At 58.7% G+C, this 55,562-nt stretch carries 55 protein-coding genes and 1 pseudogene (1 of these 56 running past the window's edge); 25 read left to right on the top strand and 31 right to left on the bottom strand.

Going from position 1 to position 55,562, the window contains the following annotated elements; genetic code table 11:
* The 3 genes from topA to ACOZK9_RS15300 form a co-directional block, all read left to right on the top strand.
* Positions 1-794, top strand: partial view of a type I DNA topoisomerase gene (gene topA, locus ACOZK9_RS15310; protein ID WP_152746711.1) — the end only. 1,828 nt of this gene lie to the left of the window's left edge; 794 of the gene's 2,622 nt are visible here — the last part of the coding sequence; its start codon lies off the left edge, out of view; the stop codon is at positions 792-794.
* Positions 795-914: 120 nt separating this feature from the next.
* Positions 915-1,436, top strand: coding sequence for a DUF6586 family protein (locus ACOZK9_RS15305; RefSeq protein WP_099238758.1), 522 nt, complete (start codon positions 915-917; stop codon positions 1,434-1,436).
* A 142-nt stretch (positions 1,437-1,578) separates the two neighbouring features.
* Positions 1,579-1,812, top strand: a complete 234-nt coding sequence (locus ACOZK9_RS15300) for a hypothetical protein (protein WP_058411273.1) — start codon at positions 1,579-1,581, stop codon at positions 1,810-1,812.
* 64 nt (positions 1,813-1,876) lie between these two features.
* Here the strand turns inward: ACOZK9_RS15300 and sulA are convergent, their stop codons facing one another.
* Positions 1,877-2,350, bottom strand: a complete 474-nt coding sequence (sulA, locus tag ACOZK9_RS15295) for an SOS-induced cell division inhibitor SulA (protein WP_058411024.1) — start codon at positions 2,348-2,350, stop codon at positions 1,877-1,879.
* Positions 2,351-2,360: 10 nt separating this feature from the next.
* Positions 2,361-2,969 (bottom strand): transcriptional repressor LexA, encoded by a 609-nt coding sequence (gene lexA / locus ACOZK9_RS15290; protein WP_003172575.1) that lies wholly within the window; start codon positions 2,967-2,969, stop codon positions 2,361-2,363.
* Between the two features lie 263 nt (positions 2,970-3,232).
* Between lexA and ACOZK9_RS15285 the strand changes: the two genes are divergently transcribed.
* Together ACOZK9_RS15285 and nagZ are read left to right on the top strand one after the other, a co-directional pair.
* Entirely contained in the window at positions 3,233-3,940 is a 708-nt protein-coding gene (locus tag ACOZK9_RS15285) for a TetR/AcrR family transcriptional regulator (protein ID WP_152749728.1), read from the top strand.
* A gap of 161 nt (positions 3,941-4,101) precedes the next feature.
* Positions 4,102-5,112 (top strand): beta-N-acetylhexosaminidase, encoded by a 1,011-nt coding sequence (gene nagZ, locus ACOZK9_RS15280; RefSeq protein ID WP_421556149.1) that lies wholly within the window; start codon positions 4,102-4,104, stop codon positions 5,110-5,112.
* Positions 5,113-5,359: 247 nt separating this feature from the next.
* Here the strand turns inward: nagZ and ACOZK9_RS15275 are convergent, their stop codons facing one another.
* Genes ACOZK9_RS15275 through mfd form a run of 3 tightly spaced genes read right to left on the bottom strand, consistent with a single transcriptional unit; the run spans position 5,360 to position 12,087 of the window.
* Entirely contained in the window at positions 5,360-8,050 is a 2,691-nt protein-coding gene (locus ACOZK9_RS15275) for a DEAD/DEAH box helicase (protein ID WP_421556148.1), read from the bottom strand.
* A 9-nt stretch (positions 8,051-8,059) separates the two neighbouring features.
* On the bottom strand, positions 8,060-8,626 hold the full coding sequence (locus ACOZK9_RS15270) for a CsiV family protein (protein ID WP_122252167.1): 567 nt from the start codon (positions 8,624-8,626) through the stop codon (positions 8,060-8,062).
* Between the two features lie 11 nt (positions 8,627-8,637).
* Positions 8,638-12,087: a transcription-repair coupling factor gene (mfd, locus tag ACOZK9_RS15265; protein ID WP_058411019.1), complete on the bottom strand. Its 3,450-nt coding sequence runs from the start codon at positions 12,085-12,087 to the stop codon at positions 8,638-8,640.
* A 341-nt stretch (positions 12,088-12,428) separates the two neighbouring features.
* Here mfd and ACOZK9_RS15260 point away from each other — a divergent pair, with 341 nt between their 5' ends.
* Positions 12,429-13,892 (top strand): glyceraldehyde-3-phosphate dehydrogenase, encoded by a 1,464-nt coding sequence (locus tag ACOZK9_RS15260; RefSeq protein WP_122252169.1) that lies wholly within the window; start codon positions 12,429-12,431, stop codon positions 13,890-13,892.
* Positions 13,893-14,590: 698 nt separating this feature from the next.
* Here ACOZK9_RS15260 and ACOZK9_RS15255 read toward each other — a convergent pair.
* Positions 14,591-15,124: a chalcone isomerase family protein gene (locus ACOZK9_RS15255; protein ID WP_421556147.1), complete on the bottom strand. Its 534-nt coding sequence runs from the start codon at positions 15,122-15,124 to the stop codon at positions 14,591-14,593.
* A 234-nt stretch (positions 15,125-15,358) separates the two neighbouring features.
* Here ACOZK9_RS15255 and sthA point away from each other — a divergent pair, with 234 nt between their 5' ends.
* Positions 15,359-16,753: a Si-specific NAD(P)(+) transhydrogenase gene (sthA, locus tag ACOZK9_RS15250; RefSeq protein WP_058411016.1), complete on the top strand. Its 1,395-nt coding sequence runs from the start codon at positions 15,359-15,361 to the stop codon at positions 16,751-16,753.
* 42 nt (positions 16,754-16,795) lie between these two features.
* On the opposite strand, the gene ACOZK9_RS15245 is transcribed toward sthA, so the two are convergent.
* On the bottom strand, positions 16,796-17,518 hold the full coding sequence (locus tag ACOZK9_RS15245) for a glycerophosphodiester phosphodiesterase (RefSeq protein WP_058411015.1): 723 nt from the start codon (positions 17,516-17,518) through the stop codon (positions 16,796-16,798).
* Positions 17,519-17,561: 43 nt separating this feature from the next.
* Entirely contained in the window at positions 17,562-18,146 is a 585-nt protein-coding gene (locus ACOZK9_RS15240) for a PilZ domain-containing protein (protein ID WP_058411014.1), read from the bottom strand.
* A 94-nt stretch (positions 18,147-18,240) separates the two neighbouring features.
* Between ACOZK9_RS15240 and ACOZK9_RS15235 the strand changes: the two genes are divergently transcribed.
* The 3 genes from ACOZK9_RS15235 to ACOZK9_RS15225 are packed head-to-tail and all read left to right on the top strand — an operon-like array spanning position 18,241 to position 21,487.
* Positions 18,241-19,491, top strand: a complete 1,251-nt coding sequence (locus ACOZK9_RS15235; protein ID WP_058411013.1) for a lipoprotein-releasing ABC transporter permease subunit — start codon at positions 18,241-18,243, stop codon at positions 19,489-19,491.
* Between the two features lie 7 nt (positions 19,492-19,498).
* Positions 19,499-20,182 carry a lipoprotein-releasing ABC transporter ATP-binding protein LolD gene (gene lolD, locus ACOZK9_RS15230; RefSeq protein WP_162839862.1) on the top strand — a complete coding sequence of 228 codons (684 nt, stop codon included), beginning with the start codon at positions 19,499-19,501 and terminating at the stop codon, positions 20,180-20,182.
* Between the two features lie 60 nt (positions 20,183-20,242).
* On the top strand, positions 20,243-21,487 hold the full coding sequence (locus ACOZK9_RS15225) for a lipoprotein-releasing ABC transporter permease subunit (protein ID WP_058411011.1): 1,245 nt from the start codon (positions 20,243-20,245) through the stop codon (positions 21,485-21,487).
* Here ACOZK9_RS15225 and ACOZK9_RS15220 read toward each other — a convergent pair.
* The 4 genes from ACOZK9_RS15220 to ACOZK9_RS15205 all read right to left on the bottom strand — a co-directional run bounded on the left by ACOZK9_RS15220 (position 21,474) and on the right by ACOZK9_RS15205 (position 24,631).
* Positions 21,474-22,061 (bottom strand): hypothetical protein, encoded by a 588-nt coding sequence (locus ACOZK9_RS15220; RefSeq protein ID WP_421556146.1) that lies wholly within the window; start codon positions 22,059-22,061, stop codon positions 21,474-21,476. The genes ACOZK9_RS15225 and ACOZK9_RS15220 overlap by 14 nt on opposite strands.
* Before the next feature lie 100 nt (positions 22,062-22,161).
* Positions 22,162-22,608, bottom strand: a complete 447-nt coding sequence (locus tag ACOZK9_RS15215; protein WP_421556145.1) for a hypothetical protein — start codon at positions 22,606-22,608, stop codon at positions 22,162-22,164.
* Positions 22,608-23,954: a heavy metal sensor histidine kinase gene (locus ACOZK9_RS15210; protein WP_152750892.1), complete on the bottom strand. Its 1,347-nt coding sequence runs from the start codon at positions 23,952-23,954 to the stop codon at positions 22,608-22,610. The genes ACOZK9_RS15215 and ACOZK9_RS15210 overlap by 1 nt, the downstream gene beginning before the upstream one ends.
* Complete coding sequence (locus ACOZK9_RS15205; RefSeq protein ID WP_152746969.1) at positions 23,951-24,631, bottom strand: heavy metal response regulator transcription factor; 681 nt, start codon at positions 24,629-24,631, stop codon at positions 23,951-23,953. Before ACOZK9_RS15205 ends, ACOZK9_RS15210 begins: the two co-directional genes overlap by 4 nt.
* A 155-nt stretch (positions 24,632-24,786) precedes the next feature.
* Here ACOZK9_RS15205 and copI point away from each other — a divergent pair, with 155 nt between their 5' ends.
* Together copI and queF are read left to right on the top strand one after the other, a co-directional pair.
* The gene (copI, locus tag ACOZK9_RS15200) at positions 24,787-25,308 is read left to right on the top strand and encodes a copper-resistant cuproprotein CopI (RefSeq protein ID WP_152750890.1); all 522 of its coding nucleotides are present in this window, start codon (positions 24,787-24,789) and stop codon (positions 25,306-25,308) included.
* Positions 25,309-25,377: 69 nt separating this feature from the next.
* Positions 25,378-26,208, top strand: coding sequence for an NADPH-dependent 7-cyano-7-deazaguanine reductase QueF (gene queF / locus ACOZK9_RS15195; RefSeq protein ID WP_152750887.1), 831 nt, complete (start codon positions 25,378-25,380; stop codon positions 26,206-26,208).
* 54 nt (positions 26,209-26,262) lie between these two features.
* Here queF and ACOZK9_RS15190 read toward each other — a convergent pair whose 3' ends face one another.
* Both ACOZK9_RS15190 and ACOZK9_RS15185 read right to left on the bottom strand, forming a co-directional pair.
* Positions 26,263-26,529, bottom strand: a complete 267-nt coding sequence (locus tag ACOZK9_RS15190; RefSeq protein WP_058414752.1) for a DUF4404 family protein — start codon at positions 26,527-26,529, stop codon at positions 26,263-26,265.
* A gap of 110 nt (positions 26,530-26,639) precedes the next feature.
* Positions 26,640-27,248 (bottom strand): HAD superfamily inactivated hydrolase PcrP, encoded by a 609-nt coding sequence (locus ACOZK9_RS15185; protein ID WP_058414751.1) that lies wholly within the window; start codon positions 27,246-27,248, stop codon positions 26,640-26,642.
* A 197-nt stretch (positions 27,249-27,445) separates the two neighbouring features.
* Between ACOZK9_RS15185 and ACOZK9_RS15180 the strand changes: the two genes are divergently transcribed.
* Positions 27,446-28,135, top strand: coding sequence for an MlaA family lipoprotein (locus ACOZK9_RS15180; RefSeq protein WP_058414750.1), 690 nt, complete (start codon positions 27,446-27,448; stop codon positions 28,133-28,135).
* A 60-nt stretch (positions 28,136-28,195) separates the two neighbouring features.
* Here ACOZK9_RS15180 and ACOZK9_RS15175 read toward each other — a convergent pair whose 3' ends face one another.
* Positions 28,196-28,492 carry a PilZ domain-containing protein gene (locus ACOZK9_RS15175; protein ID WP_058414749.1) on the bottom strand — a complete coding sequence of 99 codons (297 nt, stop codon included), beginning with the start codon at positions 28,490-28,492 and terminating at the stop codon, positions 28,196-28,198.
* Between the two features lie 276 nt (positions 28,493-28,768).
* On the opposite strand from ACOZK9_RS15175, the gene rssB reads away from it, so the two are divergent.
* Together rssB and rssC are read left to right on the top strand one after the other, a co-directional pair.
* On the top strand, positions 28,769-29,950 hold the full coding sequence (gene rssB, locus ACOZK9_RS15170; protein ID WP_058414748.1) for a two-component system response regulator RssB: 1,182 nt from the start codon (positions 28,769-28,771) through the stop codon (positions 29,948-29,950).
* A complete protein-coding gene (gene rssC, locus ACOZK9_RS15165) occupies positions 29,950-30,432 on the top strand; it encodes an anti-sigma factor antagonist RssC (protein WP_058414747.1) in 483 nt (160 codons plus the stop codon). Before rssB ends, rssC begins: the two co-directional genes overlap by 1 nt.
* A gap of 199 nt (positions 30,433-30,631) precedes the next feature.
* Here rssC and tal read toward each other — a convergent pair whose 3' ends face one another.
* From tal to ACOZK9_RS15130, 7 genes and pseudogenes are all read right to left on the bottom strand, one after another.
* Positions 30,632-31,558 carry a transaldolase gene (tal, locus tag ACOZK9_RS15160; RefSeq protein WP_058414746.1) on the bottom strand — a complete coding sequence of 309 codons (927 nt, stop codon included), beginning with the start codon at positions 31,556-31,558 and terminating at the stop codon, positions 30,632-30,634.
* Positions 31,559-31,835: 277 nt separating this feature from the next.
* Complete coding sequence (gene dusA / locus ACOZK9_RS15155) at positions 31,836-32,855, bottom strand: tRNA dihydrouridine(20/20a) synthase DusA (RefSeq protein WP_152750883.1); 1,020 nt, start codon at positions 32,853-32,855, stop codon at positions 31,836-31,838.
* Between the two features lie 382 nt (positions 32,856-33,237).
* Positions 33,238-33,630: a hypothetical protein gene (locus ACOZK9_RS15150; protein WP_421556144.1), complete on the bottom strand. Its 393-nt coding sequence runs from the start codon at positions 33,628-33,630 to the stop codon at positions 33,238-33,240.
* Positions 33,611-34,744 carry a polymorphic toxin type 44 domain-containing protein gene (locus tag ACOZK9_RS15145; RefSeq protein WP_152750878.1) on the bottom strand — a complete coding sequence of 378 codons (1,134 nt, stop codon included), beginning with the start codon at positions 34,742-34,744 and terminating at the stop codon, positions 33,611-33,613. The genes ACOZK9_RS15150 and ACOZK9_RS15145 overlap by 20 nt, the downstream gene beginning before the upstream one ends.
* A 750-nt stretch (positions 34,745-35,494) precedes the next feature.
* Complete coding sequence (locus ACOZK9_RS15140) at positions 35,495-35,719, bottom strand: hypothetical protein (RefSeq protein ID WP_179953695.1); 225 nt, start codon at positions 35,717-35,719, stop codon at positions 35,495-35,497.
* Positions 35,720-36,023: 304 nt separating this feature from the next.
* Entirely contained in the window at positions 36,024-36,287 is a 264-nt protein-coding gene (locus ACOZK9_RS15135) for a hypothetical protein (protein WP_421556143.1), read from the bottom strand.
* A gap of 999 nt (positions 36,288-37,286) precedes the next feature.
* Positions 37,287-37,502, bottom strand: a pseudogene (locus tag ACOZK9_RS15130) (hypothetical protein); the annotation flags it as partial.
* A 208-nt stretch (positions 37,503-37,710) separates the two neighbouring features.
* Here ACOZK9_RS15130 and ACOZK9_RS15125 point away from each other — a divergent pair.
* Together ACOZK9_RS15125 and ACOZK9_RS15120 are read left to right on the top strand one after the other, a co-directional pair.
* Positions 37,711-38,076, top strand: a complete 366-nt coding sequence (locus ACOZK9_RS15125; RefSeq protein WP_152750876.1) for a DUF6124 family protein — start codon at positions 37,711-37,713, stop codon at positions 38,074-38,076.
* Positions 38,077-38,221: 145 nt separating this feature from the next.
* Positions 38,222-38,434: a hypothetical protein gene (locus ACOZK9_RS15120; protein WP_152750874.1), complete on the top strand. Its 213-nt coding sequence runs from the start codon at positions 38,222-38,224 to the stop codon at positions 38,432-38,434.
* A gap of 84 nt (positions 38,435-38,518) precedes the next feature.
* On the opposite strand, the gene ACOZK9_RS15115 is transcribed toward ACOZK9_RS15120, so the two are convergent.
* Positions 38,519-39,706, bottom strand: coding sequence for an MFS transporter (locus ACOZK9_RS15115; RefSeq protein ID WP_421556142.1), 1,188 nt, complete (start codon positions 39,704-39,706; stop codon positions 38,519-38,521).
* 197 nt (positions 39,707-39,903) lie between these two features.
* The gene (locus ACOZK9_RS15110) at positions 39,904-40,740 is read right to left on the bottom strand and encodes a LysR family transcriptional regulator (protein WP_152750870.1); all 837 of its coding nucleotides are present in this window, start codon (positions 40,738-40,740) and stop codon (positions 39,904-39,906) included.
* Positions 40,741-40,838: 98 nt separating this feature from the next.
* Between ACOZK9_RS15110 and ACOZK9_RS15105 the strand changes: the two genes are divergently transcribed.
* Both ACOZK9_RS15105 and ACOZK9_RS15100 read left to right on the top strand, forming a co-directional pair.
* Positions 40,839-41,738, top strand: coding sequence for a DMT family transporter (locus ACOZK9_RS15105; RefSeq protein WP_152746956.1), 900 nt, complete (start codon positions 40,839-40,841; stop codon positions 41,736-41,738).
* 130 nt (positions 41,739-41,868) lie between these two features.
* A complete protein-coding gene (locus ACOZK9_RS15100; protein ID WP_031319816.1) occupies positions 41,869-42,198 on the top strand; it encodes a YXWGXW repeat-containing protein in 330 nt (109 codons plus the stop codon).
* Between the two features lie 7 nt (positions 42,199-42,205).
* Here ACOZK9_RS15100 and ACOZK9_RS15095 read toward each other — a convergent pair whose 3' ends face one another.
* The 3 genes from ACOZK9_RS15095 to ACOZK9_RS15085 all read right to left on the bottom strand — a co-directional run bounded on the left by ACOZK9_RS15095 (position 42,206) and on the right by ACOZK9_RS15085 (position 43,357).
* Positions 42,206-42,550 carry a hypothetical protein gene (locus tag ACOZK9_RS15095; protein WP_152750896.1) on the bottom strand — a complete coding sequence of 115 codons (345 nt, stop codon included), beginning with the start codon at positions 42,548-42,550 and terminating at the stop codon, positions 42,206-42,208.
* 100 nt (positions 42,551-42,650) lie between these two features.
* A complete protein-coding gene (locus ACOZK9_RS15090) occupies positions 42,651-43,046 on the bottom strand; it encodes a PIN domain-containing protein (protein WP_152750866.1) in 396 nt (131 codons plus the stop codon).
* Positions 43,043-43,357: an AbrB/MazE/SpoVT family DNA-binding domain-containing protein gene (locus tag ACOZK9_RS15085; protein WP_172979919.1), complete on the bottom strand. Its 315-nt coding sequence runs from the start codon at positions 43,355-43,357 to the stop codon at positions 43,043-43,045. Before ACOZK9_RS15085 ends, ACOZK9_RS15090 begins: the two co-directional genes overlap by 4 nt.
* 98 nt (positions 43,358-43,455) lie before the next feature.
* Here ACOZK9_RS15085 and ACOZK9_RS15080 point away from each other — a divergent pair, with 98 nt between their 5' ends.
* On the top strand, positions 43,456-43,848 hold the full coding sequence (locus ACOZK9_RS15080; RefSeq protein ID WP_152746955.1) for a RidA family protein: 393 nt from the start codon (positions 43,456-43,458) through the stop codon (positions 43,846-43,848).
* A 15-nt stretch (positions 43,849-43,863) separates the two neighbouring features.
* Here ACOZK9_RS15080 and ppnN read toward each other — a convergent pair whose 3' ends face one another.
* Positions 43,864-45,237 (bottom strand): nucleotide 5'-monophosphate nucleosidase PpnN, encoded by a 1,374-nt coding sequence (gene ppnN / locus ACOZK9_RS15075; RefSeq protein WP_122251407.1) that lies wholly within the window; start codon positions 45,235-45,237, stop codon positions 43,864-43,866.
* A 149-nt stretch (positions 45,238-45,386) separates the two neighbouring features.
* Positions 45,387-46,211, bottom strand: coding sequence for an aspartyl/asparaginyl beta-hydroxylase domain-containing protein (locus ACOZK9_RS15070; protein ID WP_152750864.1), 825 nt, complete (start codon positions 46,209-46,211; stop codon positions 45,387-45,389).
* 273 nt (positions 46,212-46,484) lie between these two features.
* On the opposite strand from ACOZK9_RS15070, the gene fabV reads away from it, so the two are divergent.
* Positions 46,485-47,678: an enoyl-ACP reductase FabV gene (fabV, locus tag ACOZK9_RS15065; RefSeq protein WP_058414726.1), complete on the top strand. Its 1,194-nt coding sequence runs from the start codon at positions 46,485-46,487 to the stop codon at positions 47,676-47,678.
* A gap of 258 nt (positions 47,679-47,936) precedes the next feature.
* Complete coding sequence (locus ACOZK9_RS15060; RefSeq protein ID WP_152751501.1) at positions 47,937-48,560, top strand: HAD family hydrolase; 624 nt, start codon at positions 47,937-47,939, stop codon at positions 48,558-48,560.
* On the opposite strand, the gene ACOZK9_RS15055 is transcribed toward ACOZK9_RS15060, so the two are convergent.
* Entirely contained in the window at positions 48,557-49,462 is a 906-nt protein-coding gene (locus ACOZK9_RS15055) for a LysR family transcriptional regulator (protein ID WP_058414724.1), read from the bottom strand. The two genes, ACOZK9_RS15060 and ACOZK9_RS15055, sit on opposite strands and share 4 nt — an antisense overlap.
* 103 nt (positions 49,463-49,565) lie before the next feature.
* Between ACOZK9_RS15055 and ACOZK9_RS15050 the strand changes: the two genes are divergently transcribed.
* Positions 49,566-50,735: an aspartate aminotransferase family protein gene (locus tag ACOZK9_RS15050; RefSeq protein WP_152751499.1), complete on the top strand. Its 1,170-nt coding sequence runs from the start codon at positions 49,566-49,568 to the stop codon at positions 50,733-50,735.
* Positions 50,736-51,491: 756 nt separating this feature from the next.
* Here ACOZK9_RS15050 and punR read toward each other — a convergent pair.
* Entirely contained in the window at positions 51,492-52,406 is a 915-nt protein-coding gene (gene punR, locus ACOZK9_RS15045; protein WP_152751497.1) for a DNA-binding transcriptional activator PunR, read from the bottom strand.
* Positions 52,407-52,528: 122 nt separating this feature from the next.
* Between punR and punC the strand changes: the two genes are divergently transcribed.
* Together punC and ACOZK9_RS15035 are read left to right on the top strand one after the other, a co-directional pair.
* Positions 52,529-53,713, top strand: coding sequence for a purine nucleoside transporter PunC (gene punC, locus ACOZK9_RS15040; RefSeq protein WP_152751495.1), 1,185 nt, complete (start codon positions 52,529-52,531; stop codon positions 53,711-53,713).
* A 105-nt stretch (positions 53,714-53,818) separates the two neighbouring features.
* Positions 53,819-55,321: a nucleobase:cation symporter-2 family protein gene (locus ACOZK9_RS15035; protein WP_152751493.1), complete on the top strand. Its 1,503-nt coding sequence runs from the start codon at positions 53,819-53,821 to the stop codon at positions 55,319-55,321.
* Positions 55,322-55,562 lie beyond the last annotated feature (241 nt).

Here is a 55,562-nt window from a genome sequence, read left to right as displayed (position 1 = left end):
CGATGCAGATTCGTACCGCCTCCACCGGCGTATTCCTGGGTTGCTCGGGTTACAGCCTGCCGCCGAAAGAGCGCTGCAAGGCCACCGTTAACCTGGTGCCGGGCGATGAAATCGCCGCCGATGACGAAGGTGAATCCGAGTCGCTGGTACTGCGTGGCAAACACCGCTGCCCGATCTGCAGCACGGCGATGGACGCCTACCTGCTGGATGAGAAGCACAAATTGCACATCTGCGGTAACAACCCGGATTGCGATGGCTACGAAATCGAAGAAGGCAGCTACCGCATCAAGGGCTACGAAGGCCCGAGCCTGGAATGCGACAAGTGCGGCAGCGAGATGCAGCTCAAGACCGGCCGTTTCGGCAAGTTCTTCGGTTGCACCAACCCGACGTGCAAGAACACCCGCAAGCTGCTGAAAAGCGGTGATGCAGCGCCGCCGAAGATGGACCCGGTGAAGATGCCTGAGCTCAAGTGCGAGAAGGTCAACGACACCTACATCCTGCGTGACGGCGCTTCGGGCTTGTTCCTGGCCGCCAGCCAGTTCCCGAAAAACCGTGAGACCCGAGCACCGCTGGTGCTGGAGATCGTGCCGCACAAGGACGAGATCGACCCCAAGTACCACTTCCTGTGTGAAGCGCCGAAGAAGGACCCGGATGGTCGCCCAGCCGTGATCCGCTACAGCCGCAAAACCAAGGAGCAGTACGTGCAGACCGAAGTGGAGGGCAAGCCTACCGGCTGGAAAGCGTTCTACGACGGCGGCAAATGGAAGGTCGAGGACAAGCGCCAAGGCGCTTGATCCGCTAGGCTGTTAACGATAAAAGCCGTCTGTATAGACGGCTTTTGCGTGTGGCAGGAACGAGCGTGCTCGCGCCTGCGCAGGCAGCATCAGGCTTATTTTGTTGTGGAGACCGCCGTTATGGCCAACGAACTCTATACCCGTACCAACCAGAAAATTTACTTCGCGGGTTTGTCTCTGGAAGCCCTTGGCCGTGCCGAGCAGGGCAAAGAGATGAACGCCATCGCACTGGTCCAGGCGGGGCGTGAAGCGGCGTTGTTTCACCTGTACGGCGCCTTGCTGGGGCTGTGCCATGAAATCGCCGGGTTTTACCGTTTGCCTCAGGCCGGTTCGCCGCGTGCAGAAATGATCATGACCCGCGAAGTGCTGGAGAGCATGGCGATTCCTGAGTTGGCCGAGCTGGTGGAAATGGCCCAGAGCCCCGACAGCTGGGTCGCACGACTGCTCAAAGCCCACGCCGACATGTTCCAGCCGCCGCGTATTCCGCACGTGCCCAAAGGCGATGTGACAAAACCGCTGATCGTGACCGTGGCCGTGGAAGATGATGAGCCCAAGCCATTGAGTCGGGAAGAGCTGGAAAGCTGGCGCCAGGCGTTGAAAAAGATGGCGTTGCGCTTTCGCGAAGGCTTGAACGAGTGCTGAGCTGAGTCGGCCGCAACGACCGGATGAACGCTCGGTGTTCGAGCGCACCATTCATCAAGCCGTAAAGAAACCTGTTCAGATCCTCTGCGAGGCTGGGTGGATGACTGATATAATTGCCGCCTTTCGTGGAGAACAGACTTTTATGCCGACGTCCTTTTTGGAAATTGTTGAGTTGCCTGACGGCCGAATCGAACTGCGCCGAGCTGAGGACGAGGGTTCTTTGGTTATTTTGGACTTTTCCGAGGACGCAAAAGCATTCCTGCAAGGCCAGCACGTGGAAGTGGCAAAAGCCATGTTGAGCGTCGGTGTGCAGATGGCAGGTCGCCTGGCAGACGGCGAGCCCGAGAAGGATGACGGCTCGCGGGTTCTTCACTGAATTTGTGAAGCGCGGGCTGTTGGAACCGGCAGGCTCGCCACAACAAGCCCACCTTTCAGCTAAATTACCCCAATCGAATATTCAAACTCTGCGCATCGCCGGTACGCGCGGCGCTGATCAGCTGCTGCTTGGCCGTTGCATTCAGCGGGTTGAGCCAGCTCACCACTGTATGGCTGCGGCCCAGGCGCAAGGCTTCGCAGGTCAGTTGCTGGGCGCTTTGCATGCCGCGCGGTTGCAACAGCAGGATGCGCTCGCGGTTGAGGCCAGCGTCCCGCAGCCAGGCCTGGGTCAGGCTGGCGGGCGGTGCGATCAGCGTCAGCCAGCGCGCGTCCTGGTCTTCGCTCAATTCACGAAGGATCGGCGCCAGCAGGCTCAGGCAGCTCCCGGCAGCACCGCGCAACGACAGTTCACTGAACGCCTCAGGTTCGGCGCCCCAGGGCGCCTCGACCGTTTCCTTGAGGGTGGGCGAAAGCGGTTGAGCCATAAAGGCCTCGAACAGCGACAGTTGTGTGTGTTGTGGGGTGTGCACGAGCTGCATGGTGCCTCCTTTAGCGGCGAATGACGCCAACGCTCAAACCTTCGATCACCAGGTCCTGGTCTTTCAGGTTCACTTCGATCGGGGCAAACTCGGGGTTCTCGGCCAGCAGCCAGACCTTGCTGCCTTCACGCTTGAAGCGTTTCACGGTGACTTCATCGCCGATACGGGCGACGACGATCTGGCCATTACGCGCTTCACGGGTGGTGTGGACGGCCAGCAGGTCACCGTCGAATATGCCCACGTCCTTCATGCTCATGCCGTGCACACGCAACAGGTAGTCGGCGCGCGGATGGAAGAAGGTGGGGTTGATATTGCAGGATTCCTCGACGTGCTGCTGTGCCAGGATCGGCGCACCGGCGGCGACGCGGCCAATGATCGGCAGGGTCGATTCGTCGGCCTTGGCTTCAAAGCCAGGGATACGAATACCGCGTGAAGCACCGGGGGTCATCTCGATCGCGCCTTTGCGAGCGAGTGCCTTGAGGTGCTCTTCAGCGGCGTTGGGGGATTTGAACCCCAGCTCCAGCGCAATTTCCGCTCGCGTCGGCGGGTAGCCGTTGTCATCGAGGCAGCGCTTGATAAAAGCCAGAATCTCAGCTTGGCGTGGCGTCAGTTTTAGCATGTTGATCGCTCTGTCTTTTTATACAGTGACTGGGATTATATACAGTGAATTGCGCTTGGCAATCATCCTTTTTGGGCACTCCGCTGGACGGTCATATTTCACCCTTCCTGCAACGCAGTAGCAGTGCGCACTGCGCACAGGCAAGGATGTGATTAAATGGCGTCCAAATAGATGACTGCCCGGCCGTAAAACGAACGCTCAGGCTTGACAAGACACACCCTGAAACGTATGTTTCAAACAAGTGTTTGTCAGGCGGAGTAGTCATGGCCCAGTCAGAAACCGTTGAACGTATTCTCGATGCTGCCGAGCAATTGTTCGCGGAAAAAGGATTTGCCGAAACCTCATTGCGGCTGATCACCAGCAAGGCTGGGGTTAATCTGGCTGCGGTGAACTACCATTTCGGCTCCAAAAAAGCCCTGATCCAGGCGGTGTTTTCGCGCTTCCTGGGGCCATTCTGCGCCAGCCTCGACCGCGAGCTGGAGCGCCGTCAGACCAAGCCCGAAAACACCCCAAGCCTGGAAGACCTGCTGGAAATTCTCGTCGAGCAAGCGCTGGTCGTCCAACCGCGCAGTGGCAACGATCTGTCGATTTTCATGCGCCTGTTGGGCTTGGCCTTCAGCCAGAGCCAGGGCCACCTTCGGCGTTATCTGGAAGACATGTACGGCAAGGTGTTTCGCCGCTACATGCTGCTGGTCAACGAAGCCGCGCCGAGTATTCCGCCGATCGAACTGTTCTGGCGTGTGCACTTCATGCTCGGCGCCGCCGCGTTCAGCATGTCCGGGATCAAGGCATTGCGCGCGATTGCCGAGACTGACTTCGGCGTTAACACCTCGATTGAACAGGTGATGCGCCTGATGGTGCCGTTCCTCGCCGCCGGCATGCGTGCCGAATCCGGCGTGACCGACCCGGCCATGGTTGCCGCGCAATTGCGCCCACGCAGCAAATCCACACCGGCCGTCGCCAAGGCGTGACCGCTCTGGGTGTGCGCGGCCGCTTGCATCCGCTAAGCTAGCCGCCATGCCGAATTCAGCTATTTACGTTACACGCAACCCGTCGTTTTCACCGAGCGCCCATTAGTACGAATGGCGCCCGATGAGGGCTGCGGGTTGTGTGCGTTATTTAAGGAAGGTTTATGACTGCTGCCCTGCAAGGTTCTTTGATGGTCGACGTTGCCGGCACTTGGCTGACGGCCGAGGATCGCCACGTGTTGCGCCAGCCTGAAGTGGGTGGGTTGATCATTTTTGCGCGCAATATCGAGCACCCACGCCAAGTGCGCGAGCTGAGCGCGGCGATCCGTGCGGTGCGCCCGGACCTGCTGCTGGCTGTCGACCAGGAAGGTGGTCGCGTGCAGCGCCTGCGCCAAGGCTTCGTGCGCCTGCCGGCCATGCGCGCGTTGGCGGATAAGCCGAACGCCGAACACCTCGCCGAGCAGTGCGGCTGGATCATGGCCACCGAAGTGCTGGCCGTCGGCCTGGACTTGAGTTTTGCCCCGGTGCTCGACCTGGACTACCAGCGCAGCGCCGTGGTTGGCACCCGATCATTCGAAGGCGACCCCGAGCGCGCCGCTGTGCTGGCGGGTGCGTTCATTCGCGGTATGAACAGCGCGGGCATGGCCGCCACCGGTAAACATTTTCCGGGCCACGGCTGGGCTGAGGCGGATTCCCACGTCGCGATTCCGAATGATGAACGCAGCCTGGAACAGATTCGCGCGAATGACCTGGTGCCCTTCGCACGCTTGAGCAAGCAATTGGCTGCTGTGATGCCTGCTCACGTCATTTACCCGCAGGTCGATGCCCAGCCAGCCGGCTTTTCACGTCGTTGGTTGCAGGATATTCTGCGCGGTGAATTGCAGTTCGATGGGGTGATTTTCAGCGATGACCTGTCGATGGCCGGCGCGCATGTGGTCGGCGACGCCGCCAGCCGTATCGAGGCCGCGTTGACCGCCGGTTGTGACATGGGCCTGGTGTGTAACGACCGGGCGGCTGCCGAGCTGGCATTGACGGCCGCCCAGCGCATGAAGGTCACGCCGTCGCCGCGCATCGCGCGTATGCGTGGGCAAGCGCTTGCATCGACGGACTACAAGCAAGACCCGCGCTGGATGGCGGCGGTCGGTGCGCTTCGGGGAGCCGAACTGATTGAGTGACAGGGCCCTGTTTAATTAAGCCCTGAAACGTCGGAAACAGGGGAGCCCAGTAGGCGTGTATGCGTACCGGAAGGTAGGAAGCATCCGCCTTTGGCTGGCCATCGCTTGGTTTAAAATCGCGCCATTGCCAGGCGGACACCGAGTTGCGCCCTTCGCGAGCAAGCCCGCTCCCACACTTGACCGTGTACATCCTGAGTAAACGCGGTCAAGTGTGGGAGCGGGCTTGCTCGCGATAGCGGTCTAACCGTCAGCGTTTCTCTTGCTTGTTGGGCAACGGCGCAAACAACGCCTCGATGTCGTCATTGGCCAACTGCCAATCGCCGGTGGTACGCCCATCCAGCACGCCCGCCGCCAGGTCGGATTTTTCCTTCTGCAGGTGCTGAATCTTTTCTTCCACCGTGCCCCGCGCGATCATCTTGTACACGAACACTGGCTTCTCTTGGCCGATGCGATACGCACGGTCAGTCGCCTGGTTTTCCGTGGCCGGGTTCCACCACGGGTCATAGTGAATCACCGTGTCGGCTTCGGTCAGGTTCAAGCCCACGCCGCCCGCCTTCAAACTGATCAGAAAAATCTGCAGCTTGCCGCTCTGAAAGTCTTTCACTGGCGTGCGTCGATCACGCGTCTGACCGGTCAGCAGCGCGTAGGCAACCCCGCGCTTTTTCAGCTCGGCTTCGATCAGGCTGAGCATCGAGGTGAACTGCGAGAACAGCAGAATCCGGCGCCCTTCGGCAAACAGCTCTTCAAGCATTGCCATCAGGCTGTCGAGCTTGCCCGAGCTGCTGCCGTGGGCGGGCAGGATGGCGTCGTTGACCAGGCGTAAGTCGCAGCACACCTGGCGCAGCTTGAGCAGCGCTTCGAGAATGATGATCTGGCTGCGCGCCACGCCTTTGCGGGTAATTTCGTCGCGGACTTTTTTATCCATGGCCAGGCGCATGGTTTCGTACACGTCGCGCTGGGCTTCATTGAGGTCGACCCAATGGATAATCTCGGTCTTGGGCGGTAACTCCGTCGCGACCTGTTCTTTGGTGCGGCGCAGCAGGAATGGTTTTATCCGACCGTTAAGGTGCTGTAAGCGCACCTCACTGGCGCGCTTTTCGATGGGCACGCGGTAATCGCGGTTGAAGCTTTTTATGTCGCCCAGCCAGCCCGGCAGCAGGAAGTGGAACAACGACCACAACTCGCCCAGGTGGTTTTCCAACGGCGTGCCACTCAGGCACAGGCGCTGGCGCGCGTTCAGCTCGCGCGCCGCGTGTGCGGCTTTGCTGTTGGGGTTCTTGATGTATTGGGCTTCATCCAGAATCAGCACATGCAAGGGCAGGGCGGCGAGGTGTTCGATGTCTTTGGGCAGCAGCGCGTAGGTGGTCAGCAGCAGGTCGTAATCCTGCAAGTTCTGGAAGTGTTTCTTGCGCGTCGCGCCGTACAGCGCCAGCACTTTGAGTTGCGGTGTAAAGTGCGCCGCTTCGTCGAGCCAATTCGGGATCAGGCTAGTGGGCATCACTACCATGCACGGCCGGTCCAGGCGCCCGGCGATTTTTTCGCTAAGAATATGCGCCAAGGTTTGTAGGGTTTTGCCCAGGCCCATGTCATCCGCAAGAATCCCGCCGACGTCGAGCTGGCGCAGTGACTGCATCCAGCTCAGGCCTTCCAATTGGTACGGGCGCAAGGTCGCGTTTAAGCCCTCGGGCGTCACGCAGGCGAAGTCCTTGATGTTGCGCAGGCGCTGGGCAAAATTGCGGATTTTTTCGCCGCCTTCCCATTGCAGCGGCAAGTCCTCAAGCGGGTTGAGGCGAATCGCGTCGGCTTTGGCCAGGCGCAACGTGGTGGTGCCGGATTCCTGCAGGTAAAATTCGCCAAGCGTGGCCAGTACCGGCTTCAAGCGCCCATAAGGCAGCGCCACTTGCAGCGGACCGTGGCCATTCGGCAGGCCGGGAATGTTCACCAGGATCAGCTCGTCATCGCGGCGGCGCGCAAGTTTTTCCGGGTTGAGTATCTCGGTGTGCGAGCGCATCAGGTTAAGCAGGATCGGCAGCAGGCTCAGCCGCTCGCCGTTGACGATGATGCCCAGTTCGAGGTCGAACCAGTCGCGCTCCGGGCCTTCGTCCACCTTGGCGTACCAGTCATCTACGGCGCTCAGGTCAAAACCGAAATCTTCATCAATCTGCAGTTCCCAGCCGTTGGCGCGCAAGGCCGGCGATGCATTCAGCGTGAAGTTCAGCCAGGCGCTGTCATTGACCATTTCGAACAGTTCACCGGCGCTTTCCGGCAGTGCCTTGCTCTGGCGCGTGGCGATCTTGAAACCCAGCAGGCGCAGTTGCTCGCGATACGGCTGCTCCAGCTCGGGATGGCGCTTGATGCGCAGGCTTTGGGTTTCCTGGCGCACAACGATGTCGGCGTTTTTTTGCCCGCTGACGTAGTTGCCCAAGTAGTTGAACGACAGCGCCGCGCGGTGCTGGATATAACGCTGCATCTTGCCGTTGCGCGGTTCAAACGCGCTGAACTCGACACTCGCCAGCCACAGGCGCGGCACGGGCAACACGTCTTCCGTCACCACTTGGGGCAACACCACGCGGTTATCCAGCACGGCCTGGAGCTTTTCGAGCAATTCGGCATCTTCGGCCGCTGCTGGGTAGGCCAGGGTTTCCTGAACCTTGAGCAGCACTGCCGCGATGTGTTTGCAGTTGGTGTGCACCGGGCAGGTACAGCGGCTGTCGACCAGAATCAGCATGCCCTTGGCCGACTCGCGCAGCGAGATAGTTTGCCGATAAACGTTGCCGCCCGAGCCTTCGCAACTGGCGACGATGGTGCTGTCACCCGACTCGACAATGCGCACACGGTTTTCCAGAGCGTAGCGTCGCCCGCGCTCAAGGCTTTGCTCTTTAAAGCGATTGGCCCACGAAGGGGCCAGGGGTTTGGTCAACGGCGACGTCAGGGGCATGGCGCTGGATCAGTCCTGAATGTCGGGCGGTGGCGCGCTGGGCGGCTTGGCGGTCAGCGAAGTGATTTTGATCAGCAGCGCCAAGTGGCCGCCGTCGAGGTAATTAAGCTGGTTGTTCTTGGTGCGCACGTCTTGCTGGGCCAGACGCTCGCTGGCGATCACGCTGCCATTGGCGTCGAACTGGTTGATCCAGAAGTCGGCGTCGATGTCGGTAAAACGACCCAGTTGCAGGTTCAACACGCCCTCGATAGGGAACTGGCCAAATTGCTCCTGGCCGTCGGTGATCGCGATTTTAACCGGTTGCTCGCCGAGGTTTTGTTCCCAGGCCTTGTGCGCCAGCACGGTGTAGCTGGAGTCGGCGCGTAGCTTGTCGACAATAGTGCTCAGGCGCGGCGGGCTCATTTTGTCGCCCAGGTGCACCGCCCCGGCATCCCAGTCTTCCGGCGCGGCGCGGCTGTTGATCACCGGCTCGGCATTCTGGCGCACCAGGATCATTTCAACCTGATACGGGCTGTCGGCAAACGCCGAAGGTGCAACCACCACCAATAACAGGCTCAGAATGCGGAACAGGCGCATGCGGGCGTCCTTCAAACGGTTTTCGGAATGAGGCGCTCAAACAGCGCCTCCAGGGTATTAAAGCGTTCTTCGGCGCGTTCCATCGGCACCATGAACTTGAACAGCGTAGCCCCTTCGAACTTGTAGCGGTTGGGCTGGCCCTGAATCAGCTTGATCAGTACCAGCGGGTCCACCGGCGTCTGCGCTTCGAACTCGATGCGCCCGCCTTGCGGGCCGGCGTCGACTTTTTTGATACCCAACTGCTCGGCCTGCAATTTGAGCAAGGTCAGGCGCACCAGGTTCTTGGTCGGTTCCGGCAGCAGCCCGAAGCGGTCGATCATTTCCACTTGCAGGTCTTTGAGGCCTTCTTCGTCGGTGGCCGAGGCGATGCGTTTGTACAGAATCAGCCGCGCGTGCACGTCCGGCAAGTAGTCTTCGGGAATCAACGCAGGCAAACGCAGGTTGATTTCCGGGCCGCCGCCCAGCGGTTGATCAAGGTTCGGTTGCTCGCCTTTGCGGATGGCTTTCACCGCGCGCTCAAGCATTTCCATGTACAGCGTGAAACCTACGGCCTGAATCTGCCCGCTCTGGCCGTCGCCCAGCAGCTCACCGGCGCCACGGATTTCGAGGTCGTTGGTGGCCAATACAAAACCCGCACCGAGGTCCTGGGTGTTGGCGATGGCTTCCAGACGTTTTTCGGCGTCGGAGGTGATCTGTTGGCGCGGTGGCGTCAGCAGGTAGGCATACGCTTGGTGGTGACTGCGCCCGACGCGGCCGCGCAGTTGATGCAGCTGAGCCAGGCCGAATTTGTCGGCGCGCTCGATGATGATGGTGTTCGCGCTCGGCACGTCGATGCCGGTCTCGATGATGGTCGAGGCGATCAGCACGTTGAAGCGCTTGTGGTAGAAGTCGCTCATCACCTGTTCGAGTTCGCGCTCGCGCATTTGCCCGTGGCCGATGGCGATGCGCGCTTCCGGCACCAGTTCGGCCAGGTCGGCGGCGCACTTCTCGATGGTTTTTACGTCGTTGTGCAGGTAATACACCTGCCCGCCGCGCAGCAGTTCGCGCAACAGCGCTTCCTTGACCGTGCTTTTGTTCTGCTCCATCACGAACGTGCGCACCGACAGGCGCCGCGCCGGCGGCGTGGCGATAATCGACAAGTCGCGCATGCCCGACACGGCCATATTCAGCGTGCGCGGAATCGGCGTGGCCGTCAGGGTGAGGATGTCGACTTCACTGCGCAGGTTCTTCAGTTGTTCTTTTTGCCGCACACCAAAACGGTGTTCTTCGTCGATGATCACCAAGCCGAGGTTTTTGATCTTCACGTCGTCCGACAGCAGCTTGTGCGTGCCGATCACAATGTCGATCTTGCCTTCGGCGAGGTCGGCGACGGCGGCATTCACTTCCTTGGCCGACTTGAAGCGGCTCATCACTTCCACGCTCACAGGCCAGTCGGCAAAGCGGTCGCGAAAGCTGTTGTAGTGCTGTTGGGCGAGCAGGGTGGTCGGCACCAGAATCGCCACCTGTTTGCCGCCGTGTACTGCGATAAACGCCGCGCGCATGGCCACTTCGGTCTTGCCGAAGCCCACGTCGCCGCACACCAGGCGGTCCATCGGCTTGGGCGCGAGCATGTCGGCGCGCACCGCCTCGATGGTGGTTTGCTGGTCGGGGGTTTCTTCGAAGGCGAACCCGGCGCTGAAGGTCGCGTAGTCGGCTTTCGGGTCGGCGAAGGCATAACCTTCGCGCGCCGCGCGGCGTGCATAGATGTCGAGCAATTCGGCGGCGACGTCGCGCACCTGTTCGGCGGCTTTGCGCTTGGCCTTCTGCCAGGTTTCGGAGCCCAGGCGGTGCAACGGCGCCAGCGCGTCATCGCTGCCGGTATAGCGCGCAATCAGGTGCAAGCTTGCGACCGGCACGTAGAGTTTGGCGCCCTCGGCGTATTCCATGGTGAGGAATTCGGCGGCCTGGTTGTCGATCTCCAGGGTCTGCAAGCCCAAATAACGGCCGACGCCGTGGTCGATATGCACCACCGGCGCGCCTTCGCGCAGCTCGGTGAGGTTTTTGATCACGGCGTCGTTGTTGGCGTCGGCGCGTTTGTCACGGCGACGACGCTGCATCACACGCTGACCGAACAGCGGGCTTTCGGCGATCAGCGCCAAGGCCGGGTCATCCAGCTGCAAGCCTTCGTCGAGCGGCGCGATAGTGATCGCCAAACGTTCTTTGCTCTTCACAAAGTCCGGCCAACTGTCGACGGTTTTCGGCCGCAGCTTCAGGCGTTCCAACAGCTCCAGCAACACTTCACGGCGCCCGGCAGACTCGGCGGTAAACAACACGCGGCCGGGGAAATCGCCGATGAAGTTAGCCAAGGCTTCCAGCGGCTGGGCGGCTTTGGCCTGGATCGCCAGGTCCGGCAGCGCTTGCGCGGGGAAGCGCTCGCGGCCACTGCCGGCGTCCACGTCTTGCTGGCTGGCGACCACGCGCGGCCAGTTTTTCAGGCGGGCGAAGCAGTCTTCAACCGGCAAAAACAATTCGGCAGGTGGCAATAAAGGCCGGGACGGGTCGACGCGGCGCTCTTCGTAGCGGTTGCGCACATCGTTCCAGAAGTTTTCCGCCGCCTGCTCAATCCCTGGCAGCGAGAACACTTGGGTGTCCTGCGGCAAGTAGTCGAAGAGGGTGGAGGTTTCGTCGAAAAACAGCGGCAGGTAGTACTCGATACCGGCCGGGGTAATCCCGCTGCTCAAATCCTGGAAGATCGGGCAGCGACGGAAGTCGACATCGAAGCGTTCACGAAAGCGCGCCTTGAAGCGCGTGACCGCATCTTTTTGCAGCGGGAATTCCCGCGCCGGCAGCAGCTTGATCGACTCTACTTTGTCGATGGAGCGCTGGTTTTCGGGGTCGAAGGTGCGCAGGGTTTCGATTTCGTCATCGAACAGGTCGATGCGGTACGGCAGTTTGCTGCCCATCGGGAACAGGTCGATCAACGCGCCGCGCACCGCGAATTCACCGTGCTCGTACACCGTGTCTACGCAACGGTAGCCGCTGGCTTCGAGGCGCGTGCGCATTTGCTCTACATCCAGCTTCTGGCCGATGTCCAGCACCAGGCTGCTGCCCAGCAGGAACTTGGTCGGCGCCAGGCGATGCAGCGCCGTGGTGATCGGCACCACCAGCACGCCGTGGGCCAGTTCCGGCAAACGGTACAGGCTGGCGATGCGCTGGGAAATGATGTCCTGATGCGGCGAGAACAAGTCGTAGGGCAGGGTTTCCCAGTCCGGGAAATGCAGCACCGGCAAATCGGGGGCGAAGAAGCTCAGCTCCTGCTCCAGCCGCTCGGCGCTTTGGCTGTCGGCGGTGAGCAGCAGGGTGAAGCGTTTGGCTGCACTGGCAGCCTCGGCAATGGCCAGGCTCAGGGCGGCACCGGGCAAATTGCCCCAGTGCTGTTTACCTGCCGCGGCAGGGAGAAGCGGTAGACGCAGAACGGGCACGGAAGGTTGAGCTCCAAGCGTTGCGACAAAGTCGGTAATTGTAACGGCCCCAGGTGCCGCCTGTCAGTTGCTGACTGAGCCTATTACGGTTTGTGGGAAATGTAGTGGCTAAGACAAACAATGCAGCCTTTTGACTCAATATGTAGTGCCCAAATGCGCGTAGTTTTCGGAGGGTTACGGACAAGTCGGCCTCGCGGCTCAACATGTGGCCTTCTGGAAGCCGCGTATTTACTGGCCTGTAGCGGGGTGTCGATTTTTCGCAAGCACTTTTTGTTAGGGCGCGCGCATTGCTCCGAGGGTGGTCGGGGCGGCATAATGTAGCCCCTTTTTTCTGCCCCTACATGTGGAAGGTTCCCGTGACTCAGAAGCCCGACCAGTGTCTTGGTGAATGGATCGACCGTGAAGCGCTCGCTGAAGCGATGATTCCGCTTATCGGTCAGCTGTACCGCAATAACAATGTGGTGAGCTCGATCTATGGCCGCAGCCTGATCAACCAGTCTGTCATCGCGATTCTCAAAGCCCACCGCTTTGCGCGTCACCGTTCCGCCGACGACAGCGAACTCTCCGTCCACGAAACATTCCCGCTGCTTAAAGCCATGAGCGAGCTCAAGCTCGGCGCGGCTTCGGTAGACCTGGGCAAACTGGCCTACAAATTCCGCAAAGAAGGTGCCGGCCGCAGCGCCGAGCAATTCGTGCGTGAAGAAATGGCCGACGTGGTCGGTCAGCAAAACGCCGCAGCCCGCAAAGGCACCGACGTTGTGCTGTACGGCTTCGGTCGTATCGGCCGTTTGCTGGCGCGCATCCTTATCGAAAAAACCGGCGGCGGCGACGGCCTGCGCCTGCGTGCCATCGTGGTGCGCAAAGGCGCCGACAACGACCTGACCAAACGCGCCAGCCTGCTGCGCCGCGACTCGGTACACGGTCCGTTCAACGGCACCATCGTCATCGACGAAGAAAACAACACCATCACCGCCAACGGTAACCTGATCCAGGTGATCTACGCGAAAAACCCGGCCGAGGTGGATTACACCCAGTACGGCATCAAGGACGCACTGCTGGTGGACAACACCGGCGTATGGCGTGATGCCGAAGGCCTGGGCCAGCACTTGGCGTGCCCGGGCATCGACCGCGTTGTGCTGACCGCGCCTGGCAAGGGCAAGCTGAAGAACATCGTGCACGGTATTAACCATGGCGAGATCACCGCTGACGACAAGATCGTATCTGCCGCTTCCTGCACCACCAACGCCATCGTGCCGGTGTTGAAGGCTGTGAATGACAAGTTCGGTATCGTTAACGGTCACGTTGAAACGGTTCACTCGTACACCAACGACCAGAACCTGATCGACAACTTCCACAAGGGCGATCGCCGTGGCCGTAGCGCTGCGTTGAACATGGTGATCACCGAGACCGGTGCTGCCACTGCTGCTGCCAAGGCGCTGCCTGAGCTGGCTGGCAAGCTGACCGGTAACGCGATTCGCGTTCCGACGCCGAACGTGTCGATGGCGATTCTCAACCTGAACCTTGAGAAAGCGGCTACCCGCGAAGAGATGAACGAGTACCTGCGCTATATGGCGCTGCACTCGGACCTGCATAAGCAGATCGACTTTGTTAATTCGCAGGAAGTGGTTTCCACCGACTTCGTTGGCTCGCGCCATGCGGGTGTGGTGGACGCTGAGGCGACCATTACTCAGGACAACCGTGTTGTGCTGTATGTGTGGTACGACAACGAGTTCGGCTATAGCTGCCAGGTGGTTCGCGTGATGGAAGACATGGCCGGGGTTAACCCGCCTGCGTTTCCGCGCTAAGCGTCAGCAGTAATTGAAAAAGCCCCGACTGGTTCGGGGCTTTTTTATGGCGCAGCTGTTGTGTTGCCGCGCATGGCCCCATCGGGAGCAAGCCCCCTCCCACAGGTTGAAGTGTGGATGCATTGAATGTGTGAGCAAGCCCCTCAACACAGGTTGAAGTGTGGATGCAGTAAATGTGTGAGCAAGCCTCTCACCACAGGTTGATGTGTGAATGCAGTAAATGTGTGAGCAAGCCCCTCACCACAGGTTGATGTGTGGATGCATTGAATGTGTGAGCAAGCCTCTCACCACAGGTTGATGTGTGGATGCATTGAATGTGTGAGCAAGCCCCTCACCACAGGTTGGTGTGTGGATGCAGTAAATGTGTGTGCAAGCCCCTCACCACAGGTTGATGTGTGGATGCATTGAATGTGTGAGCAAGCCTCTCAGCACAGGTTGATGTGTGAATGCAGTGAATGTGGGGGCAAGCCCCTCACCACAGGTTGAAGTGTGGATGCATTGAATGTGTGAGCAAGCCTCTCACCAGAGGTTGATGTGTGGATGCATTGAATGTGTGAGCAAGGCTCTCACCACAGGTTGATGTGTGAATGCAGTGACAATCCCCCCACAGATTGATGTGTGAATACAGTCAACTGTGGGAGGGGGCTTGCTCCCGATGGCGGTGGTTCAGTGAATACAGATGTGCATGACACACCCGATTATTTCAGCAGTTTGCCGCGCAATTCATCAGACAAGCCCTTCGGCGCCAGCCAGATTCCCAGATAGGCCCGCGCCAGCGCGTCATCGCGACTGCTGAACACCACCTCGCCATTGATTTCCAAGTTCAAACCTCGCCGCGGGCGAAAATCCAGGGCATACCGATCGCCGCTGCGAATATCGCGAAAGCGCGCATGCAGCTTTTCAATCTCAGGCTTCAAGCGCGGGCTGGCCTGCTGACGCTCCAGGGTGGCGGTGGCGGCCTTGATCACATCATTGCGGTCTATATCACGAAAGTAATACAGCTCAAGTCGTAGCGGCTTTTGCTGGTCCCAGGCCTGCTTCGCGCGGGTGTCGGCCGGGGCATACAGCGCTGCCGCATACACATCCGCCCACAAATAGACCAGCACCGCCTGGTTTTTCAACGCCAGTTCATCAGACTGCGCAGGAAAACCCGCCTGTTTGAGCCGGTCCGCCTCACTTGCTTGCCCGGTTACAGAAAAAATCAGCAATAAACACAAAACGACATACCGCATAATGATGTGTCCTGCAAAGATGAGTGTCAGCAGTGTAATGCCAGTTTACTGTGCCTGTAGTAAAGGCAAGACTGGCCTACGACGCGACCAAGGGTTAATGTGCGCGGCGTTGAGCCTTATATAGACTGTGCCCCGGTTCACACACTTGAGCCAAATTGTCCTTCATGCCCGCTGGCCGCGGCATGATTTAGCCAGGCGTTCAACCGTGCGCCTGGCCTGTTCTGAGGAGTACGCATGGCTGTCTACAACTACGACGTGGTGGTACTGGGTTCCGGCCCGGCTGGAGAAGGTGCGGCGATGAATGCCGCCAAAGCGGGGCGCAAGGTGGCGATGGTCGATAGCCGTCGCCAGGTCGGCGGTAACTGCACCCACCTGGGCACCATCCCGTCCAAGGCCTTGCGTCACTCGGTGCGCCAGATCATGCAGTTCAACACCAACCCGATGTTCCGGGCGATTGGTGAGCCGCGCTGGTTCTCGTTCCCCGACGTGTTGAAAAGCGCCGAAAAAGTGATCGCCAAACAAGTCGCTTCGCGCACCGGTTACTACGCGCGTAACCGCGTTGACCTGTTCTTCGGCACCGGCAGTTTCGCCGACGAGCAAACCATCGAAGTGGTCTGCGCCAACGGCGTGGTCGAAAAGCTGGTGGCCAAGCACATCATCATCGCCACCGGCTCGCGCCCGTATCGCCCGGCGGATATCGATTTTCACCACCCGCGTATCTACGATAGCGACACCATCCTCAGCTTGGGCCATACCCCGCGCAAACTGATTATCTATGGCGCTGGTGTGATCGGTTGCGAATACGCGTCGATTTTCAGCGGCCTCGGTGTATTGGTCGAGCTGGTGGATAACCGTGATCAGTTGCTGAGCTTCCTCGACTCGGAAATTTCCCAGGCGTTGAGCTACCACTTCAGCAACAACAACATCACCGTGCGCCACAACGAAGAGTACGAGCGCGTCGAAGGCCTCGACAACGGCGTGATCCTGCACCTCAAGTCCGGCAAGAAAATCAAGGCCGACGCCCTGCTGTGGTGCAACGGCCGTACCGGCAACACTGATAAGCTGGGCATGGAAAACATCGGGGTCAAGGTCAACAGCCGTGGCCAGATCGAGGTGGACGAGGATTACCGTACCTGCGTGGCGAATATTTATGGCGCCGGTGACGTGATCGGCTGGCCAAGCCTGGCCAGTGCTGCGCATGATCAAGGCCGCTCGGCGGCAGGCAGCATTATTGATAACGGCAGCTGGCGTTATGTGAACGACGTGCCGACCGGGATCTACACGATTCCCGAGATCAGCTCGATCGGCAAGAACGAACACGAACTGACCAAGGCCAAGGTGCCTTACGAAGTCGGCAAAGCGTTCTTCAAGAGCATGGCGCGTGCGCAGATCGCCGGTGAGCCGCAAGGCATGCTGAAGATTCTGTTCCACCGTGAAACGCTTGAGGTGCTCGGTGTGCATTGCTTCGGCTACCAGGCCTCGGAAATCGTGCATATCGGCCAGGCGATCATGAACCAGCCGGGTGAGCAAAATACCCTCAAGTACTTTGTAAACACCACGTTCAACTACCCGACCATGGCTGAAGCCTATCGGGTAGCGGCCTACGACGGCCTCAACCGGCTTTTTTGAGCGGCTCCGGCCGGTGGCCTGAGCCGGCCGGGGAGACCGATTTCAGTAATTCTCGAGGGTGGCAGTGGCCAAACCGGGAAAGTCTGTAATCAGGCTATCTACGCCGAAGTCGGCGAGCCTGCGCATCAGCGCAGGTTCGTTGACGGTCCACACCGACACGTGCAAACCCTGGCGCTGGGCTTTTTCCAATCGCTCGGGGGTGCACAACGTCCAGTTCAACGCCAGGTATTCACAGCCGTAGTTTTGCGCGACCTTCAGCGGGTCGAGCCACGCGTATTCGGCGACCAGGCCACGTGACAGGTCCGGGGTCAGATCAACCGCGGCTTTTAATACTTCGCGCGAGCTTGAGGTCACGGTGACCTTGCCCATCAGGCCAAAACGTACGGCCATCTCACGAATCGCCAGCACGGTGGTCGCGGCGCGCGTGCGTGAGGCGCTTTTGACTTCCAGTTGCCAGTGGTCAAAGTCGCATTGCTCGAACAACTCTTCCAGGCGTGGGATCGGGCAGGGTTGCACCCAGCCCGGGCCGCCTTTGCGCGCGTCCATTTTCACCAGGTCGGCCGCCGAGTACTCGACGACTTTGCCGCGCCTGTCGGTGGTGCGTTTAAGGGTCGGGTCGTGGATGACCATCAACTCGCCGTCCATTGACAGGTGCAAATCCAGTTCGCAGCGGCGTACACCGTGCTTGAGGCACTCCTGGAAGCTGGTCAGGGTGTTTTCCGGTGCTTCGCCTTTGGCACCGCGGTGGCCGTAGATCAGGGTCACAGTTGCTCCTTTGCGCCAGGTTTTTTGGCGGGGTCATACACATTCAGGTGTCTTGGGCGTCGCTCTGTTCGCGCGCCAGGCGTCGTTCCTGGGCTTGTTTCTGCAGGATGTAGCGCGCCAGCAGTTGGCGTTGGGCATCGGTCATTGATTCAAATTCCGTGGCCACCGCAAACCCGTCAGCCTTGGCATCGCACTGCGTCACGCGGGCGCGCAGCAACAGGCCCAGCGCTTGCGGCATCAGCACCAGCTTGACCGCCAGGTGCGCGCCGGGCGCCAAGTGCGTGGGGTGCTGGAAGTCGATACCGCCTTCGGAAATGATCACCGGCTGTGGCGCACCGACCTCATCCAGCAGGCCGCGCGCCATGATTTGGCTGAGCAGGTCGACACGTTTGTTCTGGACCTTGAGGAAGGCCGCCAGGCTGCGATCTTTTTCGTTGATCTGGCGCAGCAGGTGCTGGGCTTCGAATTCGCTGAGGTGCAATTCGCTGAGCAGGTTGAACAGCGGCGAATCATCCAGCAACACTTCCTTGCTCGCCGCGTCGGGAGCAGAGAGCGTGCTGATTTGGAGTGCGATCATGTCGTCGATACGGTAGTATTCGCGGCGTTCTTCTTCATCTAATGTCGACATGGCGAACCCAAAGTAGCGGTAATGGTCTGAGTGTAAAGCTGCTTACCTGACCCCGCCACTGGGACGTCTTCTTTTCCTCCGAACAAGCCCCGACATGTTCAGACCTCTCTTCGTATTTATTGGCACGCGTTATACCCGTGCAAAGCGCCGCAATCATTTTGTGTCGTTCATTTCCTTGACCTCGATGATCGGGCTCGCCTTGGGCGTGGTCGTGATGATTGTGGTGCTGTCGGTGATGAACGGCTTCGATCATGAGATGCGCACCCGCGTGTTGGGCATGGTGCCCCACGCGACCATCGAGGGCGACGCGCCTATCAGCGACTGGCAAAGCCTGGCCGACAAGGTCAAGCAAAACCCCAAGGTGGTGGCGGTTGCGCCATTCACCCAGATGCAGGGGTTGCTGACCCACGACGGCAAGGTGCAGAAAATTCTGCTGAATGCCATCGACCCGGCCCAGGAGCGCAAGGTCTCGATCATCGACAAGTTCATGCTGCAGGGCAAACTTGACGATTTGGCGCCCGGCAGCTTTGGCATCGTGATCGGCGACAAGGCGGCGGCCAAGCTCGGCGTGAACATCGGCGACAAGCTGACCTTCGTCGCGCCGGAAGTCACCGTGACCCCGGCCGGCATGTTCCCGCGCATGAAGCGCTTCACCGTGGTCGGCACCTTCCACGTTGGCGCCGGCGAGATCGACGGCTACCTCGGCCTGACCAACCTCACCGACCTGGCCCGCCTGCACCGCTGGAAGCCGGACCAGGTGCAGGGCCTGCGCCTCAAGTTCAACGACCTGTTCGACGCACCGCGCGGCGCCTGGGAAATCGCCCAGCACTTGGGTGAGTCGCAGTATTACGCCCGCGACTGGACCCGCACCCACGGCAACCTGTACCAGGCCATCCGCATGGAAAAAGCCATGATCGGCTTGCTGTTGCTGCTGATCGTTGCGGTGGCTGCGTTCAACATCATCTCAACCCTGGTAATGGTGGTGAACGACAAGAAGGGCGATATCGCCATCCTGCGCACCCTTGGCGCCACGCCGGGGCAAATCATGGCGATCTTTATGGTGCAGGGCACGGTGATCGGCGTGGTTGGCACCTTGATCGGCACAGCGGTCGGCATTCTGGCCGCGCTGAACGTCAGCGCCGCCATCGCCGCGCTGGAAAAAGTCATCGGCCACAAGTTTCTCAACGCAGACGTCTACTTTATCGATTACTTGCCGTCCCAGGTTCAGGCCCAGGATGTGTTGATGGTCGGTGGCGCCGCGTTGGTCTTGAGTTTCCTTGCCACCCTGTATCCAGCCTGGCGCGCGGCACGTACCCAGCCAGCACAGGCCTTACGTTATGAGTGAATCGGGCATGAGTGAAAAAGCAATCCTGAGCTGCCGCAACCTGGGCAAGTCCTACGAGGAAGGGCCGGAATCGGTCGTGGTGTTGTCCAATTTGCAGCTTGAGCTGCACCCCGGCGAGCGTGTGGCGATTGTCGGCAGTTCCGGTTCCGGCAAAAGCACCTTGCTCAACCTGCTGGGCGGCCTGGATACGCCGTCCCAGGGCAGCGTGTGGCTGGCCGGTGAAGAGCTGTCAGCCTTGAATGAAAAGGCGCGCGGCCAACTGCGTAACCGTTCGCTGGGTTTTGTGTACCAGTTTCACCACTTGCTGGCCGAGTTCACCGCGCTGGAAAACGTGTGCATGCCGCTGTTGATCGGCAAAACCGCGATTCCAGAGGCGCGCCAGCGTGCCAAGGCGCTGTTGGAGCGCGTCGGCCTTGGCCATCGCCTGGAGCACAAACCGGCCGAATTGTCCGGCGGTGAGCGCCAGCGTGTGGCAATCGCCCGCGCCCTGGTCAATAACCCGGGCCTGGTAATGCTCGACGAGCCGACCGGCAACCTCGACTCCCACACCGCGCAGGGCATCAAGGACTTGATGCTGGAACTGAGCACCCAGATGCGCACCGCGTTCCTGGTGGTGACCCATGACATGAGCATGGCCCGCCAGATGGACCGTGTGTTGCACCTGCAGGAAGGTCACTTGGTCGCCATCTGACCCGTTTCAAGCCTGGCGCCTGGCGCCGGGCTTTTTCATTTTTTCAGGCGGTGCACGCGAATGTTCAGACCGTTATCGATTTTCATCGGCACGCGCTATACCCGCGCCAAGCGCCGCAACCGTTTTGTTTCGTTTATCTCGATGACCTCGATGATCGGCCTCGCCCTGGGCGTGTTGGCGATGATTGTGGTGTTGTCGGTGATGAACGGCTTTCAGCGCGAAATGAGCTCACGCATCCTCGGCATGGTGCCGCACGCCACCATCGTCGGCGTAAACCCGATTGATGATTGGCAGCCGGTGGCCGCCGCTGCAATGAAAAACCCCGAGGTGACTGCCGCCGTACCGTTTACCCAAATGGACGGCATGTTCTCCTACAAGGGCGCGATGCAGCCGATCGAGATCAGCGGCATTGACCCGGCTCAGGAAGGCAAGGTTTCGATCGTGGCTCAGCATATTGTGCGCGGCAAACTGGACGACCTGAAACCCGGCGAGTTCGGTGTGGTGGTCGGCGAAATCACCGCGCGGCGTTTTCGTCTCAACGTGGGCGACAAGCTGACCCTGATCGTGCCTGAAATCAGCAGCGCGCCGGGTGGCATCACCCCGCGTATGCAGCGTTTGAACGTGGTCGGTATCTTCAAGGTCGGCGCCGAGCTGGATGGCTCGATGGCATTGATTCACATGGCCGACGCCGCCCAGATGCAGCATTGGCAGCCGAACCAGGTGCAAAGCGTGCGCCTGGCGGTGAAAGACTTGTACGCGGCGCCCAAGGTCTCGGCGGACATCGCCGCCAGCCTGGGCACGGGCTACAAGCCGGATGACTGGACCCACACCCAGGGCAGCCTGTTCAGCGCAATGAAAATGGAAAAGACCATGATCGGCCTGCTGTTGCTGATGATCGTCGCCGTGGCTGCGTTCAACATCATCGCCACGCTGATCATGGTGGTGAACGACAAGGGCGCGGATATTGCTATTTTGCGCACCATTGGCGCCACACCTCGGCAAATCATGGCTATTTTCATGGTGCAGGGCACGGTGATCGGCATTGTCGGCACCTTGATTGGCGGCGTGCTGGGCGTGATCGCGGCGCTGAACGTGAGTGAACTGGTGGGCTGGCTGGAGCGGGTGAGCGGGCAGCATATTTTCAGTTCCGACGTGTATTTTGTCAGCAACTTGCCGTCGGAACTGCAGGGCGGGGATGTGCTGCTGATTTGCTCGGCGGGTTTTGTGTTGAGCTTTTTGGCGACGCTGTACCCGGCGTATCGTGCGGCGAAAATAGAGCCGGCGCATGCGCTTAGGTATTCGTAACCTTTAAGACCGCTATCGGGAGCAAGCCCCCTCCCACAGTTGACTGCATTTCTTCAGCTGGAGTGCAGGTAATTCCAGTTGGAGTGCAGGATTCAGGTTGGACTGCAGTCAGTTCCAGTTGGAATGCAGGTAATTCAGGTTGGACTGCAGTTAATTCCAGTTGGAATGCAGCTAATTCAGGTTGGGTTGCAGTCAATTCCAGTTGGAGTGCAGCCAATTCAGGTTGGGTTGCAGTCAATTTCAGTTGGAGTGCAGCCAATTCAGGTTGGGTTGCAGTCAATTTCAGTTGGAGTGCAGATGATTCAGGTTGGACTGCAGTCAATTCCAGTTGGAGTGCACCTAATTCAGGTTGGACTGCAGTCAGTTCCAGTTGGAATGCAGGTAATTCAGGTTGGGTTGCAGTTAATTTCAGTTGGAATGCAGCTAATTCAGGTTGGGTTGCAGTCAATTCCAGTTGGAATGTAGCCAATTCAGGTTGGGCTGCAGTCAACCCCAGTTGGAATGCAGCTAATTCAGGTTGGGTTGCAGTCAATTTCAGTTGGAGTGCAGATGATTCAGGTTGGACTGCAGTCAATTCCAGTTGGCGTGGAGCCAATTCAGGTGGACTGCAAACAATTTCAGTTGGAATGCAGATGATTCAGGTTGGACTGCAGTCAATTCCAGTTGGAGCGCAGCTAATTCAGGTGGACTGCAATCAATTTCAGTTGGAATGCAGGTAATTCAGGTTGGACTGCAGTCAGTTCCAGTTGGAATGCAGCCAATTCAGGTTGGGCTGCAGTCAACCCCAGTTGGAATGCAGCTAATTCAGGTTGGACTGCAGTCAGTCCCAGTTGGAATGCAGCCAATTCAGGTTGGACTGCAGTCAGTTCCAGTTGGAATGCAACAAAATCAGGTTGGGTTGCAGTTAATTCCAGTTGGAATGCAGCTAATTCAGATTGGGTTGCAGTCAATTCCAGTTGGAATGCAGCTAATTCAGGTTGGGTTGCAGTCAATTCCAGTTGGAATGCAGGTAATTCAGGTTGGACTGCAGTCAGTTCCAGTTGGAATGCAGCCAATTCAGGTTGGAATGCAGTCAACTGTGGGAGGGGGCTTGCTCCCGATAGGGTCGGCACAGCCTGCATCAATCTGTCTTGGGCAACTCAATCACAAACCGTGTCCACCCAACCCTGGACTCACAAAAAATCCTCCCGCCGTGCGCCCGCACAATTGACTGGGTAATCGCCAGCCCCAGCCCCGCATGCTCGCTGCTGCGTTCATGGCGCGCCGGGTCTGCCCGGTAAAAGCGATCAAACAACCGAGGTAACAACGCCGCAGGAATACCATCCCCGGTGTTTTCCACTGAAAGTCTCACCCCGTCCGCTATGCGCACCCGCACCTCGCCACCGGCCTTGGTAAACCGCAGCGCGTTATCCAGCAAGTTCGACAACGCCCGACGCAACATGCCGCGATCGCCCATGGTGCGCGCAGTGCCCTCGCGCACCAGGCTGACCTGCGCGTCTTCCGCCAGCATCGCAAAAAACTCGAGCAGCGCGTCCACTTCATCCTCAAGCGCCAACGGCTCGCGCTTGGGCATCAGCAAGCCATGGTCGGCTTTGGCCAGGTACAACATGTCATTCACTAACTGCGCCATCCACTGCAATTCTTCCAGGTTGCTGTGCAGCGCCTCACGGTAGTCCTCCAGCGCGCGCGGCTGGGTGAGGATTACCTGCGTGTGGGTCAGCAGGTTCGACAGCGGCGTGCGCAGTTCGTGGGCGATGTCGGCGGAGAACGCCGAGAGGCGCTGAAACGAGTCGTCCAGGCGGCCGAGCATGGCGTTGAAGGCGAGCGCCAGCTCTGTCAGTTCCACCGGCATGTGCTGCTCAGGCAAACGTTGGGTGAGGGAATGCGCCGACACACCGGCGGCGACCTCGCCCATGCGCCGCAACGGGCGCAAGCCACTGCGTGCGGCCCAGGCGCCGAGCAGCGCGGTGGCGAGTGCCGACAGGCCGACGGTCAGCCAAATCAAGTGCTGCATGCGTTGCAGGAAGTGCTGGTGATGGGTGATGTCGAGCATCAGGCTCAGTTGCGGCGAGCTGGGTTGGCCCGCCAGCAACGGCACGTTGTACACGCGGTAATCCGTGCCGGCGTTCTGCAGGCTGTGCAGGCCTGGCGTTGCGGGCAGGTCGACGCCAGGCGCGCCGTCATACCAGCGCTGGCCGGCGGCGCTGATGCGCAGCGTCAGGTCGGGTTGCCGACTAAGCTCGCTGCGCAACTGCGCTTCGCGCTGGGCGAACAATTGCGGGGTGTCGACGCCCTGCAACGTGCTGCGCAAGGCGAGTAATTTGCCGTCGAGCAACTGTTGGTCCAGCTCGACAAAATGCGCCTCGCTGGCCTGGTTAAACAACACCCCGGCAATCAGCGACACCACCGCAGTACAGGCGGCAAACAACAGTGCCAGACGGCTGGCGAGGGACAAGCGCTTGATCAATTGAAACGCTCCTCCAGCACATAACCCATGCCGCGCACGGTGTGGATCAGCTTATTGGGGAAGGGGTCGTCGACTTTCAGGCGCAGGCGGCGGATAGCCACTTCGATGATGTTGGTGTCGCTGTCAAAATTCATGTCCCACACTTGTGAGGCAATCAGTGACTTGGGCAGCACCTCGCCCTGGCGGCGCAGCAACAATTCGAGCAGCGCGAACTCCTTGGCGGTGAGGTCGATGCGCTGGCCATCGCGCTCGACGCGGCGGCGAATCAGGTCCAGGCGCAAGTCGGCCAGTTGCAGCGCGGTTTCCTGCGGTGTGCTACTGCCACGGCGCAACAGGCTGCGTACCCGCGCCAGCAGTTCGGAAAAGGCGAACGGCTTGACCAGGTAATCGTCGGCGCCCAGCTCCAGGCCATGCACGCGGTCTTCCACCGCATCGCGGGCGGTGAGGAACAGTACCGGGGTATCCAGGCCGGCACCGCGCACGGCTTGCAAAATTTGCCAGCCGTCGCGGCCCGGTAACATCACGTCGAGAATCAGCAGGTCGTAGTCACCGCTCAATGCCAAATGCTGACCGCTGATGCCCTCGGCGACCAGTTCGGTGGTAAAGCCCGCCTCCGCCAAGCCTTGACGCAGGTAATGGCCGGTTTTCGGTTGGTCTTCGACAATCAGCAGTTTCATGGGCAACTCTTGGCAACGTGTGACGATGGGCTTTATACCGTGGGCGCCAGGGCAGGGGCGCAACCTGACAAAGTTGTAATCTAGCAGTCAGCTGGCTGGCAGCGGCGCCATCTTAGAGTGCTACCCAAGCGGTTCACACATTTTTGGAGATACCCATGACCTTGCGTACACCCCTGTTGCTGGCGGGCTGCCTGTTGGCATTGAGTGTGGATGCGCTGGCTGATACGGCGCACACCTACGCATTTGGCCAGCCGGCGGCCGCCGACAAGGCCACGCGCACCGTGGAAGTGCAGTTGCAGGACATTGCTTTTTCGCCCAAGTCGTTGGACGTAAAAGCCGGTGAGACCGTGCGGTTTGTGCTGGTCAATAAAGGCCGGTTGCTGCATGAATTCAACCTGGGCGACGCGGCGATGCACGCCGAACACCAAAAGGAAATGCTCAAGATGCAGGCCAGCGGCATGCTCACCGCCACCGGCGTCGGCAAAATGGACCACAGCGCCATGGGCCATGGCGAGATGGGCGGCATGCAGCACGACGACCCCAACAGCGTGCTGGTAGAGCCCGGCAAAACCGCTGAACTGACTTGGACGTTCACCCGCGCCACCGGCTTGGAGTTTGCCTGCAACCTGCCCGGGCATTATCAAGCGGGCATGGTCGGCACACTTAACGTCGATTGAGCCGGTGTGGCTTAGGCGCGGGGGCAAAGGCTGGTAGACTGGCGGGGTTTATTTAGCCAGGTTTCCGCCATGCATCCCGCAGCCGAACATTCGCCGCTGGGCAAGTCCAGTGAATACATCTCTACTTACACCCCTTCGTTGCTGTTCCCGATCCCTCGCGCTGCCAAGTGGGCCGAACTCGGCCTGAGCGCCGATAACCTGCCCTACAAGGGCGTGGATTTCTGGAACTGCTTCGAGTTGTCCTGGCTGCTGCCGTCCGGTAAACCGGTGGTGGCCATCGGTGAGTTCAGTATCCCGGCCGACTCGCCGAACATCATCGAGTCCAAGTCGTTCAAGCTGTACCTTAATTCGCTCAACCAAACCGCGTTTGCCGACACACAAAGCCTGCAGGCGACGTTGCGCACCGACCTCAGCGCCGCCGCCGGCAAGCCGGTGACCGTGCGCATCCGCAGCCTGGCGGACGTTGCAGCCGAAGGCGTGCAGGCGTTGCCGGGTGTGTGCATTGACGATCTGGACATCAGCGTCAGCAACTACGAACACCCACGCCCGGAACTGCTGCGCTGCGATGATTCGCGCATTGTCGAGGAGAGCGTGCACAGCCACTTGCTCAAATCCAACTGCCCGGTCACCAGCCAGCCCGATTGGGGCAGCGTGGCGGTGGAGTACCGTGGTTCGGCGCTGGATCACGCCAGCCTGCTGGAATACCTGGTGAGCTTTCGCCAGCACTCGGACTTCCACGAGCAGTGCGTAGAGCGGATTTTTCTCGACCTGCAGCGCTTGCTCAAGCCGGAAAAACTGACGGTGTATGCGCGTTACGTGCGGCGCGGTGGGTTGGATATTAACCCGTACCGCAGCACTGAAGAGGTGGCGTTCCAGAACCTGCGCCTGGCCCGTCAGTAAATCGAAAGGTGGGAGGGGGCTTGCCCCTTCCCACCTTTTGGTTTCGGGCCTGGATTAAATCCCGATGTTGCCCAAGGTGATCACGATATTGCGCAGCGTCCCGGCAATGCCCGGATGGTCGAGTTCGAAGCCTTCTACAGCACGATTCACATCGTCAGCAATGCTCGGTGCCTGAGTGGCTGGTTCCAATTCCAGTTGCAGTTCAAACCTGGCAAGCAAGGCTTCCAGCGCTTCACGTTTTTCCAGCGGCAGCGGCGGCTCCTGATTCAATTGCTCGCGCAGGATGTTGACCTGTTCTTGCAGTTTTTCGCGGGCAGGCATGGCGTTCTTCCTTTTATCGATAGGCACTGGCATAGACCGCGGCACGCCGGGAAAGGTCTACGGGCTGACCTGTAGATTAATCCACCGGGGCCGACTGTGCATGATCTTGATCAGGGCTTCTCGCCTTTGAGCTGGCGCAGGCGGATGTCTGCCAGGCAACTGCCGAGCTCGCCGAGGTGGTCGATCACCGAGTGCACACCCAGCCCATACAGCGCCACCGTGGCTTTGCCGCGCTTAAGTTCGCGTTGCTGCTCGGTCAGCGCCTGCCATTGCTCGGGCGCCAGGCCGCACAGGGAGCCACAGGACGCCAGGCCAATGGTCCACAACCCGGCATTGAGCCCCGATTGCAGCAAACGCGGCTCACCACTCACCAGCACGCAGCCTTCCAGGCGTTCGATGTTTAATTCCATCAAGGCTTGCCAGCAGGCATGCGGGGCAGGCCAGCGGAGGGCGGCGGGCGCAGTCGCCTTCAGCCAGTCAGGCAACGCGGCCGCCAATGGGCGGGTGACGGCGGCGGGCAGCTCGTCCAGCCAGGCGCAGGGCACGCCTTGCTCTTTGAGGTCATGCAGGATTTTTAATGCGCCATACGTGGCTTGGGAGTCGGGGGAGGGCGAATCACTTCGTGCCAGGGAACCAAAATCTACCAGGCAGCCACTAAGCCCGAAGAGCACGGCAGTCAAAGAGGGTGCGCTGGCGAGAGCAATTTCGGCCTGAGGCATCTAAAGGTTCCTGAAATAGCTGTGACGCTATCGGGCCAGGATGACAAGCACATGACACTCAGGTGTAGCTGTAGGAATTTTATCCATTTGCCCGATGACGTTTCCTAGTAGATGCCTAACTCGACACTTCCGTCATATACTCACGTTCTTAATTCAGGGCATAGCGCCCATGACAGACTATTCAAGGAGCAAAAGCTATGCGCTGGAGCCAATATTTCGCTCAGCTATCTGTGTGTGCCACTGTCCTGTTGGCGCCGTTTGCGGCCCAGGCTGCGTCGGAAGACGACCCATGGGAAAGCATCAACCGTCCGATTTTCACCTTCAACGACACCGTTGATACGTATGCCCTCAAGCCTTTGGCGCAGGGCTATCAGTTTGTTACCCCGCAGTTCATGCAGGATGGCATCCACAACTTCTTCCGCAACATCGGCGACGTCGGCAACTTTGCCAACAACGTGTTGCAGCTCAAGCCACACGCGGCCGGTGTCGACACAGCTCGTTTGCTGATGAACACCACCTTCGGCGTGCTTGGCTTTATCGATGTAGGCACCAAAATGGGCCTGCAACGCAGCGATGAAGACTTCGGTCAGACCCTGGGTTACTGGGGCGTCGGCAGCGGTCCTTACGTGATGCTGCCACTGCTTGGCCCAAGCACCTTGCGTGATGCGCCGTCCAAGTACGTGGACAGCTACACCCAACCGTATCGCTACATGAACGATATCGGCTGGCGCAACAGCACCTTCGGCCTGAACATCGTTGACACCCGCGCCAGCTTGCTCGACAGCGAGAAGCTGATCACCGGCGACAAATACACCTTCATCCGTAACGCCTACTTGCAGAACCGTGAGTTCAAGGTCAAAGACGGCAAGGTTGTAGACGACTTTTAAGCCGTGACGTTTTGAAATGAAAAAGGCGACCCGTGTGGTCGCCTTTTTCGTACGCGGTTTTCAGCGCATTTTGAGGATTTTGAGGCCGAGGTGCTGGTCCTCGCCAGTCGTTTTGGCCCAAACGACCTCGGTGTCCGCCTCCAGGCCCTTGAGGGCGGCGTGCTCCGAATCGATGCGCACGGTCAGTGTGTCACCCACCGCAAACTGGCGAGGTGCCTGTACTTGCATGCCGGTGCTGGAAAGGTCCACACAGACCCCGGCAATTTCTTGGCCGGCGTGGATCAGGGAAACATCGGCATCCACTCGCATGCGGATGAAATCGCGTTTTTCGGCGTAGTCGCGCTCGTGTTCGCTCACAGCTGCCATCCTTACTTTGTGTTGTGGTGATGGCTGTTCTTATAACTCCCGGTGATTTGCGGTGTAAAGACGTCCGGCGACCATCGGCATGAGCTTGAAACCCCTGACGGATGGGAGTACCGTCTGCGCCTTAGAAGGGCACCTCTGCTTTACCGTTGTGCGTTGGCCAAAAGCCCGTGCTTTGTAGGACAGAGAGGCTAGAAAGCGAATCCAGTACGTGAGCCCGGCCATTGCCGAGCCGCCTACGCCAACCTAATTCTGGCGCCGTTTGCCCACATGCAAAAAACCAGTGCCACGCTGCTGATAATCGATGACGACGAAGTAGTGCGCGCGAGCCTCGCGGCCTATTTGGAAGACAGTGGCTTCAGCGTCCTGCAGGCCAGTAATGGCCAACAGGGTCTCCAGGTATTCGAGCGCGACAAGCCCGACCTTGTGATCTGCGACCTGCGCATGCCCCAAATGGGCGGCCTTGAGCTGATCCGCCAGGTGACTGAGCTCGCCCCGCAGACGCCAGTGATTGTTGTGTCCGGTGCCGGCGTGATGAACGATGCCGTCGAGGCCCTGCGCTTGGGCGCTGCCGATTACCTGATCAAGCCCCTGGAAGACCTGGCTGTGCTTGAGCACTCGGTGCGCCGTGCGCTCGACCGCGCCCGCCTGCTGCTGGAGAACCAGCGCTACCGCGAAAAGCTCGAAACCGCCAACCGCGAGCTCGAAGCCAGCCTCAACCTGCTTCAGGAAGACCAGAACGCCGGTCGCCAGGTGCAGATGAACATGCTGCCGGTGAGCCCGTGGAGCATTGACGCGTTCAAGTTTGCCCACCAGATCATCCCGTCGTTGTACCTGTCGGGGGATTTTGTCGATTATTTCCGTGTGGATGAGCGCCGCGTTGCGTTCTACCTGGCTGACGTGTCCGGCCACGGCGCTTCTTCTGCCTTTGTTACCGTGTTGTTGAAATTCATGACCACACGGTTGTTGTTCGAGTCCAAGCGCAACGGAACCTTGCCGGAATTCACCCCTTCCCAGGTACTGGGCCACATCAATCGAGGCCTGATCAGCTGTAAGCTGGGCAAGCACGTGACGATGGTCGGCGGCGTGATCGACGAAGAAACCGGTCTGTTGACCTACAGCATTGGCGGTCACCTGCCGATGCCGGTTTTATATACTCCAGACAGTGTGCGTTACCTGGAAGGGCGTGGTCTGCCGGTGGGCTTGTTTAATGAAGCCACCTACGAAGACCACATCCTGGAACTGCCGCCGACCTTCAGCCTTACGCTGATGTCCGATGGCATCCTGGACCTCCTCCCAGAGCCTACACTCAAGGAGAAAGAAGCCGCCTTGCCCCAAAAGGTCAAGTCGGCGGGCGGCAGCCTGGATGGCCTGCGGCAGGTTTTTGGATTGGCCACGCTAGGGGAGATGCCGGATGATATCGCCCTATTGGTGTTGAGCAGGAATCTTTGATGAGTACCGGAAGAATCCAATTCGCCGAGCAAGACGGGACCTTCGTCCTGAAGTTTGTCGGTGAAGTGCGCCTGACGTTGTGTTCGGCGCTGGATGCGACGATTGAGCGGATTTTCACAGCCTTGAATTTCTCGGCGATCGTGATCGATCTGACCGAAACCCGCAGCATCGATAGCACCACCCTTGGCTTGCTGGCCAAGTTGTCCATTCTGTCGCGGCAGAAGGTCGGCCTGTTGCCGACCGTCGTCACCACCCACGAAGACATCACCCGTCTGTTGCAGTCGATGGGCTTTGATCAAGTGTTCAACATCGTTGAAAGCCCGATCCCGTGCCCCGAATGCCTGACCGACCTGCCATCCCAGGATCAGTCCGAGGAAGTGGTACGGATCAAGGTGCTGGAAGCGCACAAAATCCTGATGGGCCTGAACGAGTCCAACCGCGAAGCCTTCCACGACCTCGTCAACGCGCTGGAACGCCACTAAGCCCCAGACTTGAAACCCCGTCCAATGTGGGAACTGGCTTGCCTGCGATAGCGGTATGTCAGCCACCTATTCATTGCTGACCCACCGCTATCGCAGGCAAGCCAGCTCCCACAGTTTGAACTGTGACTGGTTTGAGATCAACGAAACACAAAAAAGGGCGGCACCCTCACAGGTGCCGCCCTTTTTGTCGCCGGCTGCCTTACAGCTTGGCAGTCAACAGCGCTTCCAGCTTCTCTTGATCCCGAGCAAACTGACGAATCCCTTCCGCCAGCTTCTCGGTGGCCATCGCATCCTCGTTGGACTCCCAACGGAACTGCGCTTCAGTCAAATGCACGCGCGCTTCACCGGCGTGGCCTGGCGACAGCTTGCGTTCAAGCTTGCCTTCATCGGCCGCCAGCTTCTCCAGCAAGTCCGGGCTGATGGTCAGGCGATCACACCCGGCCAACTCTTCAATCTGGCTGAGGTTACGGAAGCTCGCACCCATCACCACGGTCTTGTAGCCGTTGGCCTTGTAGTAGTTGTAGATGCGTGTCACCGACTGCACGCCCGGGTCATCCGAACCTGTGTAGTCGCTGCCGTTGGCCTTCTTGTACCAGTCGTAGATACGGCCCACGAACGGCGAAATCAGGAACACCCCGGCTTCGGCGCACGCCACAGCCTGGGCAAACGAGAACAGCAGCGTCAGGTTGGTCTGGATGCCTTCTTTTTCCAGCGTCTCTGCCGCGCGGATGCCTTCCCACGTGGAAGCGATCTTGATCAGCACGCGGTCACGGCTGACGCCGGCCTTGTCATACAGGTCGATCAGACGGTGCGCACGCTTGAGTACGGCGTCAGTGTCGAACGACAATCGGGCATCCACCTCGGTGGAAATACGCCCCGGTACCACCTTGAGAATTTCTTGACCCACCGCCACCGCGAAACGGTCGCTGGCCAGGCCCACGTCACCGTTGCAGTCTTTAACGCACTCATCCAGCAGCTTGGCATAGCCCGCAATCGAAGCGGCCTTGAGCAGCAGGGAGGGGTTGGTGGTCGCGTCTTGTGGCTTGAGCTTGGCGAGCGTAGAAAAATCGCCGGTATCGGCTACGACAGTGGTGAATTGCTTGAGTTGTTCCAGCTTGGAAGTCATGAGCGTGCTCTGTCCTTTGGGTCTGATGACATTACCCGAGCGCCGGCAGGCGCTCAAGGGCGCAAATGCGTTCGATCGTTTGCGAGGGCAACAACCTGAAAACAGCCGTTTGAATGACCGGCCATACTAATAATAGGAGGCCAGAATGCGCATCAGGTTCAACCCAAGTGCCGCATGACCTCCCCGATTAAACTGTGGGAGCGGGCTTGCTCGCGAAAGCGGTCTCTCAGCCCCCCAACAAATCAACTGACACCCACCCAGCTCACCAGCCCCACAATCACCGCCCCTCCAGCAACTCCGCTGCCTGGTCAAGCAACGCCAGCGGGTCGTTGGCCTTGTGAATATCCACCGACAACAACTGCCTGAACTTGCGCGCCCCCGGAAACCCAGTCCCCAGCCCCAATACATGCCGCGTAATGTGATGCATCGTCCCGCCACCGGCCAAATGCTCAGCAATATAAGGCCGCAACTGCGCCAACGCCTGCGCCCGACTGATCACCGGCGCCGTGCTGCCAAACAACTGCTGATCCACCTCCGCCAGCACATACGGGTTGTGATAAGCCTCGCGCCCCAACATCACCCCGTCAAACGTCTGCAAATGCTCCTGGCACTGCGCAAGCGTCTTGATGCCGCCGTTGAGAATAATCTCCAACTCTGGAAAGTCGCGCTTCAACTGCGCCGCCACGTCATAGCGCAACGGTGGAATATCGCGATTCTCCTTCGGCGATAAACCTTCCAGAATCGCAATGCGCGCATGCACCGTAAAACTGGTGCACCCCGCGTCCTTCACCTGCCCGACGAAATCACACAGCTCGGCATAACTGTCGCGCCCATTGATGCCGATACGGTGCTTCACCGTCACCGGAATCGACACCGCGTCACGCATCGCCTTCACGCAATCGGCCACCAATGCCGGATGCGCCATCAAAATCGCGCCGATCATATTGTTCTGCACACGGTCGCTAGGGCAGCCGACGTTCAAGTTCACTTCGTCGTAACCGGCAGCCTCCGCCATGCGCGCGCACGCGGCCAAATCAGCCGGCACGCTGCCGCCCAACTGCAGCGCGAGCGGGTGCTCGGCTTCGCTGTGGCGCAGGAAGCGCTCGTGGTCGCCATGCAGGATCGCGCCGGTGGTGACCATCTCGGTGTAGAGCAGGGCGTGCTTGGAGAGCAGGCGCAGGAAGTACCGGCAGTGGCGGTCGGTCCAGTCCATCATGGGCGCGACGCTAAACCGGCGTGAAGACTCTGAGCTTGAAGAGCTAGCGTTTGCTAGGGATAAGGCTTTTTCGGAATTCATTAATACTGATCTTTTATACAGCGGTTTTTACCCGTTTTCCCTTATTTTCTAAAGTCGGTTGCTACATTGCAGCGATCGAATTCGGCAATGTAGCAACGGGAAATGGGCACGATTACAGCACGTAAGCGCAAGGACAACTCGACAGCCTACACGGCGCAAATACGGATCAATCGGGATGGCAAGAGTTTATCAGGAAAGCCAAATCTCCACCGTAAGCAGGTCGTGCAGGCTTGGACCACGCGACGAGAGGCGGGGCAGGCCCAGACTGGTGCTATTTAGCGGGAGAATCGGAGTGGGGTAACGATCAAGAACATGATTACCCGCTCTGGCCAGAAGCGGTCGCCCCTAGCCCTATGGCATCACGTCTCACCATAGGAGTGTTCTATTTTGGTAGCGCTCCACACTGGTCAATAACTCTCCTATCAGTGCGGCTATCAATAGCACCGTCTGGCCCGATGTACACATCAGTGTTCGGCCACTTCGGTTTAACCCGGATGCAGTGCGATTTTCCACCATTGTTCCAATCAAACTCCATAAAAAATTGGTGGCTCGGGAAGATGTGCCCAGCCCCACCAGTGGCCTCACCCGGGTATATCTCACCCTTTGAAATGTCATGCTGAACGTTCAAAATATAACCGAGGCGCCCTTGTCCCTTGTCAGAGAAATGGAAGCTCACTTGAGGAGTGGCGACATACCAAAAGACGATCGGGGCAACTAGTAGCGCCACTATCCAGCGCCAGAAACGCCGTTTCGGTTTACTTGCAGACGTGGTCACGTGTGCCATCTCCCCAGCTTGAACGTGGTAGTGATAAAACTTCGTCCATGAGCATCTTTGCCGTAATTCCGCCGTTTGGGCGCTGTTTGTACAACTTAACTCCAATACTGATAGAAACTCGGTCGCCTATGTCGTCCCAAGCTCGCATCCCATCGATGTCTGCTGATCGGTGAGGCCCCTTGCGTTCGCCCCAGTTCTGAACTTTCCGAATGGAGTCTGATGCAATCTGCTCAAGCCCGGCGCCGTCCAGAAGAACGCCTTCAGAAAGGCCGCCAGCGCGACCGACGTAGCCATAGTGGATGTTCGACCAGATGTCGTAGAAGTAATCCACTTGGCCTTGCTTCTGCCAAGGCCCACCGAACTGTTGCCCAATAGTCACCTTGTGATCCCAAGGTCGATTTTGCCCAACCCGCTCTGCCCAAAGCGCCATGGCAGCAACAGTGTTACCAAGCTCCATTGCTTGAAAATCAGGCGGTGAGAGTCGTGCATACCAAGGGAGCTTTTGGAATTTTGCATTTTCTGCTGCCGCGTCAAAGCTGGTTAGCTTTTTCATTTTCAGTACGGATGGGTGTGTGATGTTGCGGTTCATTTCCCCGGCGATATAGTTGGCCACCTGTTCCATCGTGTCAGGGTCTTTGCACGTGACGGGTGCTTTCGGTTGAGGCTTTGCCTCTGGCCTTTTCGGGGCGGCTTTGGGATCTACCAGAGCGTTTGCGGCGATCGCTTTCTCTTTTAACTTTGGGTCAGCAAGCAACGTCGCCATTTTCTGATCATCCACGGTGCCATCCGGACGGAACGCTCCGAGCGCCATGAAGTTCATGATTGCTGCACCCCCACCACTGCCCATGACAAAACCGCCACCAACATCGCCTGACCCAGTAATGATCGTTCCGCCATGGCTGGTTAGACTGCCCAAGTGGGCCATGGGGCGCCCATTCACTTGAATGGACGGGAATCCTGTGGTGATCACGGCTCCACAGCCACAGGTATCGCCAACGCGAGCAGAGCCCATAAAGTTAATGTTGACGTCACTGCTTGCTGAAGCAATCGGGGTTGTACCGTGACCGGGCATTGGGCAGACATGCTTGTCACCCAACCGAGCAGATGGAGTCATTCGTCATCCTTGTCGTGAAATTAAAAGCCCCCCCCACTGGGACTCCAAAAACGTTTAGTAGGGTCCAGGAGGTTACCGCAACGGTTGGACCGTGTCTTTATGACGCGTCGAAGCGTAAGGAAACTCTGAAAAAGGCTTCCTGATTTGGCAAAATATCCCGACACCTTTACCGGGCCTCCCCGATGAAACAGATGAACTTCGCCGATGCCGAGGTGACCCAGTTGCCGAGATTTCACTGCCCCAGTTTGACCCCTCGTAAATCATTGTCTGTGCTGGATTTTTGCAGGTTTGGAGATGGGGCAGTCTTGCGTCGGCAATCGGGTCAATCTAGGGGCAGCGCCAACACCCAGGCCTTGCTGAGGACGCAGTGCATGGATTCGAGGCGATTCTCCATCGCGATAAGCTGCTGTCACTCGCTGACGTTGGGCAAAGCGTTGCAAAGAGTTCTATCTGGAATTATTGCTACCCGATCCTGGCTGGCTTGCTAGTCAAGTTGAAAGCCGGACGTGACTTCACCGCCATCCCTGAGCCTGTTATATAAGGGGGCTTGCTGTCTGCTCGCACAACCAGCTTCGAGCTCGCCGTTTAAAAATCACAAGTTAAACCAGTCCACTCCGTTTGGATAGCCGAACGGTGAATCTCTGAGACGACCTCGAGCACCTTGAGATACTAGAGTAGCCTTTTGATTACCTACTTCAAAAACCAGGCATTAAAGCGATAAACGTTTACTCCATCACAAGCCATGTTAAATCATTTGAAATCCTCAGCGCTTTTGGGCATAGCCTCGATGCCTTTATCAGCCTTCCGGCTAATAAAGGCATAACCGCCTTCTTCACAATTTTTTCTTAGTAACAATTTTTCATCTTTCAAAACAGTCAGATAGCTAACGAATGATTGCGCCAGCAAATACGTATATCGACCATTTTTAAATTTTATAATATTTTTGTTAACACTTCCTTCCGAAGCGTCTACCAAAAAAACTTACCCTTCGGAGGGAGTTTTGTGATTGGATACGACAGCTCTACATTGTCGGGTGCGCCATATCGATATTGAACATAACCAAGGCTAGGAGTATCGTTTTTAGACGCACATACCGAAACAATTTTATTTCCGGGTAGAGGACAACTAAAATAAACGTCCTCATCCGCCGCGCATAAAGTCATACCTAAACTGTCTACATCTGTCTGACCTGCACCTGACTGTCCGGTATATAAAAAAACAACAGCAGCAAATAGCGAAGCGCTTAGACTTAATCCTCCGCCCCAACTAAATTTCACATTCACTTAAAATGACCCTCGTTCCAGATAAGTTTAAAATTATCTACCCTGGCTTTGCTACTATTGGTTTTTTTGTTAATAATATCTGTTATCGACTCAACAGTAGCATCAGTTGCACCAGCATCCGCTCTCAAATGTAGACGATGTCCCACCCAAAAATACGCTGCTGAACGCACAGCATATTTAATCTGTATGAGTAAGTCGGGAGATTCTTCGAAATCATGATTTTCACCTGGCCATTCGCTTGAGTTAGCTTTATGCCACATAGTAAACGTTCAATAATTTGCTCTACCTGTCAACTGTTTAAGACCACGCCCCCGATATTTCCAGCCATCTCCACTTGCGAAGTCCCCATTTCCTAGTTCCGCACGCCCACCATAAGCACCATTAGCGACGGCTTCATAGTCTGCCTGATTCACCCGTGGTCTATCGGCTTTTGTTGGTTTGGTTGTATCGTAACCATGTGCACGTGCAGCAGCAGGGTTATTCCTAAAATATGAGAAGGACCCAATGAGAGCCGATGCTTTCCAGAGAAATCCTTCTTCAACGCTGAGGCAAGCGGAGATCTATGTCCAGTCCATCATCGGGGCGACGGAGAAGCGGCGGGAGAGCGGTGCGGGTCTGGCGTTGTTTGCGGGCATTGGGAATATGCAATCGGTGAGGCTGATGGTGAGGCAGTTTATCAGGATTGCTCTTGTGAGGTTTCAGCGAGTATTGGGCCTGATCAGCCCGGTGAGCACCGGAATGACGCAGCTCTGCGGGTGGCTTTGGCGCCAGAGGTGGGCCCGGCTTGAAGGTGTTTAGGTTTTTTTACCTTCGTTTGCATTCATCAAGTTCGCTCTGGCTTTGCAGTGTTGAAGTGATACCTAATCGATATTTGCAATACTGGATGACCAGATGTCGCTCGTCTGCACTCAGCTCACTCAATTTTTTATCATCTGATTCGTATGCGAAAATATTTACAAACTCGATTTGAAAGGTCGGGCTTTTCTTTATGAAGAATACTTTTCCGGATATGCATCTTCCATCTTTTCGTAATAGCCGATGTATAGCGTAGCGACGACTGCCGCCAGAATAATGATCAGTAGCGATTTCATTACGAAGGTGGCCGCAAAAGTTTGGTTTTCATACAAAGGTTTTTCACCCGTTTCATACCGATATTGCCAGGGCAAATTTTCCTTCACCGGGTTGCATGGGAAACTCGCGGTGACCGCCCAACAAGGTTGTCACCCTGCAAACGCTGCTTAGCGCTTGAGTCAAGGTCGTTAGGGTGTCGATCTGGATGGCGAGAATTTCCTGATCCATGTTTCCATTGAAGGTTTCCGGCGCCTGGCACGCATCGCTGACACTTGATCATCCGTGGCGAATTTGCCTTTGTCGGCATCTTTTACCGCTAACTCAATCTGTGTGGTCAGCGTCTTTTCGTGTTCGATGTGGCCGCGTAGAACGTAAATCGCCAGGTAGCTCGCGGTTTGGCTATGTTATTAGTTTTTAACTATTTTTTGTGGTTTTGAGTTTTTCTAGGAGGACTCTACTACCCGGGACTCGGACGTTTCCCACGCTTTGTTAGGCTTGCCCGTCAGACCACCCATCGCTAACCTCCTCCAGCCGCTGTAAACCCAGCGGTCGGAGGTGGAAGTCCGTATTGCTAAGGCGTTTTAACTCCCCAAAATATTTGGAGCTTCGCCCATGCCCAGCAAAACACATAAGCCTCACGTAGATAACAACACCGCACCCGTCGACGCCAAGCTTCACGCCGCTGCCCAACGCGCGATTCACCATTACCTGCCTCCATCTGACGACGCCGAGCCCACTGAACCACCAATCAGCAACCTATTCTCCGTCAGCCCCAACATCGACACCGAAACCCTCCTTGCCAACGCCTCCGAAAACCTGGAGTCCGCCAACCAAATGGCCGCCACCCTGGCCTTCAACCTCGAAGACCCCCAACGCGCCATCGTGCTCGGCATCCAACAGCTAATCGATCTCAGCGCTCTGCTTGTCGACCGAGCCCATGAGCAAGTTGCGCCAGCAGCCAACTCGGCCACAGCCTGATACCCAACCCCGCCGCCTTGCCCGAAGGCGGCCACCTGAACCCTCGCTGTCACCCCGCACAGTTTCATGATGCCCTGGGCTTTTGAGGCCTACGATCTCTCTCAAGAGAGGACTTCCGCGCCTCCAGCCCACAGGGAGCTGAAATATGATTTCGAACCTCGTCAAAGTCGTGATGATCGCCGGTGCTTTGCTGTTGAGCGCTTGCTCGTCGGGTGTGAGCAGCGATCCTTGTTTCACTCAGGGATGCCAGGCGTTTGGGGACCACAGCCCCAACAAAGCCGCCAAGATGAATTTTGGCAGCAGTGGGTTGGGCAGTAGTTATGGTGAGTATGGTTCTGGGTTGTTGCATGATGACTGATTGAGCTGTGTGTTGACTGACCCACCGCTATCGGGAGCAAGCCCCCTCCCACAGTTGATTTGTGATGGGGGGCAGGTTTGGCTGTTAGTGGCCGTTTTTCATGCGGCGTGCGATGAGGAAGAGAGCCAGGCCTGCGAGCGCCGTCGCCGCGCCGATGTAGCCGGTGCTGGTCCAGCCGAGCCCTGCAGTAATCGCCATGCCACCCAGCCACGGCCCGAGTGCGTTGGCGAGGTTAAACGCTGCATGGTTGGACGCCGCCGCCAGGCTCGGGGCTTCGTGGGCGATGTCCATCAGGCGGATTTGCAGCGGTGCGGCCATGGAGATCATGGTGCCGACGAGGGCGATGCCGAGCAGTACGCCCCACAGCGAGCTGGCGGCGAAGGTGAAGAAGATCAACACGGCCATCGACCAGACAAGAATCCAGCCAACCGCGCGAAATTGCAGGCGATCGAACAGTTTGCCGCCGGCGATGTTGCCGATGATGCCGCCTACGCCAAACGCGGCGAGACCGAAGGGGATCCATTGTGGCGAGACTTTGGTCACTTCGAGCATGGTCGGTGCGAGGTAGCTGAACACGCAGAACATGCCGGCAAAGCCAATCGCGCCGATGGAGAGTGCCATCCATACCTGCGGTTTGGCGAAGGCGCGCAGCTCTTTGCGCGGGTCGCTGCGTTGTTCGTCGTGGCGGTGCGGCACGAATTGCCAGACCAGGCCGATGGTGCACAGGGCGATCACGCTGACCAGCGCGAATGCTGAACGCCAGCCAAGGTGTTGGCCGAGGAAGGTGGCGATGGGGTTGCCGAGCAGCATGGCGAGTGTGAGGCCCATCATCACGCGGGCGACGGCGCCGGCACGTTTGTCGTTGGGCACCATGCTGGAGGCGACGACGGCGGCGATGCCGAAGTAGGCGCCGTGGGGCAGGCCGCTGATGAAGCGGAAGGCCATCAGCGAGCTGAAGCTCGGGGTGAACGCGGTGGCGAGGTTGCCGAGCGCGTACAGGCCCATCAACAGCAACAGCATGTGTTTGCGCAGCAGCTTGGCGCCGAGAATGGCCAGCAGCGGGGCGCCGACCATCACGCCCAGTGCGTAGGCGCTGATGGCGTGGCCGACTTGCGGTTCGCTGAGGTTGAGGTTGTGGGCGATGTCGGGCATCAGGCCCATGATGGCGAATTCGCCGGTGCCGATTGCGAAAGCGCCCACGGCCATGGCAGCTTCCATTTTGGCGGCGCTGCGCGCTGGCAGCACATGTCCGGGTGTTTGCTGGATAGTCATGGATAACTCTGTGTTGATGTAGGGCAGAAATAAGAACCGCCGATGCTACTGAAGCGGCGGCGAAGGTGTCTAGAACAGCCTGTTTCGCAAGAGTTCAGTTTCATCAAGAGCCTGGTGACATTACGTCGCGTCTATCGATGCTGCGGTTGCGCCAAGCAGACCAGGGTTCGACCCGGCGCTGTAAGCGACGCCGGTACTCAGACCGTGAAGTGCCTTATTTGCTCATTCAGGTGCAGGGCCAGCGCATTGCCCGTATCGCATAGCAGGTACAAATGCTGTGCTGGCAGCGCTGGCAGTTCGGTTAGTTGCTTCAGCCCTTCGCCCATGCGGCTTTGCTCCATCAGGCCCACCGCCACGCCACTGCGGATACACGCCTCGACGGCGGATGAGTTGGGGCTTTCGAGCAGCAAGCGGTGGTAAACCCCGTGGTCCTTCAATGCCTGCAACGCCGCCGCGCGATACGGGCAACCGGCGATGGGCACGGTGACCGGCAGCGGCGCATTCGGCGGGTAGTCGAAGTGTTCGGCCGCCACCCACAGCGGCTGCACAGCGCCCAAACGTTCGCCGTGTGCCAGCGGTTGCGCGCTGACGGTTATCGTCAGGTCGAGCTGGTTCGCCGTGAACAGATTCAACAGCTCGCCGCTGGTTCGCGCTTCGACTTCCAGCTCCAGCAACGGGTTGTCGGCAATCAGTCGGGGCAGGTAAGCCTGCATAAACGCGGGCGCGTAGGTGTCGGGTATGCCCAGGCGAATCTTGCCTTGCATGCGCTGCGGCATCAGCGAAATCAACAAGCGGTCGTGGCTCTTGAGGAACTCCAGGGTTTCGCCGAGCAGCTTCTTGCCGTACTGCGTCAGTTCTACGCCTTGGTTGCTGCGGCTGAACAGGCGTTGGCCGACCTGATCTTCAAGCTTTTGAATCTGTGTAGTGACGGTGGATGCGCTGCGGTGCACGTGCTCAGCCGCTTCGTTGAAGCGACGAAAGCGTGCCACGGCGTGAAAGGTGCGTAACAAGTCGATATTCAATTGCTGTGTCATGATTCCACTTTTCAGGATCACTGATGCAGGTTATTTCAATATACACAAGCATGCGCGGCCCTTAGCTTCTCAGTCAACACACACTGGCTGGAGGATTCATGAGGCGATCAACCCTGGGGCTGTTGCTGCTGCAAGCGGCATTTGTGCTGTCGTGGAGCTCCGGCTACATCGGCGCCAAGCTGGGCACGCAAGGCGGCGACGCGTTTAACCTGCTGTTCTGGCGGTTCCTGTTGGTCTCGTTGTGCCTGGGGTTATTTTTGAATGTGCGGCTGCTGAACATTTCTTGGGCGCAGGTTCGCCATTACGCCGTCATCGGTTTCCTGTCGCAGTTTCTGTACCTGAGTTGCCTGTACGTGGCGATTCAAAATGGTTTACCACCGGGCATCGCCGCGATCATTGCGGCCTTGCAGCCGTTGATGACGGCGGCGTTGTCGACCGGCAGTTCGGCGGAGCGCAGTGGCGGCTGGCAATGGGCAGGGTTGGTGGTCAGTTTTATCGGCGTGTCGATCGTTATCGCCGGCCAATACGGGAGCGGTGGCGCAGGCGTCAGTTTGATCATGTACTTGTTGCCAGTGGCCGCGGCGCTGGGGCTGACAATGGCGACCTTGTATGAGCGTCGCTCGGTACACGTTCAGGACGCTGGCCTGGTACTGCCGCTGTTCATCCAATCGATGTGGACGTTGCTCGGCTTCACCGCGGCGGTGTTGTACACCGGCACGCTGAGCATTCCGCATGATTCGGACGTGCTGATCTCAATCGTCTGGCTGACAGTGTTTTCCACCTTTGTTGCCTACTTGAGCCTGTGGATGTTGCTGCGGGTGATGACCGCGACCCGCGTAGCCGCGCTGGTCTATCTGGAACCACCGGTCACACTGGTGTGGGCAGCGTTGATGTTTGGCGATGTGATTTACCCCTCAACTTACGCAGGTATCGCGGTTGTGGTGTCGGGGCTGATTCTGCTGCGCCTGAAGCGACCGACCGTCGTGTGCGCCTCTTGAGGCACGCCGCTTCAGCAACCTGACAGATACCACCTGTTACAAATAACTCAGAGCCAAGCAGGAGCGAGGCTGCAACAGGGGGCTTTTTTTACGGATTTATTCGTTGGGCGGTCACGCCCGAGGGTTTTGTATGTTGCTACGTTATGCAGCAATGGCGGCAGTAGTCGTCGCAGCGTCCGGGTGTGTACAAGAACGTGTGGTGCATGAGCGCGGGCCTGTGCAGCGTGAGTATGTAGAAGTCGTGGCGCCGCAACCGCCGCCAGTCCAGGTAATCGAAGTAGAACCGGCTGCGCGCTACGGTTATGTGTGGTCGCGCGGTTACTGGCGTTGGGAAGGCGGGCGTTACGTAGCGGTGCATGGGCATTGGGAAGCGGTACGCGAGGGCTACCGTTATGTGCACCCGCACTGGGTGCAGCGTAATGACGGTTACCACTGGCAGGGTGGTGGCTGGGTTCGCTGAGGCGTGATCAGGTTGGCTTTTTAGTGCCTAACAGCCGAACCTCGCGCAACAGCGCGGCGCCGAGCTGATCGTTGCCCAGTTCCTTGTAGCCCACGGCTTTGATGTCACCGTTTTCTTCCGCCTGGATGATGATCACCGGCGTCTCTTTGCCGGTGGCTTCATCCACATGCAAGGCGTACTGCGGTATGTCCAGCTTGATCGGCGTACCCGCCGCCTTGCCTTTTACGTTGATCAGGAACGCCGCGCAGCCTGTGTCTACATCGGTGCTGGTGGCGGGCCGGCCGCTGACGAAGCAGGTGTTCGGCAGGTCGGGCCAGGCGATGGTGTCGGCAACGGCCACCGCGCAGGCCATGCTCAAGGTAGCGAGAAGAAACATGCGCACGTGAGTGTGTCTCTCGATCAAGGTTGAACGCGGTTTTTACCAAAGCCTGAGCGTCGTCGCAATGCCGTGCTCAGGCCAGTTGCTTCATACCGGCTGCCTTGACGGCGTTGAGGTCAAAGGTGGCGGTGTATTTACAGCCTGCCGCGTGCGCGCACCGTTCTATCAGGCAATCGGCAAAATCAGCTTTGTTCGCGGTGAACCGTCGCAGGGCCTGCCAGATGATCTCGGCATGCTCGATGGTCAGTTCGCGGGTGCGCAACAGGGTTTCCAGCACGGCCACCACCTCGCTCTTGGCGCACTGGTAGCAGCTTTGCAGAACCCACACCAGTTCAACCACAGACACCAGGCTGACAAATCCCGGCGACAGTTGGGTGAGCGATTCGATCAACTCGGACGCTTTGGGCGATTGAACCGGATCGTCCTGAGTGACATAGCGCACCAGCACATTGGTATCCAGGCCGATCATCGCGCATTTGCTGCTTGGGCCGCGATGGCGCGGTTCATGTCTTCAATCGATACGGCCCTGGCGGGCTTTCGGATCAGGCCCTTGAGGTCATGCACGGTATTACTGGCTGCGATGATCGAAAAGGTGCCGTCCTCCATTTCGACGAACTCAACGCGGTCGCCGGTTTCCAGGCCCAAGGCAGTTCTGACCTGAACGGGAATGGTGATTTGCCCTTTTGAGGTCAGTGTGGCGGTTGCCATATTAAAAATCTCCTTCGTGATACTCCTTACCTTAGGGTAAGGCATTATCGAGGGCAAGGTCCGTTGGTCCATAGGTCGCTCTTCTGGTGTGGGTGAGTAGGAACAGGTAAAACCTTAGCCTGACTTAGCCCACCTACACGGCCGAAAACGCCCGCAATGAGATACAGCATATGACTGATCGCCAGCTCATCATCCCGCCCTCCATGCACACCATCGTCGAACGCGCCGGCTATGTGCCCGCGGTCAAAGTCGGCAAAACCCTTTACTGCGCAGGGCAAGTCGGGCGTACGCCGGAATTGGCGGTGATCGAAAACCCCGAAGCGCAGTTCATCGCCGCTTGGGCGAACCTGCGTCAGGTATTGGAGGAGGGTGGTTGCAGCTTCGAGGATGTGGTGGACATGACCACGTACCACGTGAACATGCACGAGCACATGGCGGTTTTTCGTGAGGTGAAAAACCGCCTGTTCCCGCGTGGGCACTGCGCCTGGACGACCATTGGCGTGTCAGAACTGGCGCATCCCGGTTTGCTGGTGGAAATCAAATGTGTGGCAGTGCAGCGTTAGCTCAGTGAGCCCTGTTTACTGAACCACGCGATAACACGGCACATACGCCGCGCCGCCCGGCAACTTCATGCGGTGTTGGGCGACAAACGCCTGTAGCAGCTCGTCCAGCGGTTTCATGATGGCCGGGTCGCCCTGGATTTCGTACGGGCCGTGCTCTTCGATCAGGCGGATGCCCTTGTCCTTGACGTTACCGGCCACGATGCCCGAAAACGCGCGGCGCAGGTTGGCGGCGAGTTCGTGGGGCGGCAGCGCGTGGCTCAGTTGCAGGCTGGCCATGTTGGCGTGGGTCGGATCGAACGGGCGCTGGAAGCCTTCGTCGATCTTCAGCAGCCAGTTGAAGTGGAACGCATCGTTGCGCTCGCGGCGGAACTGCTTCACCGCCTTGAGGCCTGCGGTCATTTGGCGGGCCACTTCGGCCGGGTCGTCGATGATGATCTGGTAGTGTGCCTGCGCCGCTTCGCCGAGGGTGGCGCCGACGAATGCGTGCAGTTGTTGCAGATATGGCGCCGCGTGTTGCGGCCCGGTGAGCACGACCGGGAACGGCACGTCGCGGTTGTCCGGGTGCATCAGGATGCCCAGCAGGTACAGGAACTCTTCCGCCGTGCCCGCGCCACCCGGGAAGATGATGATGCCGTGGCCGACGCGCACGAAAGCTTCCAGACGTTTTTCGATGTCCGGCAAAATCACCAGCTCGTTAACGATAGGGTTCGGTGCTTCGGCGGCAATGATGCCCGGCTCGGTCAGGCCGAGGTAGCGCCCGCCGGTGATGCGTTGTTTGGCGTGGGAAATGGTCGCGCCTTTCATCGGACCTTTCATCACGCCAGGGCCGCAACCGGTGCACACGTCAAGGCTGCGCAGGCCCAGTTCGTGGCCGACTTTTTTGGTGTATTTGTATTCTTCGGTATTGATCGAGTGCCCGCCCCAGCACACCACGATTTTTGGCTCGACGCCCGGGCGTAACGTACGGGCATTGCGCAACAGGTGGAACACGTAGTCGGTGATGCCTTGCGAGTCGCTCAGGTCGATGCGCTGGCTGCCCAGTTCGTTCTCGGTGTAGACGATGTCGCGCAGGGCGCTGAAGAGCATTTCACGCGTGCTGGCGATCATTTCGCCATCGACGAACGCGTCGGCCGGCGCATTCAACAGTTCCAGGCGCACGCCGCGGTCCTGTTGATGGATACGCACTTCAAAGTCTTTGTAGGCGTCGAGGATGGTCTTGGCGTTGTCGATATGCGCGCCGGTGTTGAGGATGGCCAGGGCGCACTGGCGGAACAAGGTGTAGATGCTGCCGCTGCCGGCTTCACTCAGTTGCTGCACTTCACGTTGGGACAGGGTTTCGAGGCTGCCCTTGGGGCTGACGGAGGCATTGATGACTTGACGTTGAGGCATTCTGATTCCTTGAAAGCACAGCCATCGCAACCGCCACGGGCGGCGATGGCTTGAGAATGGTGAGCGCCGAACCCGGTCGCACGAGACGGTTATTTTGGCAGGCGTGTGGCCATGCGCAAACACCGTCAAGCACCATCATGCCGCAGAAGTTACTGAATCAGCTTCCAGTTTTTGTAGAAAACCCGACGCAGGGTAAAGACCAGCCCGGCAAAACCCGCGATCACGGCGTTGAGCACCCTCGGCAGCGGGGTCGGCCGCACAATATCAATGAACAGGCAGTAACGCTTTGCGTCGTTTTTGTTGAATGACGCGTGCATCAGCGTGTCATCGAAAATAAACAGCGGGTCGTCGTGCCAGTAGTGCTTGTGCTTGCCCACCTGAATGTAAACGCCCTCGTGGTGAGGCGCTGGCGCCATGTTGTAGAGCACGCGAAACATCATGCGCAGCGGGCCGAAGTGGAAAGACGTTGAGCGGTTTTCGTTGAATACCGACACACCGATGGTCTTCACAAACGGCAGTTTCTTACGCAGTTGCGGGATGTCCAGGGCCGTTTCGATCGGGCGGCCGTACCACTGGAAAAACAGCATGCCGCGCTTCTTCTCGGCCATGCGTTCATCCAGGTAGCTGATGATTTGATCTTTGTTGGCCATCGCGTCGTCGATCACCTGTTGCAGGTCTTCGCGCCAGGCGGGCGGCAGGTCGTGCAGGGTATAGACGTAGCGGTTGCGGCTGCTCAGCAGGTCGAACAAGGTGTTGAACGGCGCCAATATCCACGTATTACGCCCGTTGCCGATGAAGTACTTCTTGAGGGTGTCGCGGTCGTACAGGCCGTTGCGCAAGAAATCATAAACACCGCAGATCAGCACCAGCAGCACAAATACCAAACTCGTTCGGGGGAAGCAGTAGATGAACAGCAGAACCCCCAGCACCCAGGCGGCTGAGACGAGTTTTTTTTGAACAGCACTTTTGCTCATGAAGCGTGGCTCCGGGCTTGAAACAAATTGAAACACTGTTGCCATGATAATGGGTTATGGCGGCGGCAGGCGTTTTAAATAGTACGAGTTTGTGACACGCGGACACAGTTTTCACCGCGCTGGGCAGCCTGTCCCGCGTTTTTTTGATTGGATTTTGTAAACGCAAGATTTGCGACTATCGTGACGCTTCGGTTTTTCAGGCGTCATAGACCGGTACGATTAAGTTGAATGGCCACCATTGGCCTTCGGCACCTTGGAAGAGGCAGAAATTTTATGATCATCAAACCGCGGGTTCGTGGCTTCATCTGTGTGACCGCTCACCCTGTTGGCTGTGAAGCGAACGTCAAGCAACAGATCGACTACGTAACCCAGCACGGCGCCATCGAAGGCGGCCCAAAGAAGGTGCTGGTCCTCGGCGCTTCCACCGGTTACGGCCTGGCTGCGCGCATCAGTGCTGCGTTTGGCAGCAACGCCGATACCTTGGGCGTGTTTTTTGAGAAAGAAGGCGAAGAAGGCAAGTTGAGCTCCGCCGGCTGGTACAACAGCGCCGCGTTCGAGAAGTTTGCGGTCGAAAAGGGCCTGTACGCCAAGAGCATCAACGGCGACGCGTTCTCTGCCGAGATCAAGCGCCTGACCATCGAAACCATCAAGAAAGACCTGGGTAAAATCGACTTGGTGGTCTACAGCCTGGCCGCGCCACGCCGTACCGATCCGCAAGGCGTGGTGCACACCTCCACGCTCAAGCCAATCGGCAAGGCCGTGACCCTGCGCGGTATCAACACCGACAAAGGCGTGGTGGTCGACACCACCCTTGAGCCTGCCACCCAGGAAGAAATAGACGGCACCGTGAAGGTCATGGGCGGCGAAGACTGGCAGCTGTGGATCGACGCCCTGCGTGACGCCGATGTGCTGGCCGAAGGCGCCAAGACCACCGCGTTCACCTACCTGGGTGAAAAGCTGACCCAGGATATTTACTGGAACGGCTCCATCGGCGAAGCCAAAAAAGACCTCGACAAAAAAGTCCTGACCCTGCGCGACAACCTCGCCGCACTCAAGGGCGACGCCCGTGTGTCGGTGCTCAAGGCAGTGGTGACGCAGGCCAGTTCGGCCATCCCGATCATGCCTCTGTACCTGTCGCTGTTGTTCAAAGTGATGAAAGAGCAGGGCACCCACGAAGGTTGCATCGAGCAGGTTTACGGCCTGTTCAAAGACAGCCTGTACGGCAGCGAGCCGAAGCTTGATGGTGAAGGCCGCCTGCGCGCCGACTTGGCCGAGCTGGAGCCGAAGGTCCAGGACGCTGTAGCGGCGCTGTGGAACCAGGTCACCGATGACAACGTCAACGAGATCAGCGATTTTGCCGGTTACAAGGCTGAGTTCCTGCGCTTGTTCGGCTTTGAAATCGATGGCGTGGACTACGAAGCTGATGTGAACCCGACCGTGAAGATCAATGGCCTGATCCAGGCCTGATCACGCTCCCAAAATGCACTCGCTGGTTTGCCTGGCAGCGAGCTTGTGTGGGAGCCGGGCTTGCTCGCGATAGCAGCACTGTGGTGTGACTGACCCACCGCAGTGGCTGTATCGCAGGCAAACCAGCGCCCACACAGGCCAGCTTCTGCATTTGACCTGCGCTTTTATCCGAACCCTCCTACACGCCATCGCGCTCCCGCCCGCCCTCACAATCTGCCAGACTCCTTGCGCTATCAAGCCACGCTAACGGAGGATCTGATGACGATTCGTGCAGTAGTTTTTGATTTCGGCGGTGTCCTGTTCGACTGGAACCCGCACCACCTGTACCGCCAGCTGATTCCCGACGACCATGCGCGGCAGCACTTTCTCGACACTATTTGCACCCAAGCCTGGAACACCGAGCAGGACGCGGGCCGCAGCCTGGCTGAAGGCACTCGCCACCTGATTGAGCAATACCCGCAACATGAACACCTGATCCAGGCGTATTACGACCGTTGGCACGAGATGCTGCGTGGCGCGTTGCCGGAAGGCGTGGCGATCCTTGAAGCCTTGCATCAGGCCAATATGCCGCTGTTCGGGCTGACTAACTGGTCGGCGGAAACCTTCCCCTATGCGCGAGCCAATTATCCGTTCCTGCAGTATCTGCGCGATATTGTGGTGTCGGGCGAGTTGAAGCTGATCAAGCCGGATGCGGCGATCTACCACGCCAGCCTCAGCCAGGTGCGCGCCCATCTGCCGGATATTCAGCCCGGTGAAGTGGTGTTTATCGATGATGTCGCCGGCAATATCGACGCGGCCGTCGCCCTCGGTTGGCAGGGCATTCACCACGTGTCGGCCGAGCGCACTGCGGCGCGCCTGCGGGGGTTGGGCGTGGCCTTCTAGCGCGCCCACTTTTCCATGGCGAAATCGACGAAGGCGCGCAGCTTGGGCAGGCGGTAACGGTCCTGGCGGTAGAGCAGGTGCATGGGGCGGCTGGACAGTTGATAGTGGGTCAGCAAGGCGACCAGCTTGCCGCTCGCAAGGTCCGGTTGCACCAACGCGTCGGCGAGCATGATGATGCCCATGCCGTTTACGGCCGCCTGACGCAAGCCTTGCGAGCTGTTGATGGTCAATGTGCCAGACACCGGAATTTCCACCTCGCCTGCCTCGCCGGTCATGCGCCAGAGTTTGTCGGTATCGCGCCAGTTGTCGGTCGCCGGGTAGGCGAACGCCAGGCAGTCGTGCTGTCGCAGATCATCCGGCGTCTGTGGCGTGCCACGTCGCGCCAGGTATTCAGGTGACGCGCAGAGGGTGAGGGTGTAGGCCTGCATGGGCCTGGCGATCAGGCTGGAGGTTTCCAGTTCGCCAAGACGGATCGCCACGTCGAAGCCGCTGTCGACCAAGTCCATCCGCTCATTGCTCAGCACCACGTAGAGGTTGATCAGCGGGTAGCGCCGGGAAAATTCGCTCAAGGCCGGTGCCAGGCGTTCGGTGCCGAACACCGGTGGCGCGGTGATGCGCAGGCTGCCTTTGGGGATTTCGCTGTGGGCCTGCTCTGCCAGCAGCTCGGAGTCGGCGACCAGCCCCAGCACTTCCAGGCAGCGCTGGTAATACTGCCCGCCAAATTCTGTGAGGCTCTGTTTGCGCGTGGTGCGTTTGAGCAGGCTGACCCCCAAGCGTTGCTCCAGGGCACGCAAGTGGTTGCCGACCATGGTCGTTGACATCCCGCACTCCTGCGCGGCGGCCGTCATGCTGCCGGTCTCCACCACTTTCACGTACACCGACATTGCCTGGAACAGATCCATTATCAAGCCTTGGTTTAAAGTCATTGCAGAAATTCTGAGTTTATCCATCTCAAGTGGCTAACGATACTGCAGTCATCCCAACGATGCACTGGAGCTTGCCACCATGACTGCCGCCTGCCTGATGACCACGTATCAACCCTTGGCCCTGAGTTTTGTTCGTGGCTTGGGCACGCGCCTGTGGGACCAGCAAGGCCGTGAATACCTCGACGCGGTCGCCGGTGTGGCGGTAACCAATGTCGGGCATTCGCACCCCAAACTGGTGGCGGTGATCAGTCAACAGGCGGGCTTGTTGTTGCACACTTCCAACCTCTACAGCATCGACTGGCAACAGCGGTTGGCTGAGCGCTTGACGCAGTTGTCCGGCCTGGACCGTGCATTTTTCAACAACTCGGGTGCCGAAGCCAACGAGACGGCGCTGAAGTTGGCGCGGCTGCATGGCTGGAAAAAAGGCATTGAAGCGCCGTTGGTGGTGGTGATGGACAACGCCTTTCACGGGCGCACCCTCGGCACCATGGCGGCCAGCGACGGACCTTCGGTGCGGTTGGGTTTCCAGCGTTTGCCGGGGGATTACCTCAAGGTGGCGTTTGGTGACATGGAGGCGCTGGAAGCCGTCACTCAAGCGTTTGGCGCGCGCATTGCGGCGGTGCTGCTCGAGCCAATCCAGGGTGAAAGTGGCGTGTTACCGGCGCCACCCGGCTACTTGAAAGCCCTGCGCGATCACTGCACGCGCCACGGCTGGCTGATGATGCTCGATGAGATACAAACCGGCATTGGCCGTACCGGCACCTGGTTTGCCTTTCAGCACGAAGGCATCGTGCCCGACGTGATGACCCTGGCCAAAGGCCTCGGCAATGGCGTGCCCATCGGCGCCTGCCTGGCGCGTGCCACGGTCGCGCGGTTGTTTACGCCGGGCAGCCACGGCAGCACGTTTGGCGGCAACCCATTGGCCTGCCGCGTGGGTTGCACGGTGCTGGACATCATCGAAGAGCAGGGCTTGCTGCAGAATGCCGCGCGGCAGGGCTCGCACCTGCTGGCGCGGTTACGTGTTGAGCTGAGCGAACACCCGCAAGTATTGGCGATTCGCGGCCAGGGTTTGATGATCGGTATTGAACTGGCCAGCCCTTACCGCGACCTGGCCCTGCGAGCGGCGCAAGAACACGGCGTACTGATCAACGTGACGCGGGGCAAGATCATCCGCCTGCTGCCGCCGCTGACGCTGGATGCAAAAGAGGTCGAGATGATCGTGCGCGCCATCACCCGTCTACTGGACTGAAAAGCGATCAAAATGTGGGAGAGGGCTTGCTCCCGATGGCGGTGTGGCAGCCACTGTATTGGCTGACTGACATATTGTCATCGGGAGCAAGCCCCCTCCCACAGAGATCTTTCAGACTCAGCCATTCCTGGTGCAGAGCCTCAATCCCGCCCGCTGGCCTGAAGGATTGAAAAGCGATCAAAAGGTAGGAGGGGGCTTGCTCCCGATAGCGGTGTGGCAGTCGCTGCATTGGTTGACTGACACATTGTCATCGGGAGCAAGCCCCCTCCCACAGGGATCTTTCCGACTCAGCCATTCCTGGTGCAGAGCCTCAATCCCGCCCGCTGGCCTGCAGGATTGAAAGGCGATCAAAAGGTGGGAGGGGGCTTGCTCCCGATAGCGGTATGCCAGTCACTGTATTGGCTGACTGACACACATTGATCCCATCTTCACAGGGCAGGTCCATTCAGCCATTCCTGGTGCAGAGCCTCAATCCCGCCCGCTGGCCTGAAGGATTGAAAAGCGATCAAAATGTGGGAGGGGGCTTGCTCCCGATTGCGGTGTGGCAGCCACTGAAGTGGTTGACTGACACATTGTCATCGGGAGCAAGCCCCCTCCCACAGGGATCTTTCCGACTCAGCCATTCTTGGTGCAGTGCCTCGATCCCGCCCACCCGCCTGCAGGATTGAAAAGCGATCAAAAGGTGGGAGGGGGCTTGCTCCCGATGGCGGTGTGCCAGCCACTATATTGGCTGACTGAAACACATTGCTCTCATCTTCACAGGGCAGGTCCATTCAGCCATTCCTGGTTCAGGGTGTCGGTATCGCCCAAGTACTCCAGCAACCAGGCCATGGCCGGGGACAGTTTGTTCTGTGCCCACGCCACGCATGACGGGCTGGCCGGGAACGGCCGGCTCAATTGCAGCGCCACCAACTCGCCGCGTTCTATCCACGGCAACACCTTATGCGCAGGCGCCATGCCGACGCACAGGCCGTCGCGCAGGCAATCAATCGCCGACGCCCAGTTGGGCACCACCAGCCGGCGCTGGTTGTCCAGGGTCCAAGTGTCTCGTTTGGGCAGGTTGCGTGAGGTGTCGGTCATGCACAGCGAGGCGAACGGGCGCAGTTGGTCGTCATTCAGCAAGCCCTCTATCGCCGCCAGCGGATGTTTCGCACTGACCACACACAGCCAATTCAGCAAGCCCATGTCACGAAACGTGAAGTGGCTGGCGACCGGCACCGCGCTGGTGGCGCCGATGACGATGTCGGTGCGTTCATCCGCCAGGGCGTCCCACACGCCGTTGTACACCTCGTATTCCAGCAGCAGTTCCACCTCGGGAAACTGCCGATAAAAATCCAGCACCAACTGCCGACAGCGCTGCGGTTTGACGATGGAGTCCACGGCCACTTTCAACTGGCCGCTCCAACCATTTGCCACCTGTTGGCATAAGCGCCGTGCGCCGAGCATTTTTTTCATCACGCCGCGGGCCTCGTCTATAAACAGCCGGCCGGCAGGTGTCAGTTCGACGTCGCGATGCCTGCGCACAAACAGCGGCACGGCCAGCCATTCCTCAAGCTGACGCACCGTATAGCTGATGGCCGACGGCACGCGGTGCAGTTCCTGGGCGGCCGCGCTGAAGCTGCCATGGCGCGCCACCGCATCAACCACATCCAGTGAGTATTCGGACCACATTGCGTGTGCCTTCAAAATATTTGATAAGAGTGTCCAATTATTATCGCTTCACAGCAAAAATGTCAGCTTCATAATGGGCGCTAGTCAGCAAATAGTTTGATGGCAAAATTCACAAGGCTTCAATGAAAAATTCTTTTGGTTTTACCTGGTATTTGGCTGGGCTGAGCATGCTCGGTTATCTGGCCATGGACATGTACTTGCCCGCGTTCGGCGCCATGGGCGAGCAGTTGCAGATCAGTGCGAGCGCCGTGGGCGCCAGCTTGAGTGTTTTCCTGGCAGGTTTTGCCGTGGGGCAGTTGGTGTGGGGGCCGTTATCCGACCGCCTGGGGCGCAAGCCGATCCTGCTGATGGGCCTGAGCCTGTTTGTGCTGGGCTGCTTGGGCATGTTCTGGGTCGAGACCGCGCCGCAACTGCTGGCATTGCGTTTTATCCAGGCGATTGGCGTGTGTTCCGCCGCCGTCAGTTGGCAAGCGTTGGTGATTGACCGCTACCCGGCCGACAAGGCCCATCGTGTGTTCGCCAGCATCATGCCGTTGATGTCGCTGTCGCCGGCGCTGGCCCCGTTACTGGGGGCGATGGTGTTGAATCACTTTGGCTGGCAAGCCATCTTCGGCGTGTTGCTGGGTGTGTCGCTGCTGTTGCTGCTCCCCACATTGTTCCTGCGCAAGATGCCCAAACCTCAGGCCCAACCGGGCGAAGCCACGCGCCTCGGTTACGCGCAGTTGCTGACCTCTCGCGTGTTCAGCGGCAATGTGATGATCTTCGCCGCATGCTCCGCTAGTTTCTTCGCCTGGCTGACCGCTTCGCCATTCATCCTGGGCGACATGGGTTACAGCCCGAACGACATCGGCCTGAGCTACGTGCTGCCGACCCTGGCCTTCTTGGTCGGCGGCTATAGCTGCCGCAGCGCGTTGCAGCATTACCAGGGCAAAACCCTGCTGCCGTGGTTACTGGTCGCCTATTGCATCAGCATGCTCGCGCTGTATTTGGTCGCCACGTTGAGCGTGCCGACCCTGACCACCTTGCTGATTCCGTTCTGTTTGATGGCCCTGGTCAACGGCGCCAGTTACCCCATCGTGGTGGCGAATGCGCTGATGCCGTTCGCGGAAAATTCCGGCAAGGCGGCGGCGTTGCAAAACACTCTGCAACTGGGCTTGTGCTTTCTCAGCAGCGCGTTGGTGTCGTCGATGATCGAGCAGCCGCTGCAGGTTACCGTGATCGTCATGCTGGCGACCGCGCCCCTGGCCGTGCTGGGTTACTGGCTGGCCCGGCCGCGGGCTGAGCGTTCCAAATGGGCACGCGCCTGAACTGAATAACTGGATCTTGTTCGATTGATTGTATACAACTATATGGACATTAAGTCTCAACATTGAATACAGTGAGGGCACAACAAAAACAGAGAACCCCTCACCATGACTATCCCGAAGGCGTCACCGCAGCGGCCGGAAGATGAGAATCTGGGCATCGCCGCCAACCTGGCTTACGGTCTGCAACATGTGCTCACCATGTACGGCGGCATCGTTGCCGTGCCGTTGATCGTCGGCCAGGCGGCCGGGTTGGCGCCGGCGGATATTGGCCTGTTGATTGCGGCGTCACTGTTTGCCGGTGGCCTGGCGACGTTGCTGCAAACCCTTGGCCTGCCGTTTTTTGGCTGCCAGTTGCCGCTGGTGCAGGGCGTGTCGTTTGCGGGCGTGGCGACCATGGTGGCGATTGTCGGCAACGATGGCGCCGGTGGGCTGCCGGTGATTTTCGGCGCGGTGGTGGCCGCGTCTTTTATCGGGCTGTTGATTACGCCGGTGTGCTCGCGGATTACCCAATTTTTTCCGCCGTTGGTGACCGGTATCGTGATCACCACCATCGGCTTGACCCTGATGCCCGTGGCAGCGCGTTGGGCGATGGGCGGCAACAGCCGCGCCGCGGACTTTGGCAGCATGGCCAATATCGGCCTGGCCGCACTGACCCTGGTGCTGGTTTTGCTGCTGAGCAAGATCGGCAGCGCGAGCATTTCGCGTTTGTCGATCTTGCTGGCCATGGTGATCGGCACCGTGATCGCGGTGTTGCTTGGCATGGCGGATTTCTCCGGTGTGGCTCAAGGGCCGATGTTGGGTTTCCCGGCACCCTTTCATTTCGGCGTGCCCACCTTCCATGCGGCGGCGATCATTTCCATGTGCATCGTGGTGATGGTGACGCTGGTCGAAACCTCGGCGGACATTCTGGCGGTGGGCGAGATCATCCACACCAAAGTCGACTCCAAACGCTTGGGCAACGGCTTGCGCGCCGACATGCTGTCGAGCCTGTTCGCGCCGATTTTCGGGTCGTTCACCCAGAGCGCGTTCGCCCAAAACGTTGGATTGGTGGCGGTGACGGGTGTAAAGAGCCGGTTTGTGGTGGCGACCGGCGGGGTGTTCCTGGTGGTTCTTGGCCTGCTGCCTTTCATGGGGCGGGTGATTGCGGCAGTGCCCACATCGGTGCTGGGTGGTGCCGGTATTGTGCTGTTCGGCACGGTGGCGGCCAGCGGCATTCGCACGTTGTCGAAGGTCGATTACCGCAACAACATGAACCTGATCATTGTTGCGACGAGCATTGGTTTTGGCATGATTCCTATTGCTGCACCGAATTTTTACGATCACTTTCCAGGGTGGTTCGCGACCATTTTCCACTCGGGTATCAGTTCATCGGCGATTATGGCGATTGTGCTGAACCTGGCGTTTAACCACTTTACCGTGGGCAATTCGGATCAGCAGTCGGTGTTTGTGGCGGGGACTGAGCGCAGCTTGTGCTTCCACGATGTGGCGGCGTTGCGGGACGGGGATTACTTCAGCGGGGGAAAGTTGTTTGACGCTGAAGGTAATGAGATTCCTCTGATCGCAGACGTGCCGCGCAAAACTGCAAGGCCTGAAGCCACTGAGGTTTGAACGGTGGGTTGCCCACGAACCCGGACTAACATACGCAGCAGATTTGCTTTCTGTGGGAGCGGGCTTGCTCCCGATGCAGGCGCCTCGGACCCTCAGGCATACCCAGTTGATGCCATCGCGAGCAAGCCCGCTTGTATGGTTAGACTTGTAGGGGTGGTGGGACTAAAAGCCAGCATCTGACTCTAGCCAGTACAGACCGTGGGAGACTTCGCCCCACCCCTTCACCCAAAACGCCGATAAG

This window comes from Pseudomonas kitaguniensis, assembly GCF_049199985.1.
Taxonomy (GTDB): Bacteria; Pseudomonadota; Gammaproteobacteria; order Pseudomonadales; family Pseudomonadaceae; genus Aquipseudomonas; species Aquipseudomonas kitaguniensis.
Note: the sequence above shows the minus strand (reverse complement) of the source record. Positions and strands in the feature narration are given on the sequence as shown.

Excerpts from the sequence above, each read along its gene's own strand:
- fabV (WP_058414726.1), top strand. The coding sequence starts at position 46,485 with ATGATCATCAAACCGCGGGTTCGTGGCTTCATCTGTGTGACCGCTCAC.
- ACOZK9_RS15070 (WP_152750864.1), bottom strand. The coding sequence starts at position 46,211 with ATGAGCAAAAGTGCTGTTCAAAAAAAACTCGTCTCAGCCGCCTGGGTG.
- ACOZK9_RS15275 (WP_421556148.1), bottom strand. The coding sequence starts at position 8,050 with ATGCCCCTGACGTCGCCGTTGACCAAACCCCTGGCCCCTTCGTGGGCC.
- ACOZK9_RS15180 (WP_058414750.1), top strand. The coding sequence starts at position 27,446 with ATGCGCTGGAGCCAATATTTCGCTCAGCTATCTGTGTGTGCCACTGTC.
- rssB (WP_058414748.1), top strand. The coding sequence starts at position 28,769 with ATGCAAAAAACCAGTGCCACGCTGCTGATAATCGATGACGACGAAGTA.
- ACOZK9_RS15205 (WP_152746969.1), bottom strand. The coding sequence starts at position 24,631 with ATGAAACTGCTGATTGTCGAAGACCAACCGAAAACCGGCCATTACCTG.
- ACOZK9_RS15035 (WP_152751493.1), top strand. The coding sequence starts at position 53,819 with ATGACTATCCCGAAGGCGTCACCGCAGCGGCCGGAAGATGAGAATCTG.
- sthA (WP_058411016.1), top strand. The coding sequence starts at position 15,359 with ATGGCTGTCTACAACTACGACGTGGTGGTACTGGGTTCCGGCCCGGCT.
- ppnN (WP_122251407.1), bottom strand. The coding sequence starts at position 45,237 with ATGCCTCAACGTCAAGTCATCAATGCCTCCGTCAGCCCCAAGGGCAGC.
- lolD (WP_162839862.1), top strand. The coding sequence starts at position 19,499 with ATGAGTGAAAAAGCAATCCTGAGCTGCCGCAACCTGGGCAAGTCCTAC.
- copI (WP_152750890.1), top strand. The coding sequence starts at position 24,787 with ATGACCTTGCGTACACCCCTGTTGCTGGCGGGCTGCCTGTTGGCATTG.
- ACOZK9_RS15255 (WP_421556147.1), bottom strand. The coding sequence starts at position 15,124 with ATGCGGTATGTCGTTTTGTGTTTATTGCTGATTTTTTCTGTAACCGGG.
- ACOZK9_RS15095 (WP_152750896.1), bottom strand. The coding sequence starts at position 42,550 with ATGGCCTGCGCGGTGGCCGTTGCCGACACCATCGCCTGGCCCGACCTG.
- queF (WP_152750887.1), top strand. The coding sequence starts at position 25,378 with ATGCATCCCGCAGCCGAACATTCGCCGCTGGGCAAGTCCAGTGAATAC.
- ACOZK9_RS15125 (WP_152750876.1), top strand. The coding sequence starts at position 37,711 with ATGCCCAGCAAAACACATAAGCCTCACGTAGATAACAACACCGCACCC.
- ACOZK9_RS15300 (WP_058411273.1), top strand. The coding sequence starts at position 1,579 with ATGCCGACGTCCTTTTTGGAAATTGTTGAGTTGCCTGACGGCCGAATC.
- ACOZK9_RS15100 (WP_031319816.1), top strand. The coding sequence starts at position 41,869 with ATGTTGCTACGTTATGCAGCAATGGCGGCAGTAGTCGTCGCAGCGTCC.
- ACOZK9_RS15260 (WP_122252169.1), top strand. The coding sequence starts at position 12,429 with ATGTGGAAGGTTCCCGTGACTCAGAAGCCCGACCAGTGTCTTGGTGAA.
- ACOZK9_RS15105 (WP_152746956.1), top strand. The coding sequence starts at position 40,839 with ATGAGGCGATCAACCCTGGGGCTGTTGCTGCTGCAAGCGGCATTTGTG.
- lexA (WP_003172575.1), bottom strand. The coding sequence starts at position 2,969 with ATGCTAAAACTGACGCCACGCCAAGCTGAGATTCTGGCTTTTATCAAG.
- ACOZK9_RS15080 (WP_152746955.1), top strand. The coding sequence starts at position 43,456 with ATGACTGATCGCCAGCTCATCATCCCGCCCTCCATGCACACCATCGTC.
- ACOZK9_RS15110 (WP_152750870.1), bottom strand. The coding sequence starts at position 40,740 with ATGACACAGCAATTGAATATCGACTTGTTACGCACCTTTCACGCCGTG.
- rssC (WP_058414747.1), top strand. The coding sequence starts at position 29,950 with ATGAGTACCGGAAGAATCCAATTCGCCGAGCAAGACGGGACCTTCGTC.
- ACOZK9_RS15190 (WP_058414752.1), bottom strand. The coding sequence starts at position 26,529 with ATGCCTGCCCGCGAAAAACTGCAAGAACAGGTCAACATCCTGCGCGAG.
- sulA (WP_058411024.1), bottom strand. The coding sequence starts at position 2,350 with ATGCAGCTCGTGCACACCCCACAACACACACAACTGTCGCTGTTCGAG.
- ACOZK9_RS15225 (WP_058411011.1), top strand. The coding sequence starts at position 20,243 with ATGTTCAGACCGTTATCGATTTTCATCGGCACGCGCTATACCCGCGCC.
- punR (WP_152751497.1), bottom strand. The coding sequence starts at position 52,406 with ATGTGGTCCGAATACTCACTGGATGTGGTTGATGCGGTGGCGCGCCAT.
- ACOZK9_RS15055 (WP_058414724.1), bottom strand. The coding sequence starts at position 49,462 with ATGGATCTGTTCCAGGCAATGTCGGTGTACGTGAAAGTGGTGGAGACC.
- ACOZK9_RS15120 (WP_152750874.1), top strand. The coding sequence starts at position 38,222 with ATGATTTCGAACCTCGTCAAAGTCGTGATGATCGCCGGTGCTTTGCTG.
- punC (WP_152751495.1), top strand. The coding sequence starts at position 52,529 with ATGAAAAATTCTTTTGGTTTTACCTGGTATTTGGCTGGGCTGAGCATG.
- ACOZK9_RS15050 (WP_152751499.1), top strand. The coding sequence starts at position 49,566 with ATGACTGCCGCCTGCCTGATGACCACGTATCAACCCTTGGCCCTGAGT.
- ACOZK9_RS15285 (WP_152749728.1), top strand. The coding sequence starts at position 3,233 with ATGGCCCAGTCAGAAACCGTTGAACGTATTCTCGATGCTGCCGAGCAA.
- nagZ (WP_421556149.1), top strand. The coding sequence starts at position 4,102 with ATGACTGCTGCCCTGCAAGGTTCTTTGATGGTCGACGTTGCCGGCACT.
- tal (WP_058414746.1), bottom strand. The coding sequence starts at position 31,558 with ATGACTTCCAAGCTGGAACAACTCAAGCAATTCACCACTGTCGTAGCC.
- ACOZK9_RS15185 (WP_058414751.1), bottom strand. The coding sequence starts at position 27,248 with ATGCCTCAGGCCGAAATTGCTCTCGCCAGCGCACCCTCTTTGACTGCC.
- ACOZK9_RS15240 (WP_058411014.1), bottom strand. The coding sequence starts at position 18,146 with ATGTCGACATTAGATGAAGAAGAACGCCGCGAATACTACCGTATCGAC.
- ACOZK9_RS15060 (WP_152751501.1), top strand. The coding sequence starts at position 47,937 with ATGACGATTCGTGCAGTAGTTTTTGATTTCGGCGGTGTCCTGTTCGAC.
- dusA (WP_152750883.1), bottom strand. The coding sequence starts at position 32,855 with ATGAATTCCGAAAAAGCCTTATCCCTAGCAAACGCTAGCTCTTCAAGC.
- ACOZK9_RS15135 (WP_421556143.1), bottom strand. The coding sequence starts at position 36,287 with ATGTGGCATAAAGCTAACTCAAGCGAATGGCCAGGTGAAAATCATGAT.
- ACOZK9_RS15085 (WP_172979919.1), bottom strand. The coding sequence starts at position 43,357 with ATGGACCAACGGACCTTGCCCTCGATAATGCCTTACCCTAAGGTAAGG.
- ACOZK9_RS15090 (WP_152750866.1), bottom strand. The coding sequence starts at position 43,046 with ATGATCGGCCTGGATACCAATGTGCTGGTGCGCTATGTCACTCAGGAC.
- ACOZK9_RS15115 (WP_421556142.1), bottom strand. The coding sequence starts at position 39,706 with ATGACTATCCAGCAAACACCCGGACATGTGCTGCCAGCGCGCAGCGCC.
- ACOZK9_RS15145 (WP_152750878.1), bottom strand. The coding sequence starts at position 34,744 with ATGACTCCATCTGCTCGGTTGGGTGACAAGCATGTCTGCCCAATGCCC.
- ACOZK9_RS15270 (WP_122252167.1), bottom strand. The coding sequence starts at position 8,626 with ATGCGCCTGTTCCGCATTCTGAGCCTGTTATTGGTGGTGGTTGCACCT.
- ACOZK9_RS15215 (WP_421556145.1), bottom strand. The coding sequence starts at position 22,608 with ATGCAGGCTGTGCCGACCCTATCGGGAGCAAGCCCCCTCCCACAGTTG.
- ACOZK9_RS15305 (WP_099238758.1), top strand. The coding sequence starts at position 915 with ATGGCCAACGAACTCTATACCCGTACCAACCAGAAAATTTACTTCGCG.
- ACOZK9_RS15235 (WP_058411013.1), top strand. The coding sequence starts at position 18,241 with ATGTTCAGACCTCTCTTCGTATTTATTGGCACGCGTTATACCCGTGCA.